This is a genomic window from Campylobacter gastrosuis, from assembly GCF_030249845.1.
Lineage (GTDB): Bacteria > Campylobacterota > Campylobacteria > Campylobacterales > Campylobacteraceae > Campylobacter_A > Campylobacter_A gastrosuis.
This window is the reverse complement of record NZ_JANURM010000008.1, coordinates 1-55,450: the sequence shown is the minus strand read 5'-3', so window position 1 is coordinate 55,450 and position 55,450 is coordinate 1. Positions and strand designations below refer to the sequence as shown.

The window sequence follows — 55,450 nt, the reverse complement described above, 5'->3', positions numbered from 1 at the left end:
AGCATTAAAGAGTGCGAATTTCAGGGCGGTTTTGCCTGTGTGTTCTTTGATAAAGTCAAGAAAAATTGCTCGGTTTATGAAGCAAGACCAAGTCAGTGTAAAACCTTCCCGTTTTGGGAGCATTTTAAAAATAATTTAAGGGAGTTACAAGCAGAATGTATCGGTGTAAATTTGCTTTAATTTTGGCGTTATTATTTACATTTTTAGACGCAAAAAATAGTTTGGATTTTGAAATTTTAAAGGCTCAAAGTCTTGTGCAAAATAGGGACTTTAAGGGTGCAATTAGCGCCTATGAGATGCTTTATAAAAGCACAAAAAAGCCAATCTTTTTAAAAGAGGCTATCAAAATCGCCTTTGATTCAAACGACTCTAAATTTACAAAACTTATGGCAAAAACAAAAGGCATAATCTTAGAAAACGACCCTGAAATTATCAGGCTAAATGCGATGATTTTAATCGCAAAAAACGATTTTAAGAGTGCAAAAGAGCTTGTAGAAAATTTAGCCAAAACCGACAAAAGCGACAGAAATTTCGCCGTGCTTGGAGCCATTGGTATGTTTAGCGGAGATAAAAAAGAGGCGTTTTTAAACTACCAAAAGGCGTATGATTTAAGCCAAAATGCCGACTATTTAGTAAAAATGATACTATCAGATAAGGATAATGAAAAATTAATACCAACACTAGAAAAATATGCCGATACCAATGGCTGTGAGATGAAATTTTGTCAAGAGCTTTTGCGACTTTATGCACAAAAAAACGACCACAAAAATATGGCAAAAACCTTTACTAGAATTTATGAAAACTCGCAGGATAGGCTTGATTTAGAGCGTGGGCTTGGGGTTTTAATTTATGCAAAGGACAAGGACGGCGTTGATGAGTTTTTAAAAAAGCACGACTTTTCAAATGAAACAAAAATAGACGCCTACTCAGCCGTGGGCGACACAAAGCGTGGCGAAGTGGTTGCTAATGAGATTTATAAAAGCACAAATGATCCGAAATTTCTAGCGATGAGTGCGATTTTTGAGTATGAAAACGCCCTGCCAAATGTAAGCGAAAATACGCTAAAAAGCGTGGTGGCTAAATTTGAAAAAAGTGCGATAAATACGCAAAAACCGCTATTTTTAAACTACTACGGTTATCTTTTGATTGACCACGATATTGATTATAAAAAGGGCATTAAACTCGTGCAAGAAGCCCTAAAAACCGAGCCAAACTCGCCGTTTTACCTTGATAGCTTGGCGTGGGGATATTTTAAGATAAAAGAGTGTCAAAAAGCAAAGGAGATTATGGATAAGGCTCTTGGTTTTGATGAGCTAAAAAACACAGATGAGGCGAAAATTCACACTCAAAAGATAGATGAGTGTTTAAAGGGCAAAAGATGATACTTGATGAGATTATCGCTAAAACTAGGGCGGATTTGGAGATAAAAAAGCAAAATTTGCCATTTTCGTGGCTTGAAAATAGCTTTAAAAGCGGTAGCTACGTAAGGCGAGATGTGATAAAAGCCCTAAGTAGCAGTGATGACGAGCCGTTTAGGATTATTGCAGAAGTAAAAAAGGCGAGTCCTAGCAAGGGCATAATCAGGGCTGATTTTAATCCGCTAAAAATCGCAAAAGAGTATGAAAATAGCGGTGCAAACGCCATTAGCGTGCTAACCGAGCCACACTATTTTAAGGGCGATTTAGAGTATTTAGCCCTGCTTAGGCGATACCTAAAAACTCCGCTTTTAAGAAAGGATTTTATCGTTGAAAAATACCAAATTTTAGAAGCAGCAGTCTTTGGAGCGGACTTTGTTTTGCTGATTGCAAAGGCACTTGAAGCTGAAATTTTAAAAGAGCTGTTTTTATACGCAAGGTCGCTTGGGCTTGAAGTTTTATTTGAAACGCACGATGAAGACGATATAAAAAAGGCGCTTTACGCTGGGGCAAATATTATTGGCATAAATCACCGAAATTTAGATGATTTTAGTATGGATATGGGGCTTTGTGAAAGGCTCGTGCCACTTTTGCCAAAGGGTAAAATTGTGGTAGCTGAGAGTGGAATTTACACGCACGAACAGCTAAAAGAGCTAGGCAAAATCGGCGTTAGTGCCTTTTTAATCGGAGAGCATTTTACGAGAAAAGATGATGTGGGTTTGGCTTTAAATCAGATAAAAAGGGGGTTTTAATGGAGCATATTTGTGCGCCTTGGCGGGCTGAATATTTTAGTGCAAAACGCGATGGTTGCGTCTTTTGTGCGATTGCAAAAGATGAGAGTTTTGATGATGAAAACGGCGTGATTTTTCGTGCAAAACACTGCTATGGCGTGATAAATCGCTTCCCCTACACGCCGGGGCATTTTATGGTTATCCCATTTAAGCACAGCGATAATATTGAGGATTTAAGCGATGAGATTTGGAGCGAGATTAGCTTTTTTGTAAAGCGTGGCGTTAAAATTTTAAAAGATGAGCTTGGTGCTAGTGGCGTAAATATCGGTATGAATTTAGGCAAGGCAGCTGGTGCTGGGATTGCTGAGCACGTGCATTATCATCTAGTGCCAAGGTGGGAGAGAGATACAAATTTCATCACTTCAATTGCTGACGTTAGGATTAATGGTGTGCCGTTTGCACCGCTGTTTGAGAAGCTAAAAAGGGCATTTGGTGAGCTTAAATGAGCTTAATGTAAATGAGTGGCTTGGGCTTGATTTTGAGCTTTTAATTGACGCTAGAAGCCCAGCTGAATTTAACCACTCACACATTAAAAACGCCCAAAATTTCTACGCTTTAAGCGATGACGAGCATAAAGAGATAGGTACGATTTATAAACAAAACAAAGCCCACGCAAAGGTGCTTGGCGCAAGGTATATTTGTAAAAATTTAGATACTCATTTAGAAAAAATTTACGATAAGCACAGAGTTGGTAGCTTGGTGGGGATTTATTGTGCTAGGGGTGGTATGCGCTCACATTCAATCGCCTCGGTTTTAGGTATGATTGGCTACCGAGTGGTGCGTTTGGTTGGTGGATACAAAGCGTATAGAAATCACGTCCTAGAAGCGATAAACAGGGCAAATGAGATAAAATTCATAACCCTTTTTGGCAACACCGGCTCATTTAAAACAAAGCTGATTAATAGCCTTGATGAGAGCGTGAATTTAGAAAAATTAGCAAACCATTTAGGCTCGGTTTTTGGTAGCATTAGTGGCATTCAGCCAAGTCAAAAAGCCTTTGAGGACGGCATTTTTGAAAGCCTTTTACGCCTTAAAAATGGCGTTTGCTTCATTGAGGGCGAGAGTGCTAGGATTGGCAATTTAACCCTGCCAAAGCCACTTTATCTAGCGATGAGAGAGGGCGTTAGCGTTGAGATTAGGGCTAGTTTAGAACGCCGAATTGAGTGCATTATGGCAGATTATGAGAGCATTAGCGATGAGTTTTTTTACTCGTGTATGAAAAAAATCACACCATTTATTGCAAAAGACGCAAGACTTCAAGCGATAAAAGCCTTTGAAAATGGCGATTTGGCAATGGTTTGTGAAATTTTGCTTACGAAGTATTATGATAACGTTTATAAAAAACCAGCTCGTGTTGATTTTAGCATTTGTGCAGATGATTTTTTACAAGCTAGGGCTGAGCTTTTAGCGATTTATGATGATTTGGTGCGTAAAAAATTTTAAAATTTATTTGAAATTTGTTAATTATAAGCAACTTTTGGTTAGAATTGTCAATTTAAATTTTGGTTAAAGGGTTATTTTTGAAAAACAGAAAAAATTGGAGCTCACAGCTAACTTATATTTTAGCAGTCGCTGGTGCCACTGTCGGCTTTGGTGCTACGTGGCGATTTCCGTATCTTGTGGGGCAAAATGGCGGTGGTGCTTATGTGCTTGTATTTTGCATTGCTATGATTATCATTGGCATACCGATGATTTTGGTTGAAAACGCCATTGGTAGGCGTTTAAAGCTAAATGCTGTTGATGCCTTTGGCGGTAAAATAGATGGCAAAAAGATTAACAAAATGTGGCGAATCGTCGGCTATATGGGGCTTGTTGGGGCTTTTGGGATTATGGCTTATTATATGGTTATTGGCGGTTGGGTTTTAAACTATATCGCTAAAATTTTTAGTGGCATACTTGATTTAAGTAGCCCTATTGCGCCAGAGATTGCGTCAAAATTTTACGAGCAAAATATCAATCTATCGCCACTTGACATTGGCATTGCCACCTTTGTTTTTGTTTTGATAAATTATATTATTTTGATAAAGGGCGCAGTTGAGGGCATTGAGCGGTCGGCAAAATACCTAATGCCATTGCTGTTTTTATTAATGCTAATTATGGTCGCTAGAAATATCACAATGCCTGGTGCCATTGAGGGGATAAAATTTTATCTAACGCCAGATTTTTCAAAGATAACGCCAAAGCTTTTTGTTGATGTTTTAGGGCAGGTGTTTTTTGCACTTTCGCTTGGTTTTGGCGTGATGATAACGCTTTCTAGTTTTGTAAAAAAAGATGAAAATTTAGTAAAAATCTCAATCGTAACCGGGCTTTTAAACACGACCATTGCGGTTTTAGCCGGATTTATGATTTTTCCATCGCTTTTTACCTTTGGGATTGAGCCAAACAGCGGTCCGAGCCTAGTTTTTAAGAATTTGCCTATCGTTTTTTCACATATGTGGGCTGGGGAGTTTTTTGCTGTTTCGTTTTTTATGCTCTTAATGTTAGCGGCACTTACGACCTCTTTGCCGATTTATGAGGTGTTAATTACCACGCTTCGTGAAAAATTTGGCGTTGAGCGTAAAAAAGCCGTATTTATCGTGCTTAGCGTGATTTTTATCTTTGGGAATTTACCAAGCTTAATGGCTACAAATATCCTTGCTGACGTTAGCATTTTTGGCAAAAATATCTTTGATGCTTACGATGCTATCAGTGCTACGATATTTTTTATCCTGACCTCGCTTGGCTGTGTGATTTTTGTTGGTTGGGTGCTAAAAGATGAGGCAAAGGCTGAAATTTCACAAGGCAGTCAAAAATATGCAAAACTCATTGATATTTGGTATTTATACATAAAATATGTGATACCATTTATCATTTTGATTGTGTTTATTCGTAGCTTTTATGAGAATTTTTTAAATGGTTAGCGTTTTAGTTTTTATCTACATTTTATACGTTTTATTTAGGGTTTTTGTGGCGATTTTGCAGATAAATTTTATCAAAAAAGCCCTGTTAAAACCAGCTGTGATTTTAAGCGATGATGAGTATAAAAGTACTGGATTAATTGCGATTGAAAATCAGAATTTTGGACTATATTCGCTTATTTTTAACGCAGTTATTGCCATTTTTTGGCTTGGCTTTGGACTTGAAATTTTATACTCAAACATCGTAACAGACGCTACAAAAATGCAAAATTTACTATTTGTTTTAGCCTTTATTTTTATAAATGCCTTGCTTGATTTGCCATTTGGAATTTATGAGAAATTTGTTAAAGATAAAAGGCAGGGATTTTCAAATATCACGATTAAAATTTTCATTACAGATACGATAAAAACGATACTTTTAATGCTTATCTTTGGCGGTGGTTTTATTTGGCTGATTTTAACCTGCATAGATTTGCTTGGTAAATTTTGGTGGGTTTGGGCGTTTTTAATAAGCTTTATCATTATAATTGCAATAAATTTGATATACCCTACTATAATTGCACCGCTTTTTAATAAGATGACACCGCTTGAAAATGGCGAGTTGAAGTTAAAAATTGAGAGTTTATTAACAAATTTAGGCTTTAAAAGCAGTGGCGTATTTGTAATGGACGCAAGCAAGCGAGATAACCGCCTAAATGCCTATTTTGGCGGACTTGGAGAGACAAAACGTGTCGTGCTTTTTGATACTTTAATTCAAAAACTAAGCCTTGATGAGATCATTGCCGTGCTAGGACACGAGCTTGGGCATTTTAAGCACAAGGATATTTTAAAAATGATAGCGTTAAGTGCTTTGATGATTTTTTGTTTGTTTGGCATTTTTGCAAATGTCCCAGACGCTATTTATGAGAGTTTGGGTATTTTTGGCGGCGGTGGATTTGTCGTGTTTTTCTTGCTTTTTTCGCCGATTTTTAGCGAAATTTTTAACCCAATAATATCTTATGTGAGCCGAAAAAATGAGTTTAACGCCGATAAATTCGGAGCAAGGATAAAAGACAAAGAGAGTATGATAAATGCCCTTGTTAAGTTAGGTAGCCAAAACAAGGCGTTTGTGCTTTCACACCCTTTGTATTCAGCACTTTATCACTCACACCCAACGCTTTTTGAACGCATACAAAAGCTTAAAAATGACGATTAACGAGGCGCTAAAACTAGCAAAAAACGAGCTAAACGAGTGCGAAAATGGCTCGTTTGTAGCTAGAAAATTACTTGAATTTTACACAAGTCTTAGCACGGAGCAGATTTTTTTAAACGCCAATGAAAATTTACTTGCTTTTAGCGACTATCTTGCCTTGATTAGGCGTTTTAAGGGTGGTGAGCCACTTGAATACATAACTGGCACTGCTTCGTTTTACTCGCTTAATTTTGATATTTTTAGGGGTGTTTTGGTGCCTCGCCCTGAGACTGAAATTTTAGTTGATAAGGTTTTAGAGATTGCTAGGAATTTTAGCGAGTTAAAAATCGCTGAAATTGGCGTTGGTAGCGGTGTTATTAGCATTTGTTTGGCTTTAAATTTAAAAAATGTTTTAATAAAATCAAGCGATATAAATGAGATTGCTTTGCAAAATGCCTTGCAAAATGCAAAGAAATTTGGCGTTAGTGATAAAATTTCGCTTTTTCACTCTAAATTTCTTGATGAAATTGATGATAAAATTGATATCTTAGTATCAAATCCACCATATATCAAAAACGATTACAAGCTTGATATTTGGGTGCAAAACGAGCCAAAATCAGCACTTTTTGGCGGAGTTAATGGCGATGAAATTTTAAAAGAGATTATCAAAATAGCAAGCGATAGAGATATTAAAATTCTAGCTTGTGAAATGGGGTATGACCAAAAAAATTCAATGCAAAATGAGCTTTTAAAATTTGGCTATGAAGCCTCGTTTTACACCGATTTGGCTGGGTTTGACAGGGGTTTTGTCGCACATAAAATTTCAAAGGATTAAAATGTCTTTAAAAAATATTTACCTATTTTTATTAGCTGTACTGGTTGGGATTGAGCTTTCGCTTGGTGTTTTTGTTGCACCTGCGATTTTTTATCCGCAGAGATTTGGGCTTGAAGGCGTTCTTACACACTTTCAAAGTGGCGTGATAATGACGCAAATTTTTATCAAATACAATTACTTTTTGATAATTTTAAGCGCATTTTTTATGCTTTTTGAGCTTTTAAATGCACGTAAAAATGAGCGGTTTAACATTAAAATTTCACGCCTTGCGCTCGCTTTTATAAATTTAGCCTTAGCCTTGGTTTTTGTATTTTACTTTACAGATTTTATCATTACAGCACAGCAAAAAGGCGAGGCTTTTACGATAACAAATGCCGATTTTAACGCCATTCACAAGGCTAGTGAATATGTGATGAAGCTAATGATGATAGCTCAAATTTTGCTATTTTTTATGCAGGTAATTAGCAAAAATGAAGCCAAAAATTGATGAAATTTCGCTATTTTTAACCGAATACGCCGCAAATATGCTAAGCGTTGGCACTTACACAGCTCGTGTAAATCGCTGCGTGGGGCGTATTGCCCTTGCTTACGGGTATGGCGTGAGTATGACAGCATTTACCAAGCATTTTAGCATTAGCGTTACTGATTTAGACGACAGCTCAAATTTTCGCACCTACGTTAAAAACGTTTCGCATAAATTCGTAAGTTTTCGCCTGATTTCAGATTTAAGCGCTTTAAGTTGGCAGATTTTTGATGAGCACGTTAGTTTGGCACAGGCTAGGGCGTATTTTGATGATATTATGAAAATTTCACAAAACAATGAGTTAAAAATGCTAGTGCTTGTAAGTATCGCAAACGCCGCATTTTGCAGGCTTTTTGGCGGAGATTTGGGAGGAGTTTTTGCCGTGTTTTTTGCCACGCTTGTTGGATTTTATCTTAAAATTTTTATGAGCAAAAAGGGCATAAATTTAAAGGTGCAATACATCATCATCGCCTTTATTTCATCATTTTTAGCCTATCTTGGCGTGCATTTTGGGCTTTCAGCCACCGCTGATATTACGATTGGTTCAAGCGTTTTGTATCTGATACCGGGCGTTAAGCTTATAAATTCCATTTTTGATATTTTAAACGAAAATATTCTTGTTGGCATTAGCAACGGCATTAGCACGGGAATTTTGATGATTTGCATTGCAATTGGCGTTTATATGACGATTTTTATCTCAAATTTTGGGATTTTAAATGTCTGAACTTATCTTAAACGCCCTTTTTGACGCACTCTTTGCAGCCATTGCTGGATTTGGCTTTGCCTATGTCAGCTCCCCACCAAAAAAGACGCTCATCTACTCAGCCATAATCGCCGCTATCGCTCACGCAAGCAGGTATTTTTTAATCCAAAGCGGACTTTTAGACATTTCAGCGGCCTCGCTTATCGTGTCGTTTATGGCTGGAATTTTCGGTATGTTTTTTGCAAGACGACTAAAAGTCCCAGCCGAGATTATCGCATTTCCAGCACTTTTGCCTATGATACCGGGAATTTATGCCTACAAAAGCGTTTTGGCACTTTTTATGTTTATTAAAAACGAAGACACTGCCCTAAAAAGCGAGTATTTAATCGCATTTTTTGATAACGCCCTAACGACTGCTTCGGTGATGATAGCACTTGGCGTTGGCGTTTCAGTTACCTTGCTTTTATTTTACGAAGAGTCGTTAATGTGTACTCGTGGCGCACGAAGCACGAGAAAGGAGCAAAAATGAAAATTAGAGTTTATTACGAAGACACCGATGTCGGCGGTATCGTTTATCACGCAAACTACCTGAAATTTTGCGAACGCGCTAGAAGTGAGCTGTTTTTTAACTCGCCCTTAAAGCCATTTAGCGATGATGGCAATTTTGTCGTTTCAAGCGTCAATGCTAAATTTTTAAAACCGGCAAAACTTGGCGATTTAGTTTTAGTAAAAAGCGAAGTTTTAGCCATAAAACACGCAAGCGTCGTGCTAAAACAGCAGATTTTTAACGAAAAGGACGAGCTACTTTTTAGTGCTGATTTTGTTATCGCATATCTTTGCAGGGCAAAAGTCGCTAAATTAAGCGGTGAATTGGTAGAATTTTTTAGACAAAATAGCAATTTTTAATTGATTTTTTATTTAAAACAAGTGGCTAAAATGCCCCATTTTTTAAACAAAGGGGCAAAATGAGCAGGGCAAATTTCTCTTGGATTTTGATAATTGCTGGTGCAGTGGTTGAAATTTTTTGGGTTTCTGGGCTAAAACACGCCGATACACCGCTACTTTACGGGCTTACGATACTTGGGGTTATCTTTTCATTTTCATCTATGCTAATAGCCTGTAAGCACATAGAAGTGAGCGTGGCTTACGCCGTTTTTGTGGGGCTTGGCGCTGGTGGCGTAGTGCTTTCTGAAATGCTGTTTTTTAATGAGCCGTTTTTGGCGATAAAAGTTTCACTCATTGCGGTTTTAATCCTAGCAGTAATTGGCTTAAAATTTTCAAGTAAAGAAAACGATGATAAAGCTACGTCAAAAATTTCAAAAGAACTTGGCATAGATGAGATAGAAGCTGACATAAATGAATTTATTGGGGTGCAAAAATGAGCTGGGTCGCGCTGTTGTTCGCTGGGTGTTTAGAAATTTTAGGCGTGATAATGATGAAAAAATTTATCATCACTGGTAAGAAAAAATTCCTACTTTTCATCGCTATGTTTTTCATTTTAAGCTTTTCGCTTCTTGGCTTTGCTATGGATGAGATTTCTATGGGCGTTGCGTATGCGATTTGGACTGGCATTGGGGCTAGTGGCGGTGTGATTGTTAGTATTTTATTTTTAGCGATTTTAAAAAGCTATTTTTTATATCGCTTATCATAATTTGTAGTATCGCACTTAAAGTAATATCCTAAATTTTGGGGCAAAAGCCCCATTATTCGCTCACTTTTACAAAGCCGTATTTGTCTGTTTTTAAAATTTCAGTTTGATATGTGATTTGGTTGTTTGTTATATTTTTGTTAAAAATTCTCTCTTTATTTGTATCTATTAGACTTTGAAGGTAGTCAAACCCAACCGCACACGAGTAGCTAACGTGGTTAAATCTCATATCTAAATCAAGTAAGGCACTTTTAGCAAAAATCTCGCTGTCATCGCTGTTTATTGAGTTTGCAAGGTATAAATTTTGCCTATCTTTTTGCTTAACAAGCGAGATGAATTTTGGGTCGTAGTTTATCTGTGTGCTAAGCAGGGCAAATGGCGTGATTTCAAAGGTTTTAAGCTGTGTTGCGATTAAAGTTGCCTTAATTAAAGGCAGGTTTAAAAAAATACTTGAACTATTTAGCCTTGAAAATTTTGTAAAATAGCTCTTTAAATTTACATCTTTTACTGACATTTCAATCTCAAAAATTTCGCCCCCAGATAGCGTTTTGACCATATCATTTAAGGTGCGTCCAACCACACTACCATCGCTAAATGCAGTGATTTTGCCATTTGTATAAGCGATTAGCTTTTCAATCTGTAAGCCATAATCAACTCCGCCAAAAACTATGTTTTGATTTGTAAAATTTGCATTGCTAATCGTTGGCAAGTAAAGCGTTTCGTCATCTTTTAAAAGTGGCGAGATTGTGTTTGCTCCGTTTGTCGTAAGCACGGCAATAAAGTTTGAAATTCCAGCATTTCGTGCGTTATCTAGGGCTTTTTGTAGGTTAAAGCCACTCTCATCATCGCTGTTTATAAATTTTAATCCGATTTTTGAATCGCTCCTTAAAGCGTAAGCCATAAGTGATTTTGCAACGATATGCGAGTATGATTTTATGATTTTTGATGGCAAAATCACGGCGATTTTATCCCCGTTTTTTACGGCGATTAGGATACTTTGATTTAGGTTATTATATGTCGCCAAAAGCGTTTTATCGGCGATTTTTTGGGAGTTAAAACGTGCTAAAAAGCTAATTAAAAGCCCATCTTTTAAAAGAGTATTTAGACAGGCTTCATTGCAAAATTCCGGCTCTAAATCAATATAAAACATCTGTGCTGGTGGGATTTGTGAGGGTTGCTGGTCTTTTGCAAAAATGGCTGAAAAAATCAGCAAAATAAGTAAAATTTTTCTCATATTAATCCTTTTAATTTCTCTAAATCTGCTAAAAATTTAGCCTCTAAACTTGGATTTTTAACGACGCTTAAAAGCGAAAAAGTAGGCATTAAAGTGGCATTTTTAAACTTAAAAAAACTACCTCTAACACTCTCAAAAGAGCCGTTAATCTGACCGCCTAAATTTATAAAAACTTCTTCGCCAAGTGCGACAATTACGCTTGCATTTATGATTTTTATCTCCTCAAAAATGTAAGGTTTGCACCTTAAAATCGCCTCATTTTGGCTAAAATTTTGCGAACTTTTGCACCTTAAAATTGAGCTAAAATAAAACTCGCCACGATTTAAATTTAGCGAAATTTTACTCATCTCACACAGCTTTGAGCCTAAAACTCCGCTTAAAAACTCGCCAGAGTTATCATCGCTTGAAGTCGGCTCAAAAGCGATAAACATTATCTTGCTTTTTGTGTCGCCAAAGCCACAAATTGAGTGCTTTGAGCTGTTTTTTAAGGCGCAAAGATTGCAATTTTTAATCTCATAATTTAGCTCATCAATGCTTTTTGGCGTTAAATTTTTAGATGAGCTAATCGTGCTTTCATCTATAAATTTATAGCCCATTGCTCTTAAAAGATACAAATTTTTTAAAATTTCACGATTCATTTTTGTATTGTATTTAAAAAATGCTTAATTTAAATAGTGTTTATTATTCAAAGGTTTTTAAGTATTGCTTTGCTAAAATCTCGCTTTTATTAACATTTAATTTAAGGATAGATATGAAAAGAACATACCAACCTCATAAAACCCCTAAAAAACGCACTCACGGCTTTCGTGTCCGTATGAAAACCAAAAATGGTCGTAAGGTTTTAAACGCTAGACGTGCAAAAGGTAGAAAAAGATTGGCAGTTTAAAAGGCTTTGAGTCTTTAAGCGACTCAAAGGAATTTTCTTCGGTTTATAAGGACGCAAAGAAGTGGCATAATGATGCTTGTGTCCTTTTTTATAGACCTTCACAGGTTAATAAAATAGCTGTTGTTGCTAGTAAAAAGGTAGGTAAAGCAGTTATTCGCAACCGCTACAAAAGGCTTTTGCGTTCTGCTTTTGTCATAGTTTTGCCAGAGATTGTCGGTGGGACTTATGTTATGATAGCCAAGCAGGATTTAGATAAGATGTCGTTTGTTGATATTGTAAAGAAATTACGATGGTCGTTTAAAAAAATAGGATGTTTAAAGTGAGAAGTTTTGCACTCTTGCTTATAAAAATTTATCAAAAACTGATCTCAAAATTTACCCCACGCTCTTGCAGATACTATCCGACCTGTTCAGAATATGCCGTTTGGCTCTTTAAAAACACGGACTTTTGCTCCGCTTTTTTAGCCACTTTTGCTAGAATTTTAAGGTGCAATCAGCTATTTAAAGGCGGTATTGACTACCCTATCGTTCGTAAAAATTTTAGCACAATTTTTGCCTTTAAAAAGATAAAAATTTCGCCCATTTCATTTTGGTTTGTTAGGCAAAATGGCAATAAATTTTACGTTATTAAAAAGATATAAGGATTTTTATGGATAAGCTTTCAACTCAAAAACGTGTGCTTTTAGCCACGCTTTTATCGTTTGTTTTTTTTATTGTTTATGACTATTTTTTCATACCAAAGCAGGTTTTAAGTGAGCAAAATGCAACCGCTAAAACCCAGCAAATCGCCCAAAAATCAGCACCAAGCGACACAAATATAAATCAAGCCATAACAACCACAAAGAGCGATAAAATTTTAACAAAAATCAACACACCGCTATTTGAGGCTGATATTGATGAGCTTGGTAGGATTAGTAAATTTTACCTAAATGAAGCAAAATACAAAAACGATGACGGCTCACGCACACAGCTTGTTAGTGGCTCTCTTATGCCACTTGAAATTCGCTTTACCGACACGGCAATAAACGAGAAGGCGTTTAAAGTCCCTTACGTGGCAAACATAAGCGAGATTGATTTAAAAAACGGCACGGCAAGTGTGAGTTTAACGCAAAATTTAACAGATTTAACAATCACAAAGAATCTCACATTTTATCCAAACGGCAAGTATGATTTAGAGATAAAAACTAGCAAAAATGTCCAGTATTACGTTACAACTGGACTTAGACCAAGTGTTGCGATTGACGCTTACACGATTCACGGAGCCTTGTTAAGAGATAGCGAAGCAAAGCTTGAAATTTTAGAAGATGGCGACGTTAAAGCTGGTGGCGAGCAGTTTGCTAATATTAACATTTTAGCCGCATCAGATCGCTACTACACCACGCTTTTTTACTCGTTTGATGCAGTGCAAAACGCCGTTATTAGCACCGATGAGCACGAAAATGCACTTGTGTTTTTAAAGCACAGCGGAGATTTAAAGATAAATGGCTACATCGGACCAAAAGATTATGAAATTTTAAAATCAATTGACACACGCCTAACAGATGTCGTTGAATACGGCTGGTTTAGCTTCATTGCTAAGCCGATGTTTTGGTCGCTCTCGTGGCTTCATAGCCACATTGGCAACTGGGGCTGGGCGATAGTCGTGCTTACATTAATTATACGTGTGCTTTTATTTCCGCTCACGTATAAAGGTATGCTTTCAATGAATAAGCTTAAAGAGTTAGCCCCAAAAATGAAAGAAATTCAGGCTAAATACAAGGGCGACCCACAAAAGCTAAACGTCCATATGATGGAGCTTTATAAGAAGCACGGAGCAAATCCAATGGGTGGCTGTCTGCCGATTTTACTGCAAATTCCAGTGTTTTTTGCGATTTATCGGGTTTTATTAAACGCCATTGAGCTAAAAGGCGCTGATTGGATTTTATGGATACACGACCTTTCGGTGCTTGACCCATATTATGTTTTACCGATACTTATGGGTGCGACTATGTTTTTACAGCAAAAGCTCACGCCTACGACATTTACCGACCCTATGCAAGAGAAAATTATGAAATTTTTACCGCTGGTTTTCACGCTATTTTTCTTTACATTTCCAGCTGGTCTTACGCTTTACTGGTTTGTTAATAACCTTTGTTCGGTTATCCAGCAAGTCGTTGTAAATAGGCTATTTGAAAAGCACAAAAAGGCGGAGGTAAAGGCGTAATGAGGGTAGAAGCTAGTAATTTACAAGAGGCATTTTCAAAGGCAGCCGAGCAACTTGGCTGTTCTGTTACAGAGCTTGATGTTAAAGAGATTATCCAGCATCCAAGTAGCGGATTTTTGGGCTTTTTTAAGAAAAATGCGATTATTGAAGTAGAAAGAGAGCAAAAGGCTCAAAATCAGCAAAAATTCCACGAAAAAGATGAAAATAGGGCTGAGCAAAGGCAAAATTCTCAAAAGCAAGAGCCTAAAAAGAAGCAAAAAAATAAAAAGCCAAATCAGCCAAAACAACAGGCTGAAAAGAAGCCAACCCAAATAAACGACCCATTTGTTGAGAGTGTGGAGCAAAAGCCAGATTATGTCATCAAAAGGATTGATGAAACGCCAAAAAAACACGAGAGCAAAAATATCCTTGACACCTCTATAATTGATAATTTTCATCAAAATTTTGATGATGAAAAGCCTAGTGTGGAGAGTGAAAAGACACAAAAAGAGCCGATTGATTTTGATAAAATTCTGCCAGAGATTAAGCGTGGGCTTGAGACACTTTTTGGGGCTAGTTGCTTTGAGATTAGCAAGATTGAGGTTAGTAAATATTCAGATGATTGCGTCTTAATTGAGCTTGATGGAGCTGACGCTGCTTTGCTTATTGGCAAAGAGGGCTACCGATACAAGGCTATTTCGTATCTGCTTCACAACTGGCTTGGCGGTAAATTTAATCTCTCAATTCGCCTTGAAATCGCTGAATTTTTAAAAAATCAAGAGGCGATGATGGATCAGTATCTGCTTAGTGTCGTTGAGCGAGTAGAGCAACACGGCAAGGCTCAAACAAAGCCACTTGACGGGGTTTTGGTTAAAATTGCACTTGCAAAATTGCGTGAAAAATTCCCGCAAAAATATGTCGGCATTAAGTCAAACGGCAATGAAAAATTTGTAGTCGTAAATGAGTTTTTCAAAAAATAGCACAATCGCTGCAATCGCCACTGCACACGGACTTGGCTCGGTTAGTATCGTTAGGGTTAGTGGCGAAAAGGCACTTGAAATTTCGCTAAAACTAACCAAAAAAAACACGCTAAAACCACGCCACGCCACGCTTTGTGAAGTTTTTTGTGGTGGAGAATTTTTAGATGAGGCGATTTTAATCTACTTTAAAGCCCCAAATAGCTTTACTGGCGAGGACATCGTTGAGTTTCAAACTCACGGCGGATTTGTCATCTCAAATATGATTTTAAACGAGCTTTTAAGGCTTGGCGTTGTTTTAGCACAGCCCGGCGAGTTTAGCAAAAGGGCGTTTTTAAACGGCAAACTTGACCTGGCAAAGGCAAACGCAATCACTGCAATAATCAACTCACGAAGCGAAGGTGCGGCTAAAATTTTAGCAAGGCAGATGCGTGGGGAGCTTGGGCGATACACAGATGAGATTAGGGCTGAGCTTGTTAGGACATTAGCCTATGTTGAGACTAGCATTGATTATGCAGATGATGATCTGCCAAGCGATTTGCTGGGTAGCATTAAAAATATGTTATCTCAAAATAGCCAAAAACTTGATAAAATGGTAGCCATTAGCAAGGAGCGTAGGGGGCTAATTGACGGCTTTAAAATCGCAATTGTCGGCAAACCAAATGTCGGCAAAAGCTCAATTTTAAACGCACTTTTAAAATTTGAGCGTGCTATCGTTTCAAACGAGGCTGGCACGACAAGAGATACTATTGAAGAGGGGCTAAAAATCGGCACTCATTTGGTTAAAATCATTGACACAGCAGGGATTAGAAGCGGTGCTGGGGCAGTTGAGGAGATAGGCATTAGCTACTCGCTTCGTGCCATTGATGAGGCTGATATTATTGTGGCTGTTTTTGACGGCTCAGAAGTGGCAGATGAGGGCGATAAAAGGATATTATCGCTACTTGACGGACTTGATAAGAAGCTATTTTTTGTGTTAAATAAGAGCGATTTAGGCGTTAGATTTGATATAAATTTAAATGAGCCGATTAAAATTTGTGCCAAAAATGGCGTAGATGAGCTAGTAAATGAAATTGAAAATTTTCTAAACACGCAAGATACAAACGAGATAATGCTAAGCTCACTGGCTCAAATAAGGGCGTGTGAGGCGGCTAGCGGTGCGTTAAAAAGGGCGTTTTTGCTCTTAGATGAGAGCGAGATTGAGCTGTTTGCTTATGAGATAAATTTAGCCATAAAAGAGATAGCAAGTATCACAAGACCGCTTGAATATAGCGAAGTGCTTGATGAGATGTTTTTAAATTTTTGCTTAGGCAAGTAAGGGATCAAAATGAAAAACTATATCATAATTTTATGCGTGTTGCTGGGGGGGGGGGGGGGAGTAGCAAAGATAGTTTAGAATTTAAGCTCATTTATCACAACAACACTTCAAATAATCTACTAACTACAATAAATATTTCATATTTTTTAAAACTAATTAAATTTTTTAAGGAGATTTTATGAGATTAACAAGTGGTTTAAGGTTTGGTTTGTTAGCTTGTTTGGCTTATGCTTTTGGTGGTTGTGCCTTAAATGGGGTTAATTTTGTGGATTTTGAAGTGCCAAATTATGATGAGAGTTTGCTTTATCTTTATAGTCCAAATGGTAATGTTGTGATAAGAGTAGAAGGCAAAATTGGTCCAAACGATGATAAGAAACAAATAATATGGCGAAATGGAGAATTTTTAAAAATCAGACTAAGGGCAAATAATAAATATATTTACTGGGCTAAAACTGAAACGACAAGTTCGGTCGTGATTGATGCCAAGTCGGGAGAGATTATTTGTGTCAAGCTCACGGGCGGTGTGGGTTTTCGCGCATTTCGCCCATATCTGCAAATCGTTGATTTAGCAACTTGCAAAAACGAGATAAGAAAAACACAAAACTCACCACAGCAAGAATTCTTTAATCATTTAGTGGATGAAGATTCGTTATTTGAGTAAAATTTGTGGCAATAGCCCCAGTTAAATTTAGCCTAAAATGATTTTTACAAAATGCCAAAGGTCCGAAATTTTCAGGCTTTGAAACGCCAAAAGATGATGAGAGTCTACTTTATGTATATCGCCCAAGTGCTGCTGTTGGCTCAATGGTAAAGTATAGTATTGGCGTTACTAGCGATGATGATAATAAAACTTTAATCAGGCTACGAAACGGCGGATTTTTAAAAACTAGCCTAAAAGCAAATAAAGAGTATGAAATTTGGGCTAAAACTGAGGCAAAAAGCTTCGGTCGTGATTGAAACTAAGCCAAATGAGATTTACTGCGTAAAAGGTGGCGTTGGTATCGGCTTTTTTGTTGGCAGACCACAGCTTAAAGCCGTTGATTTAGAAACTTGCCAAAAAGAGATTATAGAAACTAGAAGTTCGTTAAAAAAAGAGATTAAAAACTAATTTTGGTGGGCAAAATGCCCACGCATTTAGTAAAATACGTAACGTTTTTGTTAGTAAAATTTTGGCAAAACGATCATTAAATTTTAAAGCAAACGCTCACATATCGCTAAAATCTCGGAGCAAATGGCTAAGTTATTTACCAAAAAAGCCTATGGCAAACGCTAAATTTAAAGCAAATGCCTAAAAAAAAGCTTGGGGCAAACGCCCCAGCCCCTAAAATAGCCCTTTTATGAGATTTTTTACAGCGTCTTTATTCTCGCTATCGCCTAGCTTTTTATCTATTATTTTATCAAGCCCTTTGATGATTTTTTTCTCTAAATAGTCCGATTTTACCGAGTATTTTGGCTCTTTGCTGGTGCCAGTGATATCTATTTTGGCGTCCGTTTTTTCATATCTAAAATTTAGCGGGATATTTATGGCGTCAGTTATTGTGTTAAAAGTCGCCAAACTTGCGTTTATATCGCTTCTTTGGGCTGTCATTGCCATATCAAAATTTATTACGCCCTTTTTTATCGTGCCTTTAAGGTAGCCATTTTTGTAAATTTCAGTCGTGATATCTCTCCCACTAAATGTCTTTATCGTGTTTGTAAAGCCATTTTGTGCTAGCCTGCCCTCAATGATATCTACGTCAAACACGCCATTTTGTGCCTTTGTATCGTATTTTAGCTCGGCACTGCCTTTGCCGTTGTAGAAATTTTGCATTTTTAGCATATCGGTTAGCCCTTTAAAGGTAAATGACTTTAAATTAGCCGTTAAATTGCCGTTTTTGTAGTTTGCAACAAGCTCTCCGTTAAATATTTTTGAATTTAAATTTGCGTTTAAGTTTTCGCCCTTTTTTGTGGCATTTATGTTTGCTAAAATCGCCCCTTCAAGCTCTTTTTCGGTTATGAATTTTAGCCTTGAAAAGCTTGGTATATCGGCTTTTGCTACACTTTCAAAGCTTAAATCATCTATGTAAAATTTACCGCTAATCTCTTTTAAGCTAACTAAATCGCTTAAAATATCAGCGTTAAAATTTGCCACGCTTTTTGTGATTTTTATATCTGAATTTGCACTAAATTTTACGCCATTTGGGAATTTTTTATCAAGCACTTTACTCATATTTTCAGCGTAAAATTCGCCGCCATTTACCTTTAAATTTAGGTTGCCATTTAGGTTTTTAATGTCAATCGTGCTTAGTTTTGCGTCTAAATTTATGTTTGCATTTGCTAGTGGCTGCTGACCAACAAGCACAAACAGATCTTTTAACCCTAAATTTGTCAAGCTTGCGTCTAAATTTGTGCCGTTTGTTTGAGCTAAAATATTGCCACCAAGCGCCTTACCAGCGATATTTAGCTGACTTAATGCCATATTTTTTAGCACCACATCGCCTTTAATATCAACTGCCCCACTAAGTTTAGCTCCCACGATTTTTTCAAGTCTGGCTAGGTCGCTTACAATTAGTGCAAATTTTGCGTTTAAGTCGTTTTTATCGGTGTTAAAAGTGCCATTTACGCTCTTTAAATCAAAGAGCGAAGTTAAGAAATCAAGGTTAAAATCAGCTAGCGAATTTGCGATTTTTGCATCCGCTTTTAGCTCAAATTTCACGCCATTTGGCATATTTATGTCGCTTAATTTTTTTAGCTCAGCCGAGTTTAACGCCCCGTTTTGCGTATTTAGCCTTAAAAATCCATCGGCTTTTTTTGGCTTGTTTATATTTTTAGCCACCACTTCGCCATTGATTAAAGCCGTTGCAAATGCAGGTTTTGCAGCCATTTTTAAAAGCTCTTCAAGCTTAATATTTGTTATCTTTGCATTTAGATTTTCATCTTTTAAATTTGCATTTATCTCTCCGCCAAAACCGCTGATTTTTGCGTCTAAATTTTTAAGTTTATTTTCTAAAATATCGGCGTTACCACTTAAATTTAGTGTGCCATTTAGCCTTTGTTTTATGATTGGCTCAAACTTGCTTAAATCATCAATCTGCACGTTAAAATCGCTGTTTATTGCATTTTTATCTATTAAAAAATTCGTGTTTTTTGCGTTAGCCGTTATGATAGGCGTTATAAAAATGCTCTTTAAGTTTATGGCGTTGTCGTTTATCGTGGCATTAAAAGCGCCTTTAAAGCTAAAATTTTCTGGTAAAGTGATATTAAAATCCCTAAAAATCGTGCTATTGTTTGCTAAGCCGTCATAAATTTCAAGATTTGCCTTGCCGTCTCTTTTGCCGTTTTCATCTTTAATATCAGCTGTTAAATCAATTAGCCCCTTTGCGTAGTTTGGCTGTTTTAAAATGGCTAGAATTTGTGAAATTTCAAGCTTTTTTGCATTTATTTGTGCCGTAAATGGCTCGTAATTTTTGATATTTGCTAAAAAAGTAAGGTTTGAGCCAAGCATATCGCCAACGCCGTTTATATCAAAATTTTTAAACTTGCCCTTTGCCTTGCCGTTTATAAAAATTGGCTTTTCTAGCTTGATATTTGCCGTTTTTAAATCACTTGCTGTGATCTTATAATCAAGGTCAAAATTTTGTGAAAATAGCGAAATTTTGCCGTTTGCGTTTAAATTTATCTCATCATTTGCCGTGGCTATGAGTGCAAGTTCGCTCATATCTAAGCGAAATTTTTCAATCTTAACATCAATGCCACTCTTATTTTTTATGAAATTTTGGGCATATTTTGCGACTAAATCGTTGCCAAAACCAGTAAAGCAAACAACATAAATTACTGCAAATAAAAGCAGTAAAACAGCCAAAAGATACTTTAAAATTTTCATATTTTATCCTTTTATAAAATTTTTAATATCAAAAAAGTTGAGCCAATTAGACTAAAATAATTTAAAAATTTTAGCTCATATATTGACTTATTTTCAAAAAAATGCTACTATTTCATCACTCAAAAATAAAGAGTGCTAAAAACATAAAAATCAAACCAAAAGGATGAACGATGAATTTTCAACCATTAGGCAAACGTGTCTTAGTTGAGCGTCTTGAAGACGTTAAAACGACTGCGACGGGCATTATTATACCTGATAATGCAAAAGAAAAACCTTTAAGCGGTAAAGTTTTGGCTGTTAGCAGTGAAGTAGAGGGCGTAAAAGTGGGCGATAGCGTTGTGTTTGCAAAATACGGCGGCACTGAAATTACGCTTGAAGGCAAGACTTTTTTGGTCTTAAACATTGATGATGTTTTAGGTGTTTTAAAATAAATTTAATAAAAGGATTAAAATATGGCAAAAGAAATTTTTTACTCAGATGACGCTAGAAATCGCCTTTATGAGGGTGTAAGAAAGCTAAACGACGCTGTTAAGGTTACAATGGGACCACGCGGTAGAAACGTGCTAATCCAAAAGAGTTTTGGAGCCCCTGCTATCACAAAAGACGGCGTTAGTGTTGCAAAAGAGATTGAGCTTAAAGATACGATTGAAAATATGGGCGCGAGTTTGGTTCGTGAAGTAGCTTCAAAGACAAACGACCAAGCGGGCGATGGCACGACAACAGCGACCGTTTTAGCTCACGCTATCTTTAAAGAGGGACTTAGAAACGTAACGGCTGGTGCAAATCCAATTGAAGTAAAAAGAGGTATGGATAAGCAAGTAGCAGCACTTGTTGATGAGCTAAAAAACATCTCAAAAAAGGTTTCAGGCTCAAAAGAGATCGCTCAAATCGCTACAATCTCGGCAAATTCAGATGAGAGTATCGGTAAATTAATTGCTGATGCGATGGAGAAAGTCGGCAAAGACGGCGTTATCACCGTTGAAGAGGCAAAGTCTATACAAGATGAGCTAAATGTAGTTGAGGGTATGCAGTTTGATAGGGGTTATTTAAGCCCGTATTTTATCACAAACACTGAAAAAATGCAGGTTGAGCTAAGTAGTCCATTTATACTTTTATTTGATAAAAAGATTACGAATTTAAAAGATTTGTTGCCTGTTTTGGAGCAAATTCAAAAGACTGGCAAACCGCTTTTAATCATCGCAGAAGACATTGAGGGCGAGGCGTTAGCGACGCTTGTGGTAAATAAACTTCGTGGCGTTTTAAACATTTCAGCCGTAAAAGCGCCGGGCTTTGGCGATAGAAGAAAGGCTATGCTTGAAGATATCGCTATTTTAACAGGTGGCGAGGTCATAAGCGAAGAGCTTGGCAGAACGCTAGAAAGCGCTACTTTACAGGACTTAGGACAGGCTTCAAGCGTTGTGATTGATAAAGATAACACGACTATCGTAAATGGCGCTGGCGAGAAGGCGGCGATTGACGCTAGAATTAATCAAATCAAGGCTCAAATTGCCGAAACTACAAGCGATTACGATAGAGAAAAGCTTCAAGAGCGTTTAGCTAAACTTAGTGGCGGCGTGGCTGTTATTAAGGTTGGGGCTGCGACTGAAACTGAGATGAAAGAGAAAAAAGACAGGGTTGATGACGCGCTAAGCGCGACACGTGCGGCTGTTGAAGAGGGAATTGTCGTTGGCGGTGGCTCGGCTCTGATTTTGGCTTCAAAACGTGTGAAGCTAAATTTAAGTGGCGACGAGGCTATCGGCGCTGAGATAGTTCGCAGAGCTTTACGCGCTCCACTTCGCCAAATCGCTGAAAATGCGGGATTTGACGCTGGTGTGGTCGCAAATGCGATTGAAACAAGCACAAATGACAACTACGGCTTTAACGCTACGACTGGCGAGTATGTTGATATGTTTGAAGCTGGTATCATTGATCCGGTTAAAGTTGAGCGTGTAGCGCTTCAAAATGCCGTATCTGTGGCTAGTTTATTGCTAACAACAGAGGCTACGATAAGCGAGATTAAAGAGGATAAGCCACTCCCTGCAATGCCTGATATGGGCGGTATGGGTGGAATGGGCGGTATGATGTAAGCCCAAAGGCGGAGTGCTTTGCTCCGCTTTTTAATCATTTTATAAATAAAAATATGCTAAATTTTGCGTAAAATTTTACGTAAAAGAGTTTGTATGACAGCATTTAGCAAAGATGAAATTTACACAGCGACTGAGGTTGTTAGAAATTTTAGTGCGGTTTTGGGTAAAATCAGCAAAGCCGAGAGAAAACGTGCCGTAATCGTAAAAAATAACAAATTTGAAGCCGTCCTTTTAAATATGTCTGAGTATGAAAGACTTTGCGAGGCGGTTGAAATTTTACAAGGCATTTATACCTCAAACAAGCGAGAAAATAATGGCTAAAAAGAGCATAAAAGTCGGCTTAAAAACCTACAACATAAGCTATGAAATAATCAATCCAAAAGCCCAAATTTCAGTCCTTATCCTGCACGGCTGGGGTGCTAGTAAGCAGATAATGAAAAAGGCGTTTGGCAATGTTTTTGATGAGTTTAAGCAGATTTACATTGATTTGCCCGGCTTTGGCGAGAGCGAGATTTTTTCTCCACTAAACACAAAAGATTACGCAAATATCGTTAAAAAATTCATAAAAACCCTACCACAAGCCCCTGATATCGTGTTAGGACACAGCTTTGGTGGTAAAATCGCAACGCTTTTAGAGCCAAAATTTTTAGTCCTTTTAAGCTCATCTGGCATCGTGGTTAAAAAACGCCTTTGGGTTCGCTTTAAAATCGCACTTTTTAAGTTTTTAAAACCGCTTGGATTTTCAAAATTTTACCGCCTTTTTGCCTCAAAAGATGTAAGCGGTATGAGCAGGGTAATGTATGAAACCTTAAAAAATGTCGTTGATGAAAATTTCTATCAAAACTATAAAAATTTAGAGTGTAAAACGCTCATTTTTTGGGGCAAAAGCGACAAAGCCACGCCTCTAACAAGCGGTCAAACAATCCACGAAATCGTAAAAGATAGCAAATTTTATCCGCTTGATGGCGATCATTTTTTCTTTCTTTTGCACGCAAAATTTATAGCGGACGAGATAAAAAATGAGCTAAAATCACAAAGTGAGCAAAAATGATATTTGATATTATAAAAGAGCCGTTTTTTGGTGTTTCAAGCATAGCTTTTTGTGCGGTCTTGTGCTTTTACGTAATCACCTGTTTTCAGTGGTTTTCGTATAAGGCTAGTCGTGTTTTGTTTCACTTTACTCGCCCGCTTTGGCACTTAGTTTTTGTGATTATCCCGCTCGTGCTTTACTATACAAGTGGCAATTGGTTTTTCATCTATTTTTATTTTGCATATCTGCCAAGCGTGATTTTATGGCATAAAAAGCTTGATAAAAAGCTCGTATTTACCGCTAGGATTAAGCGATTTTTTGCCTTTTTTGGCGTTGCTGTTTTGAGTTTAAACCTTTTTAACTATCTGAAATTTGAAAATTTTTCAAAAGATATGATAAGCCCTATCATTATAAGCCTAATAATTAGCCACTTTTTTGAGAAATTTATGGCGTTTAAATACAAAAAACAGGCTAAAAACAGGCTAGATGAGAATAAAAATTTACAAATCATCTTAATCACGGCAAGTTATGGCAAAACCAGCATTAAAAATTTTCTTTTTGCGCTTTTAAAGGACGATTTTAACGTCCATAAAACCCCACGAAGCGTAAATACATTAGTTGGGATTATTAAGGATATAAATGAGAATATCTCGCAAAAAACGCAAATTTATATCGCTGAGGCTGGGGCTAGACAAAGTGGCGATATAGCCGAAATTTCAACCTTTTTAAATCAGCAAATTGTCGTTGTTGGCGAGATTGGAGCACAGCACATTGAGTATTTTAAGACGCTTGAAAATATCCGTGCTACAAAGCTTGAAGCCCTGCAAACCAACCGCCTAAAAATGGCGTTTTTGCACTCATCTACGCAAAAAAATGAGAGCGAAAATATCAAAATTTATGATAAAAATTTAAGCGATATTGTTGCTACGCTTGATGGGCTAAATTTCACGCTTGATAATATGCCGTATTTTTCGCCATTGCTTGGCAAATTTAACGCCTTTAACCTTGCTTGTTGCATTGAAGTGGCAAAATTTTTAGGCGTTGATAATGATAGGATTAAGAGCCGACTTTTGGGTCTAGAAAACGTGGAGCACCGCCTTGTAAAAATGCAAGCAAACGGCAAGATTATCATTGATGACAGCTTTAACGGCAACTTTGCTGGTATGAGCCAGTCTTACGAGCTTGTAGGCCAGTATCGTGGGCGAAAGGTGCTTGTTACGCCGGGGATTGTTGAGGCTAGCGTTGAGCTAAATGAGCGACTATCTCGTGTGATTGATGAAATTTTTGATATGCTTATCATCACAAGTCCGCTAAATGCTCAGGCACTTTTAAAACACATAAAAAACGCACAAATTGTGATTTTAAAGGATAAAAATAAGATGCAAGAAATTTTGATAGAACATACAAAAACAGGGGACTTGGTGCTATTTTCAAATGACGCTCCAAGCTTTATGTAATGAAAAAGCTTATCATTTTTACGCTATTTTTAAGGCTTTTTGGCTTTGATATTGACGAGTTTGACAAGGGGCTTGATGCGCTACGCTCTGATGATTTTAAGGGAGCGTTTGAAATTTTCTACAAGGGCTGTGAGTTAAATGATGAAATGTCGTGCGAGGAGCTTGGGGTTATGTATATAAATGGCGAGGTTAGCAGTGAGCTTGACAATGTTGTAAATGAGCAAAACACCCAGCAAATCGGCTTAAACTACATTTTTAAAAGCTGTGAGCTTGGGTATATGAATGCTTGTGGTGATATTGTTGATTTGCAAAAGGATATCAAAATTGATAGAGAAATTTTAAATAAAGCAACAATAAAATATAATGAAATGATAAATGAATATCAAACAAATAGCGATTTAAACGCTACAAATTAAAATTTTAGCCTTTCATCGGCTTTGATGATTGGTAAAAGTATGAGCGTGGTAGCCAAAATAAATGCTTCGTTTGCCAAATAAACTTCATCAATGCTTTATTTTTAGCCCCAAATCGGTGGCGATTTTTAGCAAATTTTGCCTGTGAATTTTGGGTAAAATTTCATTTAAAAAAGATAAAATTAAAATTTAAGCTTTTTGATAAGTGCTAAATTTAGTGCGTTAAAATTGAGAATTTAAAGCTAAATTTAGCCCTAAATCTTAGCGGATTTGCCTAGATTTAGGGCGATTTTTAGGAATTTTTAGCTTCGTTTATTAAATTATTAGCATAAATTTCTCTTAATTTTTTGGTGTATTTGCCAATTTTACCGCCATTTATTAGCCTTTCATCGGCTTTGATGATTGGTAAAAGTATGAGCGTGGCAGCTGAAATAAATGCTTCGTTAGCCAAATAAACTTCATTAATGCTAAAATTTCTAAACTCTATTTTTAGCCCCAAATCGGTGGCGATTTTTAGCAAATTTTGCCTACGAATTCCGGGTAAAATCTCGTTTGAGAGCGGTTTTGTTATCAAAACGTCATCTTTTATGATAAAAACACTAGAACTACAACCCTCGCTAACGACACCATTTTCTACCATTATGCCCTCATACGCACCCTTTTTGACCGCCTCATTTTTGGCTAGGCACTGGGCTAGAAGCGAGATTGACTTGATATCACGGCGTCTCCACCTAATATCATCAACGCTAACCACGCTAATGCCGCTGTTTGCTAACTCTGGATTTAAAACATCAGCCTTGTAGCAAAAGATAAATACGCTTGGAGTGATATTTTTAACAAACTCAAAGGTTCTTTCTGCCACGCCACGCGTGATTTGTATATAAATTCCGCCCTCGTTTAGCTCATTTTTGGCAATTATTTGCCTTAAAATCGCCTCAAATTCATCTTGCAAGTAGGGTAGGGTTAGCTCAATCGCACTTAAACTATCTTTAAATCTTTGCCAAAATCCAGCCTTATCAACAAGCTGCCCAAGCACCACAGGCACGACCTCATAAACCCCGTCACCAAAGATAAATCCGCGGTCAAAAACGCTGATTTTTGCTTCGTTTGCACCTTTAAATTCGCCGTTTATAAAAACCACACCACTTAGTTCATTACTCATTTTTGCCCCTTTAAAATTTTGCAAGATTTTAGCAAGTTTTTGATATGATTTTGCAAAAATTTAGGATAAAAGATGAAAGATAGGGTTTTACAAGCGGTTTTTGTCATCTCAAAAAAGCCAGTGTTGTTTAGGGATTTGCTAGAGGCAAACAGCCTTTATAATGAGGGTATGCTAGTTGATGGGGCTAAGCTAAATTTTCGCTTTAATTACAAACGAACGTATCAAATTTACGCACTAATTTGCGTTATGATTTTTTTGCCTATTTTGCTTTTAACGCACCATTTTTTGGTTAAGGTTGATACTCATATCTCAATTATCGGCACGGCTGTCGTTACATCTTTGATATTTATCGGCTTTGATATGTTTAAAATTTGGGCTAGAAAAGAGATAAGTTTTAGGTTGATTAAAGATGCGTGGGCAGTGCATTTTCCGTATTTTAGCTATGAAAAATACTCAAAAATCGTTGAAGAAATTTACAATCAAGCCCTAAAAGATGACGTTTCAAAGAAAAATTTAGAACAATACGTCCTTAATAAACTCGTAGCCTACAAGGACTAAATGAGCGTATAAAGCTCGTTTTGCATAAGTGCAATTTGCATTATGAGCTTTGAAATTTTAGCGTCATCTTTGTAAATTAACTTATCATCAATCTCGCTGATAAAGTAAAATGGCAGTCCGTCAATCTTTTTATTTAGCATCTCAAACCTTGAATTGAGCGTTTTTATATCGCTTTGTAAATTCACATCGTTTTCTATTTTATTTTCATTTATATACGTTTTTAGGTTTATGATACCGCCGTTTATTTTGTTTAAGTTGATATAAACCTTATCAATGTTTTTTAGCTTTACATTATCAAGTAGCTCTTTGTAGTCGCTAATATCTTTAATAATTGTATTTTGGTATTTTAAGAATCCGTCTTGGCTAAAATTCGTAAGATTATTTTGTATAAAATCGGTAAAATCGTTTAGAATTTTCTTAAATTTAGCGTTAAATTCGCTTCTGTCTTTTGGCAAAGTCAGCATTGAAATGACAAAAACAAGCCCAAAACCGATTAAAATATCAAAGAGCCTAAGCATTACAACATCTAAAAAATCGCTCCTAATAAATGAATAGATAATGCAAAACTCACTCATAAAAATCGTGGTAAAAACTATCTGTTTATACACCTTAAAATAAAATACAAAAAACATACCAAGTGCGGCTAGAACGTGGATAAAAAGATTATTTTTAAACAAACTAATGGCTAAAAATCCGATAAAAAAGCCAAAAAATCCGCCGACGATGTTGTCCCTGCCGGCATTTTTTAGCATATATCTGTTGTTTTTGCTAAGGCTCATCACGGCAATTGCGATCCAAAGTCCGTGATTTATGTGCCACGCCTGTGAGATAAACACCGCAACGCACATACAAACGCTAAGTCTTAGCGAATTTAGCGTGGTTTGATTTTTTAAATTTATGCTGTTTAAAAACTCGCTAAGGCTAATTTTGCTATTTGATTTAAACTCAATTTTATCATCGTTGCCATCTTTGATGAGTGAAATTTTGGCAAAAATGGCAGCAAGTGAGCTACAAAATACCTTGTAATTGCTGTTTTTTAGTTCATTTAGCGTGTCGGTTTTAAAGCTAATTTGTTCTTTTGTGAAAATTTTAAGTAGCTCATTTAGGTTAAAAATTAGCTCATTTTTTGCATTTTTTAGCAAAATTTTATCATCAATCCTGCTAAAAAATGGCGAAATTGAGCTGATTAAAAGGGTAATCTCTTCAATTTTATAGATATAAAAAATCGCCCTTGTTTGGTTTTTAATCAAACTTGCATCCTTGATATTTATGCTGTCGTTTGAAAACAACGCCTTAAATTCATCAATCCTAGCAAAGCACTCGTTTATGTGTTTGCTAAAATTTGCATTATCAATGTTGTTTGTTGCGTTAATTAGCTCTTTGATTAAAAGTGAGATGCTTTTTATGGTGAATTTGCCGTATTTTACGAATTTACCGACCCTAATCACACCAGCAATAACACCTCCGATGATGATACCAGCAATTGTGTTTTTAATATCTAAGCCGCTGTTGCCATAAACGATAAGACCGGTAAATCCAGTGATATTTGTCGCTAGTAAAATTTTGTTTAAATTCTCGCTATAAATCGCACTAATGCCGATGATAAAAACCCAAAAAAACACGACCACACAGAGCCACACGCCAAGCTGGATAAGTGGCTTTACAAACGGCACAAAAATGCAGGCTAAAACGATATAAAGCAGGATAAATTGTAGCCTTTGGGTGTCCGTGCCTTCAATGTTTGCTAAAAAAAATATACTCATTGAGATATTTACGGCAAAAACAGCCCCGACAAAGCCAAAAAACGTGTAGGCAAAAGTCGCGCTAAGTGCGACGGCAAGGGTCGCTTTTAGCGAGTGTATGAGATGAAAATTTACTGGGTCATAGGATTTTTTGATAGATTTTAGGGCATTTAGCATTAATTTTGCTCTAATGGGTTTAAAATTTGGTATTTGTATTTAATGTTTTCAAGCCTTATTCTAAGGGCACGGTTCTCTTCTAAAAGGACATCTCGCTTCGTGCTAATCTCTGAAATATCGCGACTTATGTGGTAGATTTGGTTTGCGATGTAAATTTTTGGCAAAAATAGACAAAGTGCGATTAAAAGCGATAAATAGGCTATCATCAGCGTTTTAAAACCTAAATTTTGCTCCCTTGTTTGCTCAATGTCGTGAAGCTTTAAAAGCTCATCTTTTTCTAAATTTTCAGACATTTTTTGTTCCTATTTTAAACGCCCTAAGCTTTGCACAGCTACTTCGTGAGTTGGCTTTTATCTCATCAACGCTTGGCGTTAGTGCCTTTTTTGTGATGATTTTGCCGATTTCGTGGTTGTTACCACAAAGGCATTTAAGTGCGTTTGGCGGACAGATACAGCTTTTTTGCCACGATTTAAAGGCGTTTTTAACTATCCTATCTTCAAGCGAGTGAAAGCTAATCACGCAAACAATGCACTCACTTAACGCCGAATTTTTAATGCTATCAAGCAAAATTTTAAGCTCATTTAGCTCGTTATTTACCTCAATCCTAATCGCCTGAAAAGCTAAAATCGCCTCGCTAACACTTCTGTGATTAACGCTTTTTTTGCCGATTATGTTAGTTAGCTCTTTTGCCGTAGTTATGGACTTTTTGGCTCGTTGCTCTACTATTTTTTGAGCTAAAAATTTTGCGTTTGTTAGTTCGCCGTATTCAAAAAAAATCCGCTTTAAATCATCTTTTGAATATGAATTAACTACATCAAAAGCGCTTAAATTTTGGCTCTTATCCATTTTCATATCAAGGGTGTCTGAGTTTATGCTAAAACCACGTTCATTTTTGTCAAGTTGAAGCGAACTAACGCCAATATCAGCCAAAATCGCCCTAACATTTTTTATCTCATCATCTGCTAAATTATCTAAAATTTTTGAAAACGGACTTTTGATGATTTTGACCCTATCTTTAAAATTTTCAAGCCGTTTTTTGCTAAATTCTATCGCCTCATCATCTTTGTCGCAAGCTATTAAATTTACGTTTTTATTTGCGTTTAAAATCGCTTCTGAGTGACCAGCATAACCTAAGGTGCAGTCAATAAAAGTGCCATTTATGCCTGAAAAAAGGCTAACGACTTCGTTTAATAAAACGCTTTTGTGTGGGCTTTGCAAGAGTTTTTACCTTTAAAAATTTTACGTGAATTTATCAAAATTTTACTTAAAAAATAAAATTGTGTATAATTTTGCGTATTTTTTTAAAGGCTTAAAAATGGATATAAAACACTCACTAGACGAGCTAAAAAAGATCTCTTTGTCTATGTTTAGAAAGAATTTTTTTGGCGTTTTTCACGGCTCAATCTCATCAAGAGTTGAGGGCAATCAATTTTTAATCAACAAACAAAACGCAATTTTTGATGATTTAAAGGATAGCGATATGGTTTTGCTCTCATCAAAGCAGGATTATCGCTGGAATGAGGCGAGTATGGACGCCTTTATTCATCTAAATATTTACAAAAATTTAAACGAAGCAAAATATATCTGCTACACAATGCCACACTACGCCACGGCTTACGGCATAAAGCACGATTTTATCCGCCCAAAAGACTACTTTGGATGTATGAAATTTGGCGAAATTTCAGTCTATGACCCAAAGCAGTTTGATGACTGGTATGAGCGTGCTGGGACTGAAATTTACAGGTATATGATAGAAAAAAATAGCAACATTATGGTGATTAAGGGTTATGGCGTTTATGCCTTTGGCAGGACGCCACAACAGCTTGCAAAGGATATTGCTATACTTGAAAATAGCTGTAAGTTGCTTGAACTATCATTTACTAACTAACACTAACAAAAAATGTTATTAAAAGCGGTTTTTTAACGTTATTTAAAGGCTAAAATAGGTAAAATCAGCCAATTTTATTTGTGAATTTTAAGGGATAATTATGATAACTTGGATGCAAAAACATAAAAAATATCTTGTCGTAACTATTTGGGTTAGCACGATAGCCTTTGTCGGTGCTGGATTTGTCGGCTGGGGTGCTTATGATTTAAACAAAAATCGTGCGACTTCGGTTGCAAAAGTAGGACATAGAAATATCAGCGTCCAAGAGCTAAATGAAAAATACTCTCAACTTTACGGCTATTATAACTCAATCTTTAACGGACAGCTAACAGAAGAAAAAGCCAATGAAATCGGACTTAGTAAGATAGCACTTGATGCTGCTATACGTGAAAATTTACTGCTAAATTATGCCGATGATTTAGGGCTTTTAGCCAGTAAAGAAGACGTCGTAAGATACATTATTGCTGATGAGAATTTTCACAAAGACGGCGTTTTTGATGAGAATTTATACAAGGATATTTTAAGACGTGCTAAGATAAATCAAAGAGATTATGAAAAGGGCTTAGAGCGGGTTGTCCTGCTTGATAAGCTAAACTATCTAATCAACACAAAGCCAACACAGCAGGACATTGAGCTGATGATGAGTGCCTTTTATATGCAAGATAAGGTCGCAATAAAAATCATAACAGCTCAAAATTCCAATATAAATGTAAGCGATGATGAGCTTAAAAAGCTTTGGGAGAGCAGTAAAAATAGCTATATGACAAAGACTTCATATACTTTTGATACGATTTTTATTCCGACAACCGATAAAAACGCCGATGAAGCCACGCTAAATGCCTACTATCAAGAGAATAAAGAGCGTTACAAAGATAGCGATGATAAAATTTTAGCCTTTGAAAATGTAAAAGAGCAGGTCAAAAATGACTATAATTTAGAGCAGAGCAAGACAGAGGCTTTGCAAAAATACGTTTCGTTTAAAAAGGGCGAAATCGTGGCAAATCAAACCATAAATTTTACCGATGATAATGCTACTTTTGAGGTTGAAAATTTAAAGGATATAAAGATAGGCGATATCCTAAAACCTATCGTTTATAACGGCGGATACGTTATTTCAAAGGTAGTTAAGATTGATACGCCAAAACCTATGAGCTTTGAGGCAGCAAAAGAGCAGGTCAAAGAAAAGCTTTTAGAGATAAAAGAGCGTGAAAATTTAGAGAATTTAGTCAAAGCCGAGCTTAAAAATTTTGACACAAATGGCTTAAAACAGGTGGAGATAAGCAGGGCAAAGGCTGATGATATAGACGGACTTGATATGTTTGAGAGTAGAAATTTTATAGATCAAGTATTTGCTTCTACTAACAAAAAAGGTTATGTTGTGTTAGGCAAAAAGGCTGTAATATACGAAATTTTGGAACAAAAGTTGCTTACTAACACAGATAATGAAAATCTAAATTTGGTTAGTGAAAATATCGCAAACCTAAAAAATGGCGAAATTATGCAGGATTTGGTTATGCAGCTGCAAAAACGCTATAAAGTTGAAGAATACATTAAAAGGTAAAAATCTTGGGTCTTAAAATTTTAGGCATTGACATCGGCTCTTTTGAAACTCGTGCTGTTATTGCCGAGCAAGATGAGGCTGGTGTCGTAAGAATAATCGGCATTGGCAAAGAGAAATCTCAGGGCGTAAAAAATGGAGCGATTAGCAACATTGAAGAGGTTGCGATATCCGTTAAAAACGCACTCAATACAGCACAAAAGATAGCTGGGACTAGATACGATAGAGTAGTCGTATCAATCTCTGGTGCTAACGTAAAAAGCGTAAATAGCAGGGGCGTGGTAAATATCCCAAATCATCAGATTACACTTCGTGAGATTGAGCGTGTTATGGAGTCAGCGGAGTCTTACAAGGTGGATATGCCGACAAACTACGAGAAAATTCACGTTTTGCCGTATAATTTTAAGGTAGATGAGCAAGATAACATTGAAGACCCGCTTGGTATGACTGGTAGCAGACTAGAAGTGCAAACCCATATCATCATCGCTCCAACATCTATGGTAAGCAACATACGAAGTGCCATTAAAAAGGCTGGAATTTTAATTGACAATCTCGTGCTTTCAGGCTACGCTTCGGCGATTGCGACTTTAAGCGATGATGAGAGAGAATTAGGCGTGGTTTTGGTTGATATTGGCAGTTCTACGACAGATATTGTCATTCATCACGGCAACTCAATTATCTTTAACTACTTCTTTCCGCTTGGCTCAGGTAGAATCACAAACGACCTTTCAATCGCACTTCAAACGCCTATTTCAAAGGCGGAGGAGCTAAAAATCAACTACGCAAATTTAATGTCAAAGTCGGTTGATTTTATTGAAGTCCCGCTTCTTGGCGATGAGAAAGAGAGTAAGACCTTTTCGCTTGACGTGCTTTCAAAACCTATTCAAATCAGACTTGAAGAGAATTTAGGCGTGGTGCTTTCAAGCATACAAGAGGCGCAAAAAACAAATGAAAAATTAAAAGAGACTATCGGTGCTGGCATTGTATTTACTGGCGGTATGACAAAGCTTGAAGGCTTTAAAGAGATAGCTGATTTGATGTTTGCACAGATGAGAGTTAGGGTGGCTAAGCCTAAGAATTTAGAGGGCTTTTATGAGGTGATGAGCGACCCTGCAAATTCTTGCGTAGTCGGACTTTGCCTTTATGGTGCTGGTAAATTTACACCTTATGAGATTGATTCTGAAAAGAGAATGAGATACAAGGGCGAAAATATACCAAAATCAAAAAATTCTGATAGTTTTTTAAATGTCAAAGATGAGATAGAGATAGAAAAAAACGATGAGAAAAAAGATGAAATAGGCGGTGGTTTTGAGATAAAAACGCAGGACGAAAAGAGCGACTTGCTTGATATTTCAAATTTAGGCGAGCAGAAAAAAGAGCCAAACTTTTTAGTAAAAATTTGGCAAAAAATAATAAACTGGTTTTTTTAAGGAGATTTTATGAGTGGTTTTAAGGTTGAAGAAAACAACAATATTTATGGCACAAAGATAAAGGCTATCGGCGTCGGCGGTGGCGGTGGCAATATGATAAATCGCATAATCACTGATTATTCAGGGCTTGATATTGATTTGATTGTGGCTAACACAGACGCACAAGCACTTAAAAATTCAAAAGCACACTCAAAAATTCAGATCGGTGAGAAGCTCACACGTGGGCTTGGTGCTGGTATGGACCCAAAGGTCGGCAAGGGTGCGGCTGATGAGAGCTATGATGAGATAAAAAGTATGCTTGAAGGTACGGATATTGTTTTTATCTCAGCTGGTCTTGGCGGTGGCACAGGCACAGGAGCAGCGCCGGTGGTGGCACAAGCGGTAAAAGATAGCGGTGCGTTAGCGATTGCTGTTGTTACGCTGCCGTTTGAGTTTGAGGGCAAAAAGCGAAACAGATTAGCGCGAGAGGGGCTTGAAGAGCTTAGAAAAGAGTGCGACTCAATTGTCGTGATCCCAAATGACAAGCTTATTGTTACAATGGATAAAAGGGCGACCTTTGATGAGTGCTTTAAGCTTGTTGATAATGTCCTAGCAAGTGCTGTTGGCGGTATGAGCTCGGTGATTTTGGGCAATGGCTACGTTAATATTGACTTTGCCGATGTTAGAACTATTATGAGCCATAGAGGTATGGCAATAATGGGCGTTGGCAAGGCAGAGGGCGAAAATGCTGCCATTGAAGCGATACAAGAGGCGATACAATCACCGCTTTTAGGCGATTTAAAGATTGATGGCGCTATGGGCGTTATTGTAAATTTTAAAATCAACCCATCAACACCGATGTTTGAAATGGTTGAGGCGATGAAGATTATTCAAAATGCTGCTGATGAAGAGGCACATATCATTTGGGGCACGACAAGTGATGAGAATTTTGAAAATAACAGGGTTGAAGTAACAATCGTCGCAACAGGTTTTGACCTTGAAAGCGACAAAAAACCAGTCAGTGAACCAGTAACAAACGATGAAAATCTAGTCAAAAAAGAGCGAAAACTAATCCTAAAAAGGGTCAGTGGCGATGAGTATCTCTCACAGCAAGAACAAGACTACGACATCCCAGCTTATATGCGTTATAAGCAAGACTAAATCACCTTTTAAAACCACCAAAACGGCTATTAATTAGCCGTTTTACTCCTTTTAATTAACCAAAATTTGTAAAAATATTTTCTAACGTTTTTTTTATTTTGCCTTTGTTGGTGTTAGCAAAAGAGTAAAATTTTAAAACAAACGACTAAAAATCAGCCAACTTTGCCGTTTGAAATTTTTACTTGGAGTTTTGAAATTTTAGCCGTTTAATTTTGGATTTTCAGATTAAAATTTACAAAGCAAAACGCTTTAAAAATATTTGCCAATGCTATTAAAAGAGTAAAATTCAAATAAAATTTGCAAAACAAACGGCTAAAAATCAGCTAACCTTGCCTTTTGAAATTTTGCTTTTTGGAGTTTTAAATAAAAATTTTAAACTAATCTTGCTAACATTTTTAATTTTTAGCCGTTTATGTTTGGATTTAAAATAAAAATTTAAAGATAAAAAACACTTTAAAAAGATTTGTTAGCATTATTAAAAGAGCAAAATTTCAAGACAAACGATTAAAATAAGCAAAATTAGCCTTTTAGGTTTTGGTTTTTCAAATAAAAATTCATAAAAAAACAAAAAAGCAAAATTATCTAAGCATTTTTAAAACGTAGTTGCGGCTCCCCCCCCCCATATTTTCGGCGTTCGTTTGCATCATATACGCCATATTTAGCACGGCACAAATCACATCGTAGGTGTAGGGTTGTCTTAAAATAATGACATCATTTTTAATCTTATCATCAAGAAAATCATCGTTATCGCAGATTGCAATTATGCTAAATCCCTTTATTTTTTTGTATTCTAAAATTTGCTCAAACTCAACCCTGTTATCAATTATTTTTTTGTATAAAAATACCAAATTTGGGCGGTAAATTTTATCTTCTATGTGCATTTTTAGCACTGCAAAATCGTGTTTTGGCTTGACATCTATGCCGATATTTTTTAGCTGATTTGTTAAAATTTTAAAGCCCTCATCATCGCTGTAAGCGATAACTGCCTTATATTTTTTTATATCCTCGCTTTTTAGCCCCAAAGGCTCAACACTATTTTGCGTAAGCCCCATACCAAAATCAAGCGTAATCTCATCTCGTGCTATTAACATACTCACTTTTAGCTCGCTAGCTGCTGTTCTTGCGATTTTTAGGTAGTTCTCATTTAGCCTGTCAAGCTTTTGGTCTATCTTAAAATTCACGCGAAAATAGACCATCTCTTTTGTGTAGTTTGTGAGTTTAAAAGAGATTGTGAGCTTTGTGTTTCTTGTTGAGTATAAAAATGTCTTGGCACAATACTCAAAAACCTTAATCACACCAGCCATATTTGCCTTAAATTTTCTAGGATAAGTCGGCAGGTAGTCAAAAAGTATCTTGTTGCCAGTCGTAAAGCCATCGTAATACAATGCTTCAAGCAAGAAATTAAGTCCAGTTACTAAGTCAAAATTTTTCATATTATCACCATCGCATCGCCGTAAGAGTAGAAGCGGTATCGCTCATCTATGGCAGTTTTGTAAATTCTCATTGTTTCTTCAAGTCCGATAAAGCTAGCCACTAGCATTATTAGCGTTGATTTTGGCAGATGAAAATTTGTAAGCAGATAATCCTGCCTTATTGGTCTATTGTTTGGGTTTAAAAAAAGCTCACAGCTACCGCTTAAAATTCCACTTCTTTTATACCACTCAACGCACCTAGTCGTGGTCGTGCCGACCCCTAAAATCGGCGTTTGGGAGTTAATTATATCGGCTGTTTTTTGCGGGATTTGATAAAATTCGCTGTGAATTTTATGCTCGTTTATGTTTTCACACTCAACGCCCTTAAAAGTCCCAGCTCCAACGTGAAGCGTAATGTAGGCACTTTGATGAGATTTCTCAATTTTTTTAAGCATATCTTCTGAAAAGTGCAAACTAGCAGTCGGAGCAGCCACTGCACCGCTATTTATGGCAAAAATGCTCTGATACCAGCTCTCATCATCTTTGGTATCAGGGCGTTTTATGTATGGTGGCAGTGGGACGTGTCCGATAGTTTCAAGCTCTAAAAATAGGGCTTGGTTGCTTAAAATTTCGCCATTTTTATAAAATTTCACGACCCTTGTGCCATCATCACAGAGCTTTAAAATTTCAGCACTAACGCCGTTAGCAAAATTTAAAACGCTACTAACGCCTACTTTGCCACGCACATAAGCACTAAAATTAGCGTCGCCAAGCGGTTGATTTAGCATAATCTCACAAGCACCACCGCTTGATTTTTTGCCTAAAATTCTAGCCTTTATCACCTTTGTGTCGTTAAAAATCACAGCACAATCTGGTAAAATTTCAGCCAAATCGCCAAATTTTAAATGCTCAATCTTGCCATTTTTTTTGTGATAAACAAGCAATTTTGCCGCCTCTTTTGGCATAATCGGAGCGTTTGCAATTAGCTCTGGTGGCAAAAAATAGTCGTAGCTAGAAAGGGCGTTTATATCACTCATCGTCTGAATTTTCATTATCTTTTACGGCTGGATTTATCTTTTTTGCAATGTAGATTGAAATGGCATAAAGTCCGATTAGTGGGAATGCCATTAAAAGCTGTGAGATGACATCAGGTGGCGTTACGACGGCGGCAAAAACGAAGATTAAAACGATAGAGTGGCGAAAGTATTTTTTTAGCATCTCATCATCAACAAGTCCGATTTTTGCTAGAAAAAATGTGATTACAGGTAGCTCAAACGCCGCTCCAAACGCAACAAGCAACTTCGTAAAAAAGCCCACGTATTCGCCAATGCTAGGCAGTGCTGTAAATAATTTACCGCCAAATGCGATTAAAAATTCAAACCCAAGCGGTATAACAAGATAGTAACAAAACGAAGCACCGACTAAAAACATAAGTGTGGCTGAGATTACAAATGGGATTACATATTTTTTTTCATTATCATAAAGTCCGGGCGCTACAAATAGCCAAAACTGCCAAAAAATCACTGGCAAAGCCACGATAAGTCCAGCAAAAAATGCGACCTTCATCGCTGTAAAAAAGACCTCTTGCACCTGCGTAAAGATAATCTCGCTACCACTTGGCAGAGCTGCTTTTAGGGGTGCGCTCATCCACGCTAAAATCGGCTCCCAAAAGGCAAAACACGCCAAAAACGCCACAATCACACTAATAATGCTAATCGTTAATCTCTTTCTAAGTTCAGCAATATGCGGTTTTAACTCCTCAAACATCACGCCTCTTTCTTATCAGTCAGGCTATCTTTTATCGCTTCGCCGACCGCTTTTGTGGGATTTTGCACAGCTTCTACGCTTTTTTTGACGCTATTTAGGCTCTCATCAATGCTAGATTTTGCGTCGCTCATGCCCTTTTTAAGCTCATCAAGCTCTTCAAATGTGAGCTTTTTTCGCACGTTTTGTGTCGTTTTTTCAAGGCTCTCTTTGTATTTTTTAGCGTCCTCTTTTAGCTCGGCGATTTTCATCTCTTGGTCAAAACTTGACTTTGCGTCATTTATGCTTTTTTTAACGCTTTTAAACATTTTTGCAATGCTTACCATTGTTTGAGGCAGTTTATCTGGACCTAAAACAAGCACGGCTACAACGGCGATAAGAACGATTTCAGGTAGGCTAATACCAAACATTTTTTACCCTAATTTTAAATTTAAAAATAGCCATTTTAGCCTTATTTTTCTCAAAATTTTATAAATCCTAGCTATCGTTTGAGATAAAAAGTGCAATCTCATCGGCTAAGAGAAAATTTTTAACGTAAAATTTGCCATTTTTTTGGCTGATTTTTTTGCTTTTTGCTAAAAATTCTGCGTTTTTTAACGCACTCTCATCAAGCCTATTTTTATCAATCCCAGCAATGCTCCTAGCACCTAAAAAGATATGTTCTAGCATTAAATCCCTGTCGCTTAAATTTTCAACCTCTTTAAGCGTTGGATTTTTTATGTAATCTTTTAAATTTTTAGCAGCGTAGTGGCGTTTTTTATCGTAAAATCCGACCGAATAAGCACCAACGCCAATATACTCATCGCCTTGCCAGTAGCCAAGATTGTGTTTGCAAATTTTTCCAAAATTTGAGATCTCATACTGCTTAAAACCGCTTTTTTCAATCTCGCTAATTAAAAATTTAGCAAAATACGCGCTATCTTTTTTATATTCATCTTTTTTTGCAAATGGCGTGTTTTCTTCAAGCGTTAGCGAGTAGGCACTAATGTGCGTAACGCCAAGCTCTTTTATGCTTAAAATCTCTTTTTCTAGCCGTTTTTTGTTATCAAGCCTTGTTGAGTAGATTAAATCCACGTTTATATCGTTAAAACCGGCTATTTTTGCATTTTGCACGGCGATTTTGACGTCGTTTGCTCCGTGTGTCCTGCCAAGCATTTCAAGCTTATCGGCAAAGAAGCTTTGAGCCCCAAAACTTATGCGATTTACGCCTAAATTTCGCATACCTAAAAGCCAAGCAAGTGAGGCTGAGTTTGGGTTTGCTTCGGCTGTAATCTCGCAATCTTCTTGTAAAAACGGCTTAAAAATTTCAAATAATTTTGTGTAAAAATTAAAATCAATCACGCTTGGCGTGCCTCCGCCTATAAAAACGCTTGAAAATTTTGGATTTTTTAGTGCTTTTATTTGGTGGTTTAAATCATCGCAAAGTGCGTTAAAATAATCATTCGCTAGTGATTTTTCGCCTACAACAGAGCCAAAGTTGCAGTAAGGGCATTTACTTTCGCAAAATGGGATATGTATGTAAAGTAACACGATTAGCCTTTAAAATTTTTTACGATATTTTAACATAAAAATTTATTCGCACTTGATAAAGGTTTAAAATTTATTTCGCTAAAATCTCGCAAAAATTATAAATTTAGGTTAAATATGCAAAAGAGATACAGACCAAATGTCGCTGCTGTCGTGCTGTCGCATAAATACCCTTTAAAGTGTGAAATTTTCATCGCAAATCGCACGGATTTAAATGAGGTTTGGCAGTTCCCACAAGGTGGCATTGATGAGAATGAAAGCCCAAAAGAGGCACTTTTAAGGGAGCTAAAAGAGGAGATAGGCACTGATGATGTCGTGGTTTTAGATGAGTATCCAGAGTGGCTAAGCTACGACTTCCCAAGCGGTGCTAGTAAAAAAATGTATAACTATGACGGACAAACGCAAAAGTATTTTTTAGTGCGTTTAAACGCTGGGGCAAGGATAAATTTAAACACCAAGCACCCCGAGTTTAGCAGGTATAAATTCGTAAGTGTTAAGGATGTTTTAGGCGATATTAACAACTTTAAAAAGCCAATTTACACAAAAGTTTTAACTTATTTTAAAGAGAAAGGATTTTTTTAATGTTAATCGTTCAAAAATTCGGCGGCACAAGTGTTGGCACACTTGAACGTATTGAGGCTGTCGCAGATAGGGTGATTGAGACTAAAAAAAGCGGTGCTGATGTCGTCGTAGTCGTATCTGCGATGAGTGGCGTGACAAACCAGCTAGTTGAGTATGGAGAGCATTTTAGCAAAGACCCAAACGGCATTGCTATGGACTTGCTTTTAAGCTCTGGTGAGCAAGTTACCACGGCGATTTTAGCTATCGCGCTAAATGCAAAGGGCTATCCAGCAGTTGGTTTAACTGGTGCTATGGCTGGAATTTACACCGATGAAGTGCATACAAAAGCAAGGATAGAAAATATAAACACAGCTAGGATTAAAAGCGAACTAAGTAGCGGTAAAATCGTAGTTGTTGCTGGATTTCAGGGCATTACAAAGGGTGGAGATATTACCACACTTGGGCGTGGTGGGTCTGACCTTTCAGCTGTTGCCTTGGCTGGGGCTTTAAATGCTGATTTATGCGAAATTTTTACCGATGTTGATGGCGTTTATACGACTGATCCACGAATAGAAAAAAAGGCTAAAAAACTAGCTACGATTAGCTATGATGAGATGTTAGAATTAGCAAGTGCTGGTGCAAAAGTGCTTCAAAATCGCTCTGTTGAACTGGCTAAAAAATTAAATGTAAAACTCGTAACAAGAAGTAGTTTTAACCACAACGAAGGCACATTAATAACTTTGGAGGATAACAATATGGAGAAGGTTTTAGTAAGTGGCATAGCATTAGATAAAAATCAAGCAAGAGTAACGCTAAGAGGCGTGATTGACAAGCCGGGCATTGCGGCTGAAATTTTCACTGCACTTGCAAAGAAAAATATAAACGTTGATATGATAATCCAAAACGTAGGACAAGACGGCACTACAAATTTAGGCTTTACCGTGCCTCAAAACGAGCTTGAACTAGCCAAAGACACGATGAGCTCGCTCTCGGCTGCAAAGCACGTTGAGTATGATGACGCCATTGTAAAGGTTTCAATTATTGGCGTTGGTATGAAAAGCCACAGCGGAGTGGCTTCACTTGCCTTTGAAACTCTTGCACGTGAGGGCATAAATATCCAAATGATCTCAACAAGCGAGATAAAACTATCAGTAGTCGTAGATCAAAAGTATGGCGAGCTAGCTGTGCGTGTGCTTCACGACGCTTACGAGCTTGATAAGTAATGCAGGAATTTATGAAATGGACGCTTGATGCGATCCGAAAAGAGGGAATTTCTATGAACTGGATGGAGGAAAGGCGTGTTGAGTGGGCTTTGCTTCTAGCACCACGCCTAAAACACCTGCTAAATGGCAAGACGTTTATAGTAATTACCGATGAAGATAGGTCGTGGTTTGAGACCTATCTTTTAAAAAACATAAACAAACCGGGACTTCTTAGACCGCTTTTGCCATTTGTAAGCCTAAAATCGTTCTATCCAAACGCCGATGAGCTTACTTCAAAGGAGCAAATTTTACTGCTTGAAGATATGCTAAGTATCGCTTTGCCAAACGGCTATGTATATTTTTATATCGGTAAAAGTAGCTCAAAACGTGCCGATATCGCAAAGCTAAATGATGATAGCTATATGTGGCTCTTTGATGAGCAGATGCAAAATAGCTTCTATTTAAGCTCAACTGATGAAAATTTAGACACAAAACTTCTGACGCTTTTTAAGCTTTTTAACAAAAGCATTGACGCTACGTTGTTTGCGGAGATCTCTTTTTGATTAGTAAAATCGTAATTTCAAACGATTTTATGGGCTTAAAGTCCGAGTTTGAAAGCGAGTTTAAGCACAACGTGAAATTTTTTATTAGCGATGATTTTTTGATTGAAAACGCACAAGCCCTAATCAAAGAAGCCTATATCGCTGAAAAAGATGAGAAAATGCTAGTCGTTATGGCAAAAAGTTTTCGCATTGAGGCACAAAATAGCATTTTAAAAATTCTTGAAGAGCCACCTAGAAATATATTTTTTACAATCGTTTCGCCGAGCAAAAATTTGCTTTTACCTACGATTAGGTCGCGACTTAGTGTTACGAATTTACTCACAAAAAGCGAAAGGACAAAGAGCGGACTTAATCTAAAACAGCTTGATTTAAAAGAAATTTACACATTTTTAGATGAAATTTCAAAAAAAGAGCAGACCGATGAGCTTGGCAAAAACGAGCTAAAAGAGCTGGTTAGTTCTATCATTTTTGAGGCGATTAATCTTGGGTTTAAATTTAGCCAAAACGAGCTTGAATACTTTTACAAACTCGTTCATCTTTGCGAATTAAACGCAAAATCGCCACAAATCCTAACTCCACTTTTGCTTACGATTTTAAGAAAGGGCAGAGTTTGAAATTTTATAAGATAAACGAGAAGTCAAATTTTGATGAAATTTGCAAAAGTATCGCTGCAAGCACGGCTGGTGTGAATATAATGCGTGAAAAATCAACGCTAAATTTCATCTACATTAAGGATATAAAATCCCCAGCGGCAAATATTTTAAAGCAAGACGCGCTTAGCGTTGGGGCTGATTTAGTAACGCATAAAGATACGATTTTTGGGCGTGAAATGCTATCAAACGCACTGCTTATTGGCTCAAATGCACAGCTAAAAATTCTAGCTAAAAAAGAGAAGCTTCAAGATTTTGGGCTTAAAAATTTAGCCGATTTTTTAGCCCAAAGCTTTAAAAAGCCAAGCAAACCTGAAATTATGGGCGTTTTAAACATAAACGATGATAGTTTTAACGAGGCAAGCCGTGTTGATACAAAAAGCGGTATAGAAAAAGCCATAAAGATGATAGAGCAGGGTGCAAGCTACATTGACCTTGGCGGAGTTTCAAGTCGTCCCGGCAGTGAGTATTGTGGGCGTGATGAGGAGTTTAGGCGGATAAAGGATATCGTAGCTGAAATTTGCAGGCAAAATTTGCACGAAAAGGCGAAATTTAGCCTTGATAGCTTTGATGAGTATTGTCTTGAATACGCCCTAAATCACGGCTTTAAGATGATAAATGATATAACGGCAAATCCAAATTTGGCTCATCTAGCCAAAAAATATGACGCCCAGTTTTGCCTAATGCATATGCAAAATGACCCAAAAACTATGCAAAACGCCCCACATTATGATGATTTAATCGCACAGATTGATGAGTTTTTTAAAGAAAAAATAGAAAAATCACTTGCAAATGGAGCTAAAAATTTAGTCCTTGATGTTGGCATTGGCTTTGGCAAAACCCCACAGCACAATATGATTTTAATCAAACATTTAGAGCATTTTACGCATTTTGGCTATCCACTTTTAGTCGGTGCAAGTAGAAAATCGGTTATAAATTTCTACCACAAAAGCGAGGTTAAAGATAGGCTCTCTGGCTCGCTTTATCTGCACCTAAAATCTTACGAAAATGGCGCAAGTATCATTAGAACGCACGATGTTTTTGAGCATTCACAGCTTTTTAACTTGCATTTGGCTTATGAAAGCGAGAATTTATGGTAAAAAAAGATTACGAAAAGGCGATTGAAACGCTAAATTTATGGGCAAAGGCGTATTACACCGATGACGCTCCACTTGCTAGTGATGCCGAGTATGACGCGCTTTATCACGCAGTTTTGGAGTATGAGGCAAAAAATCCAGCCGATATTTCGCTATTTTCGCCCACTTCTAGAATCGGCGGTGCTGTGAGTGAGAAATTTAGCAAGGCAAATCACATTAAACAAATGTGGTCAATGGAGGATATTTTTGATAAAAACGAGCTAAATGCGTGGCTAGGGCGTGGCGACAAACATCGTTTTAGCTTTGTAACGCAGCCAAAATTTGACGGCGCTAGTCTAAATTTACTTTATGAAAACGGCGTTTTGGTTCGTGCTATCACTCGTGGGGACGGCGTGGTTGGCGAGGACGTGACGCTAAATGCAAAAACTATCGCCTCAATCCCTTTAAAAATAGATTATAAAGACCAGATTGAAATTCGTGGCGAAGTCGTCATCACAAAAGGCGATTTTGAAGCCATAAACAACGAACGCGCCAAAAATGGCGAGAGCTTGTTATCAAACCCACGAAACGCCGCCGCTGGTAGCCTTAGACAGCTTGATAGTAGCGTCACAGCAAAGAGAAAGCTACTTTTTGTGCCGTGGGGCGTGGGGGCAAATACGCTTAAATTTGAAAAATACAGCGAGATTATGGAGTTTGTCCGCTCACTTGGCTTTTACTCTGATGATTTTTTTAAAATTTGTAAAAACGAAAGTGAGATAAACACCGCTTACGACGAGCTTTTAAGCCTAAGGGATAAAAAAGAGATTTTAATGGATGGTTTGGTAGTTAGGATTAACGAGCTAGAAAGCGAAGCAGAGCTTGGCTATACCGTTAAATTCCCAAAATTTATGGTCGCTTTTAAATTCCCAGCCATTGAGCAGACCACACAGCTTCTTGACGTGGCGTTGCAGGTTGGGCGAAGTGGAGTGGTTACGCCAGTTGGGGTGCTTAGCGAGGTCGTTATTGACGGCGCTAGGGTAAAATCTGCCACGCTTCATAACTTTGATGAAATTGAGCGACTTGGGCTTAAAAAGGGCGATTTTGTGGGCATTATCCGCTCAGGCGACGTCATCCCAAAAATCACAAACGTTTTTAAAGACCGCCGAAGTGGCTCTGAAATGCCAATTCTTCGCCCTACACATTGCCCAGAGTGTGGTTCACATCTGCTTGATGAGGGCGTGTTTGTAAAGTGTCAAAATTTAGAGTGTAAATCGCGCGTGATAAACTCAATAATCTATTATGCTTCAAAAAAATGCCTAAACATTGACGGGCTTGGCGATGCGATAGTTACGCTACTTTACGAGCGTGGGCTAATTGCAAAGATAGCCGACATTTACGCTTTAAAATTTGATGATTTAATCAAACTTGACGGCTTTAAGGATAAAAAGGTTCAAAATTTACTAAATGCGATACAGGCTAGTCGTGGCGTTAGTTTATGGCGATTTATCAGCGGTCTTGGCTGTGAGCATATCGGCGAAGTGGCTGCTAAAAAGATAGAAAACACCTTTGGCGATGAGTGGATTAATGCGAAATTTGATGAAATTTTAGCCATTGACGGCTTTGGCAAAGAGATGGCACAAAGCTTCGTTGAGTTTATAGAAGTTAATAAAACTTCAATCATAAATTTGCTTAGCATTGTCCGCCCAGTCGCACAAAAGCTTGAAATTGTAGGCTCGGCAATAACTGGCAAAACCTTTGTAATCACTGGCACGCTCTCACGCCCAAGAGATGATTTTAAAATGATTATTGAACAAAACGGCGCAAAAGTTAGTGGCTCGGTTTCAAAAAAAACCGACTTTGTTTTAGCTGGACTTGAAGCTGGTTCTAAGCTTGAAAAGGCAAACGAGCTTGGCGTAAAGGTGCTAAGCGAGAGCGAGTTTTTTGCACTTTTAGGCGAGCAATGAGAGCTGATTTATACGTAGCAAACGCCCTAAATATCAGCCGAAACAAGGCAGCAGAGCTCATCAAAAATGCTAAAATTTTAGCAGATGATAAGCCTTTAAAAAAGGTAAGCGATGAGCTAGAAAACGCCAAAATAACGCTACTTGATGATGTTTTTGTAGGTCGTGGAGCATTAAAGCTTAAAGGCTTTTTAGACAGCTTTGATTTTGAAATTTCTGGCAAAAAGGCACTTGATATTGGCTCATCAACTGGCGGATTTATGCAAATTTTGCTTTTAAATGGCGTTAAAAGCGTGGTTGGTGTTGATGTTGGCACAAATCAGCTTGACGCACTTTTAAGGGCTGATGATAGGGTTAAAATATACGAAAACACCGATATTAGGGAGTTTAAAAGCGAGCGTAAGTTTGAGCTTATCACGGCTGATGTTAGCTTCATCTCGCTAACGCAAATTTTAAAATTCATTGATGATTTAGCCTTAAAAAACGCCACGATAATCTTGCTTTTTAAGCCACAATTTGAGGTTGGCAAAGATATAAAACGAGATAAAAAAGGCGTGGTCGTTGATAAAAAAGCGATTGCCTTAGCAGAGCGAAATTTCAGGCTTGAAACGGCAAAATTTGGCTGGATTTTAAAAGAGACAAAAGAGTGTGAGCTAAAAGGAAAGGAAGGAAATGCCGAAATTTTCTACGCTTTTAACAAAATCTAACATAACAGCCGTTGCAATTGGGCATTTTGACGGAGTGCATAGGGGGCATAAACAGCTTTTAAAGCACCTTGGCGAGTTTGGCGGACTTGTTGTGATTGATAAAAATAAGGCGAATTTGACGCCAAAACTAAAACGCGCCGAGTATTCAAACTACCCTTGCTTTTTGTATGATTTTGAGGCGATTAAGGATTTAAGTGGCGATGAATTTATCGCACTTTTAAAGCGTGATTTTAAAAATTTATCCAAAATCGTGGTCGGCTATGACTTTCGTTTTGGCAGAAACAGAGCGTGGGATAAGCACGATTTAAAGCGGATTTTTGACGGCGAAGTGGTCGTGGTTGATGAGTATTGCTTTGATGACAAGGGCGTTCATAGCTCTACGATTAGGGAGCTAATCAAGCTTGGCGAGGTAAGAGAGGCGAACAAACTTTTAGGGCGTGAGTATTCAGTTGAAGGGCAGGTCATCTCAGGGCAGGGGCTTGGTAAGAGCGAGCTGGTGCCGACGCTAAATTTGGAGCTTTATGGCTATTTGCCCCCAAAGCCGGGCGTTTATGCCACACGCACAAAGATAGCAAACGCCACTTACGGCTCGGTTACCTTTGTTGGCAACCGCATTAGCACGGACGGCGCATTTAGTGTTGAAACGCACGTAATTGGGCTAAATTTAGAACAAACCCCACGAAGTGTGGCTGTGTGTTTTGTGGCTAGACTTCGCGATAATATGAAATTTCAAAGCCTAAGTGAGCTAAAAACACAAATCCTAAAAGATATAAAAAACGCAAATGAATTTACTGGGTATTGTGAGTTAAATTTATGAGCAAGGCAAAAAGTCGCCAACTTCTTGGCGACGAGCCGAAGCGTTCTGCTTGCAGTTGCGAACGGAGTGAAGCAAAAAGAGCGAAGCATATCGCAAAGCGATGCGTAGCGACCAAGACATTTTAAAACGCTACAAATTAGCGTTTTGCGAGATTGCGAAAAATGGTAACGCCAACTGCTCATCAACGAGCCGAAGCGAAAGAGCGAAGCATATCGCAAGGCGATGCGTAGCGACCAAAACATTTAAAACGCTACAAATTAGCGTTTTTTAAGATTGCAAAAAATAGTAACGCCAACTGCTCATCAACGAGCCGAAGCGATAAAACCTTAATGTAAAGAGAATAAAATGACACCAAAAGATAAAATTTTTACAAAACCGATAAAAAAGCAGTTTGAGTTTGATGAGGCGGTTGTGTCGGTTTTTGATGATATGATTGGGCGAAGTGTGCCGTATTACGGCGTTTGTGTGGATTTGATAACTCAAATTTTAGCTAAAAATTTAGCTAAAAATGCAAGCGTGATTGACCTTGGCTGCTCAACAGCGACCACGCTTTTATCAATACACGAAGCAAGAAGTGACCTTGTTTTAAGCGGTATTGACAGCTCAGAAGCGATGATAAAAACGGCAAAGGACAAGGCACAAGCTTATGGCGCAAAACTAAATTTAGAGGTTGGCGACATTTTAGAGTGTGAAATTTCTGGCTTTGACGCCGTGCTTTTAAACTACACTTTGCAATTTATCCGTCCGATAAAAAGAGCCGAGTTCGTGGCTAAAATTTACAATTCATTAAACGAAAATGGGATTTTTGTATTTAGCGAAAAGATAATTTATGAGGATAAAAAATTTGCAAAAAATATGATTGAAATTTACGAAAATTACAAGCAATTGCAGGGCTACTCGCGCTACGAAATCGCTCAAAAGCGAGAGGCACTTGAAAACGTGCTAATCCCATACACCGAAGATGAAAACCGCACTTTGGTGCTAAATGCTGGATTTAAAAGGGTTGAGAGCGTGTTTAAGTGGGGGAATTTTATGAGTTTTGTGGCATTTAAGTAGTTGCACGGATAATCCGTGCAAATTTTACTTATCTCTGATATTTAGTTCGCTAATTAGCTTAGAGTAAGCAGTATAGTTTTTGTTTTTGAAGTATTTTAGCAGTCTTTTTCTTTGACCTACTAATTTTAAAAGACCAAGTCTTGATGAAAAGTCTTTCTCAAATACTTTTAGGTGCTCTGTAAGCTCAGCAATGCGAGCTGTTAAAAGTGCTATTTGCACCTCTGGCGAACCAGTGTCGCCATCTTTTCTAGCGAATTTCGCAACTATTTGTGCCTTTTTAGCCGAATCCAAAGCCATTTTAGACCTCCTGATTGGTAAGATTAAAAAGGGCGATTATAGCAAAGAAAACATAAAATAAGCTAAAATTTCACAAAAAAGTAAGAAATTTTTGTTTAATCAAAAATCTAGCAAATTTTTACTAAAATACAGCCCAAATTTATTAAAGGATACTATGTGCTTTTTACAAAAGCTAGCGAATACGCACTGATTTCGCTGATTTTTATCTCGCAAAAAGATGAGCCAGTTGATGTTGATACGATGTCAAATGAGCTAAAAATTTCAAAGAGTTTTTTGGCAAAAATTTTACAATCTCTTGCAAAAGAGAAAATTTTAAACTCATTTAAGGGTGCAAACGGCGGTTTTTCACTGGCTAAAAACCCTGAAAATTTAAGCATAAAACGCATAATTGAGTGCGTTGAAAAGCGACCGATGAGCGTTTTTGAGTGTTCTAGCTCAAAGAGCGACTGCCCCTCAAAAAAGGCGTCAAGCTGTCAGATTTGGTCTATGTTTAACCTGCTTCAAAACCGCATTGACGATATGCTTGATAACATAACGCTAAAAGATATAACTCAAAAAAATGGCTAAACAGAAAATTTTAACCCTAGTCGTGCCGTTTTTAGCGCCGATTTTAAAATTTAAAAGTCTAAGCATTGTGGGGCTAATAATGGCAATACTAGCCATTATTATCGTGCCTTTGCCTAGCCCAGTTTTGGACTTTTTCTTAGCACTTTCAATCGCAATTTCGGTGCTAATTATCCTAATCTCAATCTACGTGCCAAAGCCAACAGATTTAAGCACCTTCCCCACGCTAATCCTGATAATAACGCTATTTAGGCTGTCATTAAATATCGCTACAACTCGTATGATTTTAAGCGAAGGACACAATGGTCCAGAGGCTGTAAGCGATATAATTGCCAGTTTTGGCGAGTTTGTCGTTGGCGGTAATTACGTGATAGGCATTATCGTTTTTTGTATTTTGGTGCTTATAAATTTTATGGTCGTTACAAAGGGTTCAACTCGTGTTTCAGAGGTTCAGGCGCGTTTTACGCTTGATGCGATGCCTGGTAAGCAAATGGCAATTGACGCTGATTTAAACGCTGGATTAATTGATGAAAAGACCGCAAGAGAGCGTCGTCAAGCAATCATCGGCGAGGCGAATTTTTACGGCGCTATGGACGGCTCGTCAAAATTCATAAAAGGCGACGCCGTTGCTGGTATTATTATCACGATTATAAATATTATCGGCGGATTTGCCATTGGCTCGTTTCAGTTTGGACTTGATATGGCGACTTCTGCTCAAAATTATACAATCCTAACGATAGGCGACGGCTTAGTTAGCCAAATCCCAGCACTAATCACATCAACTGCCACTGCCATAATCATCACGCGTGCTAGCAAAGATGATGATAACTTCGCAGAAGGCACTCTAAAACAGCTCTTGGGCGATTATAAAACGCTATTTATTGTTGGATTTATCATCTTTGTTTTTGCCTTAGTGCCTGGTTTGCCAACACTTTCGCTTGGATTTATCGCGCTGATTTTTTTAGGACTTGGCTATATGGTTAAACAAGCAGAAGGCGGACTTTTCATCCCAAGTGTCAGCACTCAAAGTCAAGCCCAGCAAGGCGGACAAGCCCAGCCACAGCAAGGCCCAGCCACAGCAAAACCAGCCAAAAAGAGCGATGAAGAGATAGCAAGAGAAGAAGAAACAAAAATAAATGATATCTTAAAGCTTGAAATTTTAGAGCTTGATTTGGGTTATGGGCTTTTAAAACTTGCCGATGTTGATTTGATTGAGCGAATTCGTGCTATGCGTAGAAATATCGCAACTCAACTTGGATTTTTAATGCCAAAAATTAGAATTCGTGATAATTTACAGCTCCCACCAAACGAGTATCGCTTCAAGCTAAAAGGCATAATCATCGGTCAGGGCGAAATTTACGCCGATAAATTTCTAGCTATGGATAGTGGGTTAGTTAGCGAGGATATTGAGGGAATTCCTACAAAAGAGCCAGCATTTGGACTTGACGCGCTTTGGGTTGATGCTGGGGTTAAAGAAGACGCCATTTTAAGCGGTTATACGATAGTTGATCCAGCCAGTGTCATCTCAACTCATATGAGTGAGCTAATCAAGCAAAACGCTGCCGAGCTTCTAACTCGCCAAGAGACACAAAACCTGCTTGATAAGGTTAAAAACGACTATCCAGTAATCGTAGATGATGCCCTAAAAGTCGCAAGTATCGGACTTATCCAAAAGGTGCTTAAAGCCCTGCTAAAAGATAATATACCGATTAAAGATATGCTTAGCATTCTTGAAGCACTTAGCGATATTGCAGAAGTTAGTAAAAATTTAGATTTGATTATTGAGCACGTTAGAGCTGCCCTTGCTAGGGTTATTACCTCGCTTTATCTTGATGAAAAGGGCGAACTTAGCTTTTATATCTTTGAAACAAGCGTCCAGCAGCGTTTGCTTGACGCTGTGCAGTATAAAGACGGAGCGTATCATTTGATGATAAATGTCGCTCAAACATCATCAATCGTGGCAGCGCTTAGGGAGCAACGCCAAAAGCGACCAATTAGCCAAATGGGTGCGATGATAATATGTGTTGAGCCAAGTTTAAGAAAATTTATAGCCGATATCGTGGCTAATTTTAGCATTGACATTGTCGTGCTAAGTTTTGCTGAAATTTCGCCAAATACGCCGTTTGAAACGGTTGGCGTCATTGAAGTGCCAAATTTATAAAACAAGGATAATTATGAAATTTTTTCACCTTTCACACACCGATTTAGACGGATACTCTTGCCAATATATCTCAAAATTTTACCTTAAAAATGGTATCTATTTAAACTCAAATTACGGCAGAGAGATTGATGAGAAATTTAATCAAATTTTAGCCCAGCTTGATGATGAAAAGGCTCTTATTTTAATAACCGATCTTAATTTAACAAAAGAGCAATGTGCGGATTTTGAGAGCAAACTAGCAGATAAAAACGCCAAATTATTCTTGCTAGATCACCACCAAAGCGGTGCTGAGTGTGCTAGTGAGTTTGGCTGGTATTTTCTAGATAGCGCTAGGAGTGCTACTAAAATTTGCTACGATTTTTTCTCAAAAATGTTTAAACCAGACGAGAGTTTGTCGCTCTTTGCTGATGTTGTAAATTCTGTTGATATTTGGCTAAAAGATAGTAAGTATTTTGAAATGGGCAAGGTCTGCCTTGGACTTATAGCAAATGCAAAGGATATAAACAAAACTATGTTTGAGGAGCAAAACTCGCTTTATATGTTTCATTTGCTTGAAAATGCGCGTAAATTTTTTAATGAAAAAAACGACTACATCGGGCTTGATATGGCGATTCACGGCATAAAAAAGGAGTTTTTTAAAGCGGACGTTGATGATACGTTAAGTAATCTAATCTCAAACTACGTTGTTAAAATTTTAACCCAAAACGCAGATAAATTTGAGATAAGATACAACGAATTTCGTGGAATTTTAACCTACAATATCGGCAACACTTCTGTAATTGGCAACGACTTTTTGGTTGCAAACCCAGATTTTGACTTTTTTATAGACATCACAAATAAAAAGACGATGAGTTTTAGGGCAAATGGCAAGGTTGATGTAAGCCTAATGGCTAAAAATTTAGTCGGCGGTGGCGGACACGTAAATGCAAGTGGCGGTATGTTTGCAAATTTTAAAGACGGCTATGATTATGAAACGATAAAATCGCAAGTCGTTGAGCTAATTGATAAAAAGACAAAGGAGAGCGTATGAAAGAAAATGATGTGAGCGTTGAGGAGCTTAGCTACGAGCTTAGCGTAGTTTTAGAGGGACTTTTATACTACGCTGGGGTTAAGAAGTCAAAGCTTGAAGAGGCGGCTGGAATTTATGTAGAGTGCATTGATGACGCGCTAGAAAACTCAAATTCGCAAGGCGTTGATGAGGTTATTGAGATTGTTGAATATATGAAAAAACACCACACAAAACTATTTAAGGAGTAAAAAATGAAGAAAATTTTAATTGCAGGTTTGGCATTTACGGCTTTAATGGCAAATGAGAACTACCAAAAAGCGCAAGAGCAGTTTATGGCAAAGGACTATTTAAACGCCTACACTAGCTTTAACAGAGCGTGTGGCGAGGGTGTGAAAAAGGCGTGTTCGATGAACGCTATAATGCTTTTTAACGGGGACGGCGTTAAAAAAGACTACGCACAAGCGGAGAGAATTTTTACTAAAATGTGCGATGAAAACGAAGCTATGGCGTGTTCAAAACTAGCTGAAATGCACGCTTATGGCTTAAATCAAGACGGCAAAAAAGATGAGCAAAAGACCGAGTTTTTATTTAAAAGAGCTTGCTCTCTTGGCTACACAGCAGCTTGCAATGTGCTTGGTAGGTAAGCGTTATGAGCTATGAACGCAAAGATTTGCTTGGACTTAGAGAGCTTGAGACGGCTGAAATCTTATACTTCTTAGACAAAGCAAAGGAGTTTAAAGAGCTAAATTTGCAAAGCGTAAAAAAGTGCGATTACTTGCGTGGCAAGACCACGATAAACGCCTTTTATGAAAACTCAACACGCACCAGAACTAGCTTTGAGATAGCTGCAAAAAGGCTGGGCGCGGACGCTGTAAATTTTAGCGCTTCAACTTCAAGCGTAAAAAAGGGCGAAACGCTAATTGACACCATAAATAATATGTCAGCGATGAAAACCGATATCATCGTGCTTCGCCACCCAAGCTCGGGAGCTGCCAAACTTGCAGCGGCTAACACGGACGCAAGTATCGTCAATGCAGGGGACGGCTTAAATGAGCATCCTAGCCAAGCCCTGCTTGATCTTTTCACACTTCGTGAGTTTAATAAAAGCCTAGATAAAAACACCAGCGTGGCAATCATCGGCGATATCGCAAGATCTCGTGTGGCACGCTCAAACATTTGGGCGATGAGAAAATTTGGCATTGACGTCCGCCTTTTTGCACCAGCAATGATGATGCCAAAGGATGCACACGTTTTTGATTGCAAAATCGCAAAAACTATGGAGGAGGCAGTCGAGGGCGTTGATGTGATTATAATGCTTAGAATTCAGCTTGAAAGGGCTGACGGCGACGTGGCATTCCCAAGTAGCAGGGAGTATTCAAAATTCTTTGGCTTAAATAGGGCTAGGGCGGATTTAGCTAAAAAAGATGCGATTATCCTTCATCCAGGGCCAATAAACCGCGGTGTTGAGCTAAACTCAGACGTGGCTGATGGCGAAAAAAGCGTGATACTAAATCAGGTAGAAAACGGCGTAGCCGTGCGTATGGCAATCCTTGCTACACTAGCACAAAATAGGGGGTAGTGATGAAAATTTTAATTAAAAACGGCGTTGTAGTAAATTATGACGGCACAAAAAAGGCAAATGTTTTAATTGAAAATGACAAAATTATCGCCGTAGGAGATGAAAATTTTGGCGCCGATTTAGAGATTGACGCTTCAAATAAGCTTGTAATGCCGGGTCTTATTGATATGCACGTGCATTTTAGAGATCCTGGACTTGAATACAAAGATGACATCATCAGTGGCTCAAAGGCTGCCGTAGCTGGTGGCGTGACTACTTGCCTACCTATGGCAAACACAAATCCAGTAAATGATAACGCTAGTATCACACGCGCGATGATACAAAAGGCAAAGGAGTGCGGGCTAATTGATCTATTACCAATCGGAGCTATCACAAAATCGCTAAATGGCAACGAAATCGTTGAAATGGGCGATATGTGCGAGGCTGGGGCGGTTGCGTTTAGCGATGACGGACTGCCAGTATCAAGCTCGGCTGTGATGAGAGCAGCACTTGAATACTCAGCCCAGCACGGCAGTTTTTGCATAAGCCACTCAGAAGACTGCTCACTTTGCAGACAGGGCGTTATGCACGAGGGTGCGGTTTCAGCGATATTAGGGCTTAAAGGTATGGCTCGTGAAAAAGAAGAAATTTCAGTAAGCCGTGATATGCTACTAGCAAAGCTTACTGGCGGACACGTGCATATCGCTCACGTAAGCTCGGCGTATTCGCTAAAAATCATACAAATGGCAAAAAATGACGGCATAAAAATCACCTGCGAAGCTACGCCTCATCACTTCACGTTTAGCGATGATGAAATTTTAGCAAACGCATACGATACAAATTTTAAAATGTCGCCACCACTTCGCGAGATTAGCGATGTTAAGGCGATTAGAGAGGCTTTAAAAAGCGGACTAATTGACGTAATCGCAACAGATCACGCCCCACATCACACAGATGAGAAGTGCGTGGAGTTTGATAAGGCTCCATTTGGTATCATCGGACTTCAAACGCTAGTGCCTTTAACGCTAAGATTGGTTGATGAAAACGTCATAAGCTTAGAGCAAATGGTAGCCCTAACCTCAAAAAACCCAGCCAAAATTTTAAAGCTAGATAACAAAGGCGAGATAAGAGCTGGATTTTTAGCCGACATTGCGATAGTTGATCCAAATTTAGAGTATGTTTATGATAAAAAGCTAAACAAGTCAAAATCCATAAATTCCCCATTAATTGGTAAAAAGCTAAAAGGTATGGCTGTTAAAACTATAAAAAGCGGTCGTGTCGTTTGGGACTTTTACGCCTAAAATAAAGCGGAGAAATCCGCTTTTCTTAAATTCTTTAAAATTTTTACATTTTTTTCTCTAAACCCCTAAACGTTTTTTTTTTTTTGCCGATTTGGGTTTTAACAAGCAAAAAGCTTGAAATAAAACTTAAAAGGATACACAATGAGTTTTCGCATTAACACGAACGTAAATGCCCTAAACA

Annotated in this window: 64 protein-coding genes (1 of these 64 cut by a window edge); 51 read left to right on the top strand and 13 right to left on the bottom strand. The window is 37.7% G+C overall.

The window, feature by feature from the left end:
* From NYG85_RS07250 to NYG85_RS07185, 14 genes are all read left to right on the top strand, one after another.
* Positions 1–180: the 3' end of a YkgJ family cysteine cluster protein gene (locus NYG85_RS07250; protein ID WP_284937817.1), read on the top strand. It extends 192 nt beyond the left edge of the window; 180 of the gene's 372 nt are visible here — the last part of the coding sequence; its start codon lies beyond the left edge, outside the window; the stop codon is at positions 178–180.
* On the top strand, positions 156–1,382 hold the full coding sequence (locus tag NYG85_RS07245) for a tetratricopeptide repeat protein (protein WP_284937816.1): 1,227 nt from the start codon (positions 156–158) through the stop codon (positions 1,380–1,382). The genes NYG85_RS07250 and NYG85_RS07245 overlap by 25 nt, the downstream gene beginning before the upstream one ends.
* Complete coding sequence (trpC, locus tag NYG85_RS07240; RefSeq protein WP_284937815.1) at positions 1,379–2,167, top strand: indole-3-glycerol phosphate synthase TrpC; 789 nt, start codon at positions 1,379–1,381, stop codon at positions 2,165–2,167. The genes NYG85_RS07245 and trpC overlap by 4 nt, the downstream gene beginning before the upstream one ends.
* On the top strand, positions 2,167–2,652 hold the full coding sequence (locus NYG85_RS07235) for an HIT family protein (RefSeq protein WP_284937814.1): 486 nt from the start codon (positions 2,167–2,169) through the stop codon (positions 2,650–2,652). Before trpC ends, NYG85_RS07235 begins: the two co-directional genes overlap by 1 nt.
* Complete coding sequence (gene mnmH, locus NYG85_RS07230; RefSeq protein WP_284937813.1) at positions 2,639–3,649, top strand: tRNA 2-selenouridine(34) synthase MnmH; 1,011 nt, start codon at positions 2,639–2,641, stop codon at positions 3,647–3,649. Before NYG85_RS07235 ends, mnmH begins: the two co-directional genes overlap by 14 nt.
* Before the next feature lie 77 nt (positions 3,650–3,726).
* Positions 3,727–5,106 carry a sodium-dependent transporter gene (locus tag NYG85_RS07225; RefSeq protein ID WP_284937812.1) on the top strand — a complete coding sequence of 460 codons (1,380 nt, stop codon included), beginning with the start codon at positions 3,727–3,729 and terminating at the stop codon, positions 5,104–5,106.
* On the top strand, positions 5,099–6,298 hold the full coding sequence (locus tag NYG85_RS07220) for a M48 family metallopeptidase (protein WP_284937811.1): 1,200 nt from the start codon (positions 5,099–5,101) through the stop codon (positions 6,296–6,298). Before NYG85_RS07225 ends, NYG85_RS07220 begins: the two co-directional genes overlap by 8 nt.
* A complete protein-coding gene (locus tag NYG85_RS07215; RefSeq protein ID WP_284937810.1) occupies positions 6,288–7,109 on the top strand; it encodes a HemK/PrmC family methyltransferase in 822 nt (273 codons plus the stop codon). Before NYG85_RS07220 ends, NYG85_RS07215 begins: the two co-directional genes overlap by 11 nt.
* A gap of 1 nt (position 7,110) precedes the next feature.
* Positions 7,111–7,596, top strand: coding sequence for a DUF4149 domain-containing protein (locus tag NYG85_RS07210; RefSeq protein ID WP_284937809.1), 486 nt, complete (start codon positions 7,111–7,113; stop codon positions 7,594–7,596).
* Positions 7,580–8,356, top strand: a complete 777-nt coding sequence (locus tag NYG85_RS07205) for a threonine/serine exporter family protein (RefSeq protein ID WP_284937808.1) — start codon at positions 7,580–7,582, stop codon at positions 8,354–8,356. Before NYG85_RS07210 ends, NYG85_RS07205 begins: the two co-directional genes overlap by 17 nt.
* The gene (locus NYG85_RS07200) at positions 8,349–8,864 is read left to right on the top strand and encodes a threonine/serine exporter family protein (RefSeq protein ID WP_284937807.1); all 516 of its coding nucleotides are present in this window, start codon (positions 8,349–8,351) and stop codon (positions 8,862–8,864) included. Before NYG85_RS07205 ends, NYG85_RS07200 begins: the two co-directional genes overlap by 8 nt.
* Positions 8,861–9,241: a YbgC/FadM family acyl-CoA thioesterase gene (locus tag NYG85_RS07195; RefSeq protein ID WP_284937806.1), complete on the top strand. Its 381-nt coding sequence runs from the start codon at positions 8,861–8,863 to the stop codon at positions 9,239–9,241. Before NYG85_RS07200 ends, NYG85_RS07195 begins: the two co-directional genes overlap by 4 nt.
* 59 nt (positions 9,242–9,300) lie before the next feature.
* A complete protein-coding gene (locus NYG85_RS07190) occupies positions 9,301–9,717 on the top strand; it encodes a DMT family transporter (protein WP_284937805.1) in 417 nt (138 codons plus the stop codon).
* Complete coding sequence (locus NYG85_RS07185; protein WP_349252802.1) at positions 9,714–9,986, top strand: DMT family transporter; 273 nt, start codon at positions 9,714–9,716, stop codon at positions 9,984–9,986. Before NYG85_RS07190 ends, NYG85_RS07185 begins: the two co-directional genes overlap by 4 nt.
* 52 nt (positions 9,987–10,038) lie before the next feature.
* On the opposite strand, the gene NYG85_RS07180 is transcribed toward NYG85_RS07185, so the two are convergent.
* A complete protein-coding gene (locus NYG85_RS07180) occupies positions 10,039–11,217 on the bottom strand; it encodes a hypothetical protein (protein WP_284937804.1) in 1,179 nt (392 codons plus the stop codon).
* Positions 11,214–11,855, bottom strand: a complete 642-nt coding sequence (locus NYG85_RS07175; protein ID WP_284937803.1) for a uracil-DNA glycosylase family protein — start codon at positions 11,853–11,855, stop codon at positions 11,214–11,216. Before NYG85_RS07175 ends, NYG85_RS07180 begins: the two co-directional genes overlap by 4 nt.
* A gap of 113 nt (positions 11,856–11,968) precedes the next feature.
* Between NYG85_RS07175 and rpmH the strand changes: the two genes are divergently transcribed.
* The 9 genes from rpmH to NYG85_RS07130 all read left to right on the top strand — a co-directional run bounded on the left by rpmH (position 11,969) and on the right by NYG85_RS07130 (position 17,687).
* Positions 11,969–12,103: a 50S ribosomal protein L34 gene (rpmH, locus tag NYG85_RS07170; RefSeq protein WP_284937802.1), complete on the top strand. Its 135-nt coding sequence runs from the start codon at positions 11,969–11,971 to the stop codon at positions 12,101–12,103.
* Complete coding sequence (gene rnpA / locus NYG85_RS07165; RefSeq protein WP_284937840.1) at positions 12,091–12,426, top strand: ribonuclease P protein component; 336 nt, start codon at positions 12,091–12,093, stop codon at positions 12,424–12,426. The genes rpmH and rnpA overlap by 13 nt, the downstream gene beginning before the upstream one ends.
* Entirely contained in the window at positions 12,423–12,743 is a 321-nt protein-coding gene (gene yidD, locus NYG85_RS07160; RefSeq protein ID WP_284937801.1) for a membrane protein insertion efficiency factor YidD, read from the top strand. Before rnpA ends, yidD begins: the two co-directional genes overlap by 4 nt.
* Before the next feature lie 8 nt (positions 12,744–12,751).
* A complete protein-coding gene (gene yidC / locus NYG85_RS07155; protein ID WP_284937800.1) occupies positions 12,752–14,305 on the top strand; it encodes a membrane protein insertase YidC in 1,554 nt (517 codons plus the stop codon).
* Positions 14,305–15,264 carry a Jag N-terminal domain-containing protein gene (locus NYG85_RS07150; RefSeq protein ID WP_284937799.1) on the top strand — a complete coding sequence of 320 codons (960 nt, stop codon included), beginning with the start codon at positions 14,305–14,307 and terminating at the stop codon, positions 15,262–15,264. The genes yidC and NYG85_RS07150 overlap by 1 nt, the downstream gene beginning before the upstream one ends.
* A complete protein-coding gene (gene mnmE, locus NYG85_RS07145) occupies positions 15,245–16,579 on the top strand; it encodes a tRNA uridine-5-carboxymethylaminomethyl(34) synthesis GTPase MnmE (RefSeq protein ID WP_284937798.1) in 1,335 nt (444 codons plus the stop codon). Before NYG85_RS07150 ends, mnmE begins: the two co-directional genes overlap by 20 nt.
* 178 nt (positions 16,580–16,757) lie before the next feature.
* The gene (locus NYG85_RS07140; protein WP_284937797.1) at positions 16,758–17,240 is read left to right on the top strand and encodes a hypothetical protein; all 483 of its coding nucleotides are present in this window, start codon (positions 16,758–16,760) and stop codon (positions 17,238–17,240) included.
* 143 nt (positions 17,241–17,383) lie between these two features.
* Positions 17,384–17,536 (top strand): hypothetical protein, encoded by a 153-nt coding sequence (locus NYG85_RS07135; protein ID WP_284937796.1) that lies wholly within the window; start codon positions 17,384–17,386, stop codon positions 17,534–17,536.
* Entirely contained in the window at positions 17,529–17,687 is a 159-nt protein-coding gene (locus NYG85_RS07130) for a hypothetical protein (protein ID WP_284937795.1), read from the top strand. Before NYG85_RS07135 ends, NYG85_RS07130 begins: the two co-directional genes overlap by 8 nt.
* 213 nt (positions 17,688–17,900) lie before the next feature.
* Here NYG85_RS07130 and NYG85_RS07125 read toward each other — a convergent pair whose 3' ends face one another.
* A complete protein-coding gene (locus NYG85_RS07125; RefSeq protein WP_284937794.1) occupies positions 17,901–20,441 on the bottom strand; it encodes an AsmA family protein in 2,541 nt (846 codons plus the stop codon).
* 170 nt (positions 20,442–20,611) lie between these two features.
* On the opposite strand from NYG85_RS07125, the gene groES reads away from it, so the two are divergent.
* From groES to NYG85_RS07095, 6 genes are all read left to right on the top strand, one after another.
* On the top strand, positions 20,612–20,872 hold the full coding sequence (groES, locus tag NYG85_RS07120; protein WP_284937793.1) for a co-chaperone GroES: 261 nt from the start codon (positions 20,612–20,614) through the stop codon (positions 20,870–20,872).
* Between the two features lie 21 nt (positions 20,873–20,893).
* Positions 20,894–22,528 carry a chaperonin GroEL gene (groL, locus tag NYG85_RS07115; protein WP_284937792.1) on the top strand — a complete coding sequence of 545 codons (1,635 nt, stop codon included), beginning with the start codon at positions 20,894–20,896 and terminating at the stop codon, positions 22,526–22,528.
* 93 nt (positions 22,529–22,621) lie between these two features.
* Positions 22,622–22,849, top strand: coding sequence for a type II toxin-antitoxin system Phd/YefM family antitoxin (locus NYG85_RS07110; RefSeq protein ID WP_284937791.1), 228 nt, complete (start codon positions 22,622–22,624; stop codon positions 22,847–22,849).
* A complete protein-coding gene (estV, locus tag NYG85_RS07105) occupies positions 22,842–23,579 on the top strand; it encodes an EstV family lipase (protein ID WP_349252803.1) in 738 nt (245 codons plus the stop codon). Before NYG85_RS07110 ends, estV begins: the two co-directional genes overlap by 8 nt.
* Positions 23,576–25,015: a Mur ligase family protein gene (locus tag NYG85_RS07100; RefSeq protein ID WP_284937789.1), complete on the top strand. Its 1,440-nt coding sequence runs from the start codon at positions 23,576–23,578 to the stop codon at positions 25,013–25,015. Before estV ends, NYG85_RS07100 begins: the two co-directional genes overlap by 4 nt.
* The gene (locus tag NYG85_RS07095; protein WP_284937788.1) at positions 25,015–25,431 is read left to right on the top strand and encodes an SEL1-like repeat protein; all 417 of its coding nucleotides are present in this window, start codon (positions 25,015–25,017) and stop codon (positions 25,429–25,431) included. Before NYG85_RS07100 ends, NYG85_RS07095 begins: the two co-directional genes overlap by 1 nt.
* Positions 25,432–25,720: 289 nt before the next feature.
* Here NYG85_RS07095 and NYG85_RS07090 read toward each other — a convergent pair whose 3' ends face one another.
* Positions 25,721–26,590, bottom strand: coding sequence for a D-amino acid aminotransferase (locus NYG85_RS07090; RefSeq protein ID WP_284937787.1), 870 nt, complete (start codon positions 26,588–26,590; stop codon positions 25,721–25,723).
* A gap of 72 nt (positions 26,591–26,662) precedes the next feature.
* Between NYG85_RS07090 and NYG85_RS07085 the strand changes: the two genes are divergently transcribed.
* On the top strand, positions 26,663–27,148 hold the full coding sequence (locus tag NYG85_RS07085) for a hypothetical protein (RefSeq protein ID WP_284937786.1): 486 nt from the start codon (positions 26,663–26,665) through the stop codon (positions 27,146–27,148).
* On the opposite strand, the gene NYG85_RS07080 is transcribed toward NYG85_RS07085, so the two are convergent.
* From NYG85_RS07080 to rsmH, 3 genes are read right to left on the bottom strand one after another with little or no spacing between them, the layout of a single operon-like run.
* A complete protein-coding gene (locus NYG85_RS07080; protein WP_284937785.1) occupies positions 27,145–29,067 on the bottom strand; it encodes an FUSC family protein in 1,923 nt (640 codons plus the stop codon). The two genes, NYG85_RS07085 and NYG85_RS07080, sit on opposite strands and share 4 nt — an antisense overlap.
* Positions 29,067–29,360 (bottom strand): hypothetical protein, encoded by a 294-nt coding sequence (locus tag NYG85_RS07075; protein ID WP_284937784.1) that lies wholly within the window; start codon positions 29,358–29,360, stop codon positions 29,067–29,069. Before NYG85_RS07075 ends, NYG85_RS07080 begins: the two co-directional genes overlap by 1 nt.
* Complete coding sequence (gene rsmH / locus NYG85_RS07070; protein WP_284937783.1) at positions 29,353–30,285, bottom strand: 16S rRNA (cytosine(1402)-N(4))-methyltransferase RsmH; 933 nt, start codon at positions 30,283–30,285, stop codon at positions 29,353–29,355. Before rsmH ends, NYG85_RS07075 begins: the two co-directional genes overlap by 8 nt.
* 97 nt (positions 30,286–30,382) lie before the next feature.
* Between rsmH and NYG85_RS07065 the strand changes: the two genes are divergently transcribed.
* The 4 genes from NYG85_RS07065 to ftsZ all read left to right on the top strand — a co-directional run bounded on the left by NYG85_RS07065 (position 30,383) and on the right by ftsZ (position 35,083).
* Positions 30,383–30,955, top strand: coding sequence for a class II aldolase and adducin N-terminal domain-containing protein (locus NYG85_RS07065; RefSeq protein ID WP_284937782.1), 573 nt, complete (start codon positions 30,383–30,385; stop codon positions 30,953–30,955).
* Between the two features lie 100 nt (positions 30,956–31,055).
* Positions 31,056–32,516, top strand: a complete 1,461-nt coding sequence (locus NYG85_RS07060; RefSeq protein ID WP_284937781.1) for a peptidylprolyl isomerase — start codon at positions 31,056–31,058, stop codon at positions 32,514–32,516.
* A gap of 5 nt (positions 32,517–32,521) precedes the next feature.
* On the top strand, positions 32,522–33,943 hold the full coding sequence (ftsA, locus tag NYG85_RS07055) for a cell division protein FtsA (protein ID WP_284937780.1): 1,422 nt from the start codon (positions 32,522–32,524) through the stop codon (positions 33,941–33,943).
* A 9-nt stretch (positions 33,944–33,952) separates the two neighbouring features.
* On the top strand, positions 33,953–35,083 hold the full coding sequence (ftsZ, locus tag NYG85_RS07050; RefSeq protein WP_284937779.1) for a cell division protein FtsZ: 1,131 nt from the start codon (positions 33,953–33,955) through the stop codon (positions 35,081–35,083).
* Between the two features lie 578 nt (positions 35,084–35,661).
* Here ftsZ and NYG85_RS07045 read toward each other — a convergent pair.
* The 5 genes from NYG85_RS07045 to hemW form a co-directional block, all read right to left on the bottom strand.
* A complete protein-coding gene (locus tag NYG85_RS07045; RefSeq protein WP_284937778.1) occupies positions 35,662–36,516 on the bottom strand; it encodes a hypothetical protein in 855 nt (284 codons plus the stop codon).
* Positions 36,513–37,532 carry a tRNA preQ1(34) S-adenosylmethionine ribosyltransferase-isomerase QueA gene (queA, locus tag NYG85_RS07040; RefSeq protein WP_284937839.1) on the bottom strand — a complete coding sequence of 340 codons (1,020 nt, stop codon included), beginning with the start codon at positions 37,530–37,532 and terminating at the stop codon, positions 36,513–36,515. Before queA ends, NYG85_RS07045 begins: the two co-directional genes overlap by 4 nt.
* Positions 37,525–38,262 carry a twin-arginine translocase subunit TatC gene (gene tatC, locus NYG85_RS07035; protein WP_284937777.1) on the bottom strand — a complete coding sequence of 246 codons (738 nt, stop codon included), beginning with the start codon at positions 38,260–38,262 and terminating at the stop codon, positions 37,525–37,527. Before tatC ends, queA begins: the two co-directional genes overlap by 8 nt.
* Positions 38,262–38,669, bottom strand: a complete 408-nt coding sequence (gene tatB, locus NYG85_RS07030; protein ID WP_284937776.1) for a Sec-independent protein translocase protein TatB — start codon at positions 38,667–38,669, stop codon at positions 38,262–38,264. Before tatB ends, tatC begins: the two co-directional genes overlap by 1 nt.
* 67 nt (positions 38,670–38,736) lie before the next feature.
* A complete protein-coding gene (gene hemW / locus NYG85_RS07025; protein ID WP_284937775.1) occupies positions 38,737–39,789 on the bottom strand; it encodes a radical SAM family heme chaperone HemW in 1,053 nt (350 codons plus the stop codon).
* Positions 39,790–39,903: 114 nt separating this feature from the next.
* On the opposite strand from hemW, the gene NYG85_RS07020 reads away from it, so the two are divergent.
* The 10 genes from NYG85_RS07020 (at position 39,904) to cmoA (ending at position 48,379) form a co-directional block, all read left to right on the top strand.
* Complete coding sequence (locus NYG85_RS07020) at positions 39,904–40,368, top strand: RNA pyrophosphohydrolase (protein WP_284937774.1); 465 nt, start codon at positions 39,904–39,906, stop codon at positions 40,366–40,368.
* The gene (locus NYG85_RS07015; RefSeq protein ID WP_284937773.1) at positions 40,368–41,570 is read left to right on the top strand and encodes an aspartate kinase; all 1,203 of its coding nucleotides are present in this window, start codon (positions 40,368–40,370) and stop codon (positions 41,568–41,570) included. The genes NYG85_RS07020 and NYG85_RS07015 overlap by 1 nt, the downstream gene beginning before the upstream one ends.
* Positions 41,570–42,112, top strand: coding sequence for a HobA family DNA replication regulator (locus tag NYG85_RS07010; protein ID WP_284937772.1), 543 nt, complete (start codon positions 41,570–41,572; stop codon positions 42,110–42,112). Before NYG85_RS07015 ends, NYG85_RS07010 begins: the two co-directional genes overlap by 1 nt.
* Positions 42,109–42,726, top strand: a complete 618-nt coding sequence (locus NYG85_RS07005) for a DNA polymerase III subunit delta' (protein WP_284937771.1) — start codon at positions 42,109–42,111, stop codon at positions 42,724–42,726. The genes NYG85_RS07010 and NYG85_RS07005 overlap by 4 nt, the downstream gene beginning before the upstream one ends.
* The gene (folP, locus tag NYG85_RS07000; RefSeq protein WP_284937770.1) at positions 42,723–43,862 is read left to right on the top strand and encodes a dihydropteroate synthase; all 1,140 of its coding nucleotides are present in this window, start codon (positions 42,723–42,725) and stop codon (positions 43,860–43,862) included. The genes NYG85_RS07005 and folP overlap by 4 nt, the downstream gene beginning before the upstream one ends.
* Complete coding sequence (gene ligA / locus NYG85_RS06995) at positions 43,856–45,802, top strand: NAD-dependent DNA ligase LigA (RefSeq protein WP_284937769.1); 1,947 nt, start codon at positions 43,856–43,858, stop codon at positions 45,800–45,802. Before folP ends, ligA begins: the two co-directional genes overlap by 7 nt.
* The gene (tlyA, locus tag NYG85_RS06990) at positions 45,799–46,506 is read left to right on the top strand and encodes a 23S rRNA (cytidine-2'-O)-methyltransferase TlyA (protein ID WP_284937768.1); all 708 of its coding nucleotides are present in this window, start codon (positions 45,799–45,801) and stop codon (positions 46,504–46,506) included. Before ligA ends, tlyA begins: the two co-directional genes overlap by 4 nt.
* Positions 46,472–47,323, top strand: coding sequence for a bifunctional riboflavin kinase/FAD synthetase (locus NYG85_RS06985; protein WP_284937767.1), 852 nt, complete (start codon positions 46,472–46,474; stop codon positions 47,321–47,323). The genes tlyA and NYG85_RS06985 overlap by 35 nt, the downstream gene beginning before the upstream one ends.
* Positions 47,324–47,423: 100 nt before the next feature.
* Positions 47,424–47,594, top strand: a complete 171-nt coding sequence (locus NYG85_RS06980) for a hypothetical protein (protein WP_284937766.1) — start codon at positions 47,424–47,426, stop codon at positions 47,592–47,594.
* A gap of 74 nt (positions 47,595–47,668) precedes the next feature.
* The gene (gene cmoA / locus NYG85_RS06975; RefSeq protein ID WP_284937765.1) at positions 47,669–48,379 is read left to right on the top strand and encodes a carboxy-S-adenosyl-L-methionine synthase CmoA; all 711 of its coding nucleotides are present in this window, start codon (positions 47,669–47,671) and stop codon (positions 48,377–48,379) included.
* A gap of 24 nt (positions 48,380–48,403) precedes the next feature.
* Here the strand turns inward: cmoA and rpsO are convergent, their stop codons facing one another.
* Positions 48,404–48,676, bottom strand: a complete 273-nt coding sequence (gene rpsO, locus NYG85_RS06970; RefSeq protein ID WP_284937764.1) for a 30S ribosomal protein S15 — start codon at positions 48,674–48,676, stop codon at positions 48,404–48,406.
* 156 nt (positions 48,677–48,832) lie between these two features.
* Between rpsO and NYG85_RS06965 the strand changes: the two genes are divergently transcribed.
* The 7 genes from NYG85_RS06965 to NYG85_RS06935 are packed head-to-tail and all read left to right on the top strand — an operon-like array spanning position 48,833 to position 55,269.
* Positions 48,833–49,243: an RrF2 family transcriptional regulator gene (locus NYG85_RS06965; protein WP_284937763.1), complete on the top strand. Its 411-nt coding sequence runs from the start codon at positions 48,833–48,835 to the stop codon at positions 49,241–49,243.
* Positions 49,236–51,401: a flagellar biosynthesis protein FlhA gene (gene flhA / locus NYG85_RS06960; RefSeq protein ID WP_284937762.1), complete on the top strand. Its 2,166-nt coding sequence runs from the start codon at positions 49,236–49,238 to the stop codon at positions 51,399–51,401. Before NYG85_RS06965 ends, flhA begins: the two co-directional genes overlap by 8 nt.
* 13 nt (positions 51,402–51,414) lie before the next feature.
* Positions 51,415–52,431 carry a DHH family phosphoesterase gene (locus tag NYG85_RS06955; protein WP_284937761.1) on the top strand — a complete coding sequence of 339 codons (1,017 nt, stop codon included), beginning with the start codon at positions 51,415–51,417 and terminating at the stop codon, positions 52,429–52,431.
* Entirely contained in the window at positions 52,428–52,658 is a 231-nt protein-coding gene (locus NYG85_RS06950; protein ID WP_284937760.1) for a hypothetical protein, read from the top strand. Before NYG85_RS06955 ends, NYG85_RS06950 begins: the two co-directional genes overlap by 4 nt.
* A 3-nt stretch (positions 52,659–52,661) precedes the next feature.
* Positions 52,662–53,054, top strand: a complete 393-nt coding sequence (locus NYG85_RS06945; RefSeq protein ID WP_284937759.1) for a tetratricopeptide repeat protein — start codon at positions 52,662–52,664, stop codon at positions 53,052–53,054.
* A 5-nt stretch (positions 53,055–53,059) separates the two neighbouring features.
* Complete coding sequence (locus NYG85_RS06940) at positions 53,060–53,989, top strand: aspartate carbamoyltransferase catalytic subunit (RefSeq protein ID WP_284937758.1); 930 nt, start codon at positions 53,060–53,062, stop codon at positions 53,987–53,989.
* Positions 53,990–53,991: 2 nt separating this feature from the next.
* A complete protein-coding gene (locus NYG85_RS06935) occupies positions 53,992–55,269 on the top strand; it encodes a dihydroorotase (protein WP_284937757.1) in 1,278 nt (425 codons plus the stop codon).
* Positions 55,270–55,450 lie beyond the last annotated feature (181 nt).

Bases quoted from the DNA above. Each gene is read 5' to 3' on its own strand.
- NYG85_RS07245 (WP_284937816.1), top strand. From the start codon at position 156: ATGTATCGGTGTAAATTTGCTTTAATTTTGGCGTTATTATTTACATTT.
- trpC (WP_284937815.1), top strand. From the start codon at position 1,379: ATGATACTTGATGAGATTATCGCTAAAACTAGGGCGGATTTGGAGATA.
- NYG85_RS07235 (WP_284937814.1), top strand. From the start codon at position 2,167: ATGGAGCATATTTGTGCGCCTTGGCGGGCTGAATATTTTAGTGCAAAA.
- NYG85_RS07220 (WP_284937811.1), top strand. From the start codon at position 5,099: ATGGTTAGCGTTTTAGTTTTTATCTACATTTTATACGTTTTATTTAGG.
- NYG85_RS07215 (WP_284937810.1), top strand. From the start codon at position 6,288: ATGACGATTAACGAGGCGCTAAAACTAGCAAAAAACGAGCTAAACGAG.
- NYG85_RS07210 (WP_284937809.1), top strand. From the start codon at position 7,111: ATGTCTTTAAAAAATATTTACCTATTTTTATTAGCTGTACTGGTTGGG.
- NYG85_RS07205 (WP_284937808.1), top strand. From the start codon at position 7,580: ATGAAGCCAAAAATTGATGAAATTTCGCTATTTTTAACCGAATACGCC.
- NYG85_RS07200 (WP_284937807.1), top strand. From the start codon at position 8,349: ATGTCTGAACTTATCTTAAACGCCCTTTTTGACGCACTCTTTGCAGCC.
- NYG85_RS07195 (WP_284937806.1), top strand. From the start codon at position 8,861: ATGAAAATTAGAGTTTATTACGAAGACACCGATGTCGGCGGTATCGTT.
- NYG85_RS07190 (WP_284937805.1), top strand. From the start codon at position 9,301: ATGAGCAGGGCAAATTTCTCTTGGATTTTGATAATTGCTGGTGCAGTG.
- NYG85_RS07185 (WP_349252802.1), top strand. From the start codon at position 9,714: ATGAGCTGGGTCGCGCTGTTGTTCGCTGGGTGTTTAGAAATTTTAGGC.
- NYG85_RS07180 (WP_284937804.1), bottom strand. From the start codon at position 11,217: ATGAGAAAAATTTTACTTATTTTGCTGATTTTTTCAGCCATTTTTGCA.
- NYG85_RS07175 (WP_284937803.1), bottom strand. From the start codon at position 11,855: ATGAATCGTGAAATTTTAAAAAATTTGTATCTTTTAAGAGCAATGGGC.
- rpmH (WP_284937802.1), top strand. From the start codon at position 11,969: ATGAAAAGAACATACCAACCTCATAAAACCCCTAAAAAACGCACTCAC.
- yidC (WP_284937800.1), top strand. From the start codon at position 12,752: ATGGATAAGCTTTCAACTCAAAAACGTGTGCTTTTAGCCACGCTTTTA.
- NYG85_RS07150 (WP_284937799.1), top strand. From the start codon at position 14,305: ATGAGGGTAGAAGCTAGTAATTTACAAGAGGCATTTTCAAAGGCAGCC.
- mnmE (WP_284937798.1), top strand. From the start codon at position 15,245: ATGAGTTTTTCAAAAAATAGCACAATCGCTGCAATCGCCACTGCACAC.
- NYG85_RS07140 (WP_284937797.1), top strand. From the start codon at position 16,758: ATGAGATTAACAAGTGGTTTAAGGTTTGGTTTGTTAGCTTGTTTGGCT.
- NYG85_RS07135 (WP_284937796.1), top strand. From the start codon at position 17,384: ATGGTAAAGTATAGTATTGGCGTTACTAGCGATGATGATAATAAAACT.
- NYG85_RS07125 (WP_284937794.1), bottom strand. From the start codon at position 20,441: ATGAAAATTTTAAAGTATCTTTTGGCTGTTTTACTGCTTTTATTTGCA.
- groES (WP_284937793.1), top strand. From the start codon at position 20,612: ATGAATTTTCAACCATTAGGCAAACGTGTCTTAGTTGAGCGTCTTGAA.
- groL (WP_284937792.1), top strand. From the start codon at position 20,894: ATGGCAAAAGAAATTTTTTACTCAGATGACGCTAGAAATCGCCTTTAT.
- NYG85_RS07110 (WP_284937791.1), top strand. From the start codon at position 22,622: ATGACAGCATTTAGCAAAGATGAAATTTACACAGCGACTGAGGTTGTT.
- estV (WP_349252803.1), top strand. From the start codon at position 22,842: ATGGCTAAAAAGAGCATAAAAGTCGGCTTAAAAACCTACAACATAAGC.
- NYG85_RS07100 (WP_284937789.1), top strand. From the start codon at position 23,576: ATGATATTTGATATTATAAAAGAGCCGTTTTTTGGTGTTTCAAGCATA.
- NYG85_RS07095 (WP_284937788.1), top strand. From the start codon at position 25,015: ATGAAAAAGCTTATCATTTTTACGCTATTTTTAAGGCTTTTTGGCTTT.
- NYG85_RS07090 (WP_284937787.1), bottom strand. From the start codon at position 26,590: ATGAGTAATGAACTAAGTGGTGTGGTTTTTATAAACGGCGAATTTAAA.
- NYG85_RS07085 (WP_284937786.1), top strand. From the start codon at position 26,663: ATGAAAGATAGGGTTTTACAAGCGGTTTTTGTCATCTCAAAAAAGCCA.
- NYG85_RS07080 (WP_284937785.1), bottom strand. From the start codon at position 29,067: ATGCTAAATGCCCTAAAATCTATCAAAAAATCCTATGACCCAGTAAAT.
- NYG85_RS07075 (WP_284937784.1), bottom strand. From the start codon at position 29,360: ATGTCTGAAAATTTAGAAAAAGATGAGCTTTTAAAGCTTCACGACATT.
- NYG85_RS07065 (WP_284937782.1), top strand. From the start codon at position 30,383: ATGGATATAAAACACTCACTAGACGAGCTAAAAAAGATCTCTTTGTCT.
- NYG85_RS07060 (WP_284937781.1), top strand. From the start codon at position 31,056: ATGATAACTTGGATGCAAAAACATAAAAAATATCTTGTCGTAACTATT.
- ftsZ (WP_284937779.1), top strand. From the start codon at position 33,953: ATGAGTGGTTTTAAGGTTGAAGAAAACAACAATATTTATGGCACAAAG.
- NYG85_RS07045 (WP_284937778.1), bottom strand. From the start codon at position 36,516: ATGAAAAATTTTGACTTAGTAACTGGACTTAATTTCTTGCTTGAAGCA.
- queA (WP_284937839.1), bottom strand. From the start codon at position 37,532: ATGAGTGATATAAACGCCCTTTCTAGCTACGACTATTTTTTGCCACCA.
- tatC (WP_284937777.1), bottom strand. From the start codon at position 38,262: ATGTTTGAGGAGTTAAAACCGCATATTGCTGAACTTAGAAAGAGATTA.
- tatB (WP_284937776.1), bottom strand. From the start codon at position 38,669: ATGTTTGGTATTAGCCTACCTGAAATCGTTCTTATCGCCGTTGTAGCC.
- NYG85_RS07020 (WP_284937774.1), top strand. From the start codon at position 39,904: ATGCAAAAGAGATACAGACCAAATGTCGCTGCTGTCGTGCTGTCGCAT.
- NYG85_RS07015 (WP_284937773.1), top strand. From the start codon at position 40,368: ATGTTAATCGTTCAAAAATTCGGCGGCACAAGTGTTGGCACACTTGAA.
- NYG85_RS07010 (WP_284937772.1), top strand. From the start codon at position 41,570: ATGCAGGAATTTATGAAATGGACGCTTGATGCGATCCGAAAAGAGGGA.
- ligA (WP_284937769.1), top strand. From the start codon at position 43,856: ATGGTAAAAAAAGATTACGAAAAGGCGATTGAAACGCTAAATTTATGG.
- tlyA (WP_284937768.1), top strand. From the start codon at position 45,799: ATGAGAGCTGATTTATACGTAGCAAACGCCCTAAATATCAGCCGAAAC.
- NYG85_RS06985 (WP_284937767.1), top strand. From the start codon at position 46,472: ATGCCGAAATTTTCTACGCTTTTAACAAAATCTAACATAACAGCCGTT.
- NYG85_RS06980 (WP_284937766.1), top strand. From the start codon at position 47,424: ATGCGTAGCGACCAAGACATTTTAAAACGCTACAAATTAGCGTTTTGC.
- cmoA (WP_284937765.1), top strand. From the start codon at position 47,669: ATGACACCAAAAGATAAAATTTTTACAAAACCGATAAAAAAGCAGTTT.
- rpsO (WP_284937764.1), bottom strand. From the start codon at position 48,676: ATGGCTTTGGATTCGGCTAAAAAGGCACAAATAGTTGCGAAATTCGCT.
- flhA (WP_284937762.1), top strand. From the start codon at position 49,236: ATGGCTAAACAGAAAATTTTAACCCTAGTCGTGCCGTTTTTAGCGCCG.
- NYG85_RS06955 (WP_284937761.1), top strand. From the start codon at position 51,415: ATGAAATTTTTTCACCTTTCACACACCGATTTAGACGGATACTCTTGC.
- NYG85_RS06950 (WP_284937760.1), top strand. From the start codon at position 52,428: ATGAAAGAAAATGATGTGAGCGTTGAGGAGCTTAGCTACGAGCTTAGC.
- NYG85_RS06945 (WP_284937759.1), top strand. From the start codon at position 52,662: ATGAAGAAAATTTTAATTGCAGGTTTGGCATTTACGGCTTTAATGGCA.
- NYG85_RS06940 (WP_284937758.1), top strand. From the start codon at position 53,060: ATGAGCTATGAACGCAAAGATTTGCTTGGACTTAGAGAGCTTGAGACG.
- NYG85_RS06935 (WP_284937757.1), top strand. From the start codon at position 53,992: ATGAAAATTTTAATTAAAAACGGCGTTGTAGTAAATTATGACGGCACA.